Here is a 57671-nt window from a genome sequence, read left to right as displayed (position 1 = left end):
AGGTGCTGATTTCTTTTTACCTAATACAAAAGGTGCAGAAATACACGAAGATGTAAGACCGCTTAGCGAAGAGAAAATAATTATAAAGCATTACCCTAATAGTTTTCGTGATACTGTATTACAGGAATATCTTACTGAAAGAGGAATTAACGAATTACTTATTTGCGGAATGATGACCGATGTATGTGTAGCAACAACGGTAAGGGCGGCAATGGATTTAGGATATACAACAACAGTTATTGGTGATGCTTGCGCTACCGAAGATCGTAAACTTTATGGAAAAACTCTTCCAGCAAAACAGATTCATGAATCTTTTCTGGCAGGATTAACAGCTTTAGGGAATTTATATGCAACGGTATTAACCACACAAGAATATCTTGATAAGTAATAGTATGAATTTACGTGCAGTCTTTTTTTTATTTAATTAAAGCCTTAAACAATAGTAGTTTAAGGCTTTTTTTGTAGTCGAAAAGAATGTTTTAAATAGATGTTTTTATTTTGTAAATTATTGATTTCGGCATTGATTTTATTGTAATACTTCTGTGAATAATTTTTATATTTACGTTGTATGTTTAAAAATGGCTTAATCTGGTGTTTTTTTAATGTATTGAATTAAAAATATTGTTTCATTTTGTGCTCTGTTTTTTTTTTGAAATATAAAAAGAAATTAACTGGTTAACAGTATTGGTTTAATCGGAATTTAGGGATAGATATTCAATAAATAGAATCAATTGACCTGCTGTTTGATTGTGGAGGTTTTTTTGAAATTATAATAATGTAAAGCCAACTTTGTTTTGCAAAAAGGTTTAAATAGACTATTTATGAAAAAAATCACACATCATTATGGAGTAGAGTTAGACTGGGTAGCCCCCTTGACAAAGCAACTTGAAGGAAAAGTTGATGGTAATTTTATTTTGGTGCCCGATCATATTCACACTGGAGTTAGGTATTTTTTAAATTGTGATTTCGGGATTTCGGTACTTTATTTGGATGTTTTATATAATACAGAGATTCATTTTAGGCAAGAGAATAAAACAGATGATTTTATAGGGATTTATTATAACCTAACCGAAGGTGAAGCAATTTTTGTATCAGATGATTTATCAAATTCCATTGGCAGATGGAATTACAATTTAGCTTTTGTAGATAGTAGTTTATGCCATGATTATATTGTTAAATCTGGAAGCAAAGTGTTTACGCTTTGTATTTTTATAAAAAAAGAAGTGATAAAAGGTTATCTTCAAAAGAATCCATTTATAAAAGATCATGCAGATGACATGTTTAATCCAGAGCTAAATACGATAGTAAAATTCACAATAATGAGTAATGAAAGTTATAATCTTCTGATGAATTTACGAGCTCATAAGCCAGAGGAAGCATCTTTTGAACTGCATCTAAGAGGAACAGTACAAAATCTTTTGGCGGAATATATTGAAAAAATGGTTTTTGATGAAATTGTGGTCGATACCGTTAATGAGAATGATTTGGCTAATATCATACAATCACAAGCTTATTTAATCGAAAATTTAAATGACACATTTCCGAGCATTATTTTTTTAGCACAACAATCTAATATGTCTGTATCAAAGTATAAAATTCTTTTTAAAAAAATTACAGGATCAACACCCAATGCTTTTTTTCTCAATAATAAACTGTTGGAATCTAAGCGACTTTTACAAGAACAGCAATTGACGATAAGTCAAATTTCGACAGAGCTAAATTTCGCCAATAGTTCTTATTTTGCTGCAAAATTTAAAGAATTATTTGGAATGACACCTAAGAATTTTATTAAAAAACTGCAATAATGATCGAAATTAGTCACACGTATAGTTTAACATCGTTATGGCAAAAACAACTTGCAAAACAGCTTATTGAGCAGCTAGGAGCAGAGTTAATTGCTGAAAAACTTCTGCTCATGCCTAAAAAAGTGGCAGATGGTGGATTTTATTATACAGAGGTAATGCCTGGTCTTTCGGTTATAATTTGGGATTTGATATTTAAACAACCCATTCTTATAAAAAGACTTAAATCGGATGATGATTTATATATAATACATTATGATTTTAGTGATGAGATGAACCTTATTCAAGTTGAAGAAATAGAGCATAAAATTGGGTATAAAGCAAATTTAGGTTTGGGAGTATTTGATAATGCTATCGATAATATTTTTCAACCCGTTGTTGGCGAGCGGGTTTTTGCCATGCGATTATTGGTTGCGAAGGACTTATTGGAATTTTCGATTGTAAAAGGAACTATTAGAGATTCTAATAAACGTAAAATAAAAAGTGGAAAAAACACGCTTTTCTTTTATGACCATATCGATAGTGAAAGTAAGGTTATTATGCATGCTATTAAAAATAAGTCTTTTCTAGATCCTGCTTTCGAAATATATTTAAGAGGAGTTGCGCTTAGGTTATTAGCAAAATTTATCGACCGTTATTCAAATCCCTTACCAATGCTTCATTGTGTACCAGAAAGAGAAGTTGAAGTTTTAAATACTACAAAAGAATATTTGCTAGATAACTTATATAAAGGATTTCCGGGTATCGATTTTTTAGCAGATATGGCAGGAATGTCAGTTTCAAAATACATGTCTTTGTTTAAAAAAATGTTTACAGGCACTCCAAATAATTTTTTTTTAAGAGAAAAAATGATTCTTGCTAATGAACTTCTTAAAAGTGGAAAATTTGATTCATTGGCAGCGATTTCGCAAGAAGTAAATTATGCTAAAATAAATTACTTTACTTCAAAATATTTTGAACAATTCGGAAGAAAACCTTCTGACGATTTTGTTAAAGCTACTTTTTAAACGGTACAATTCTTTACTTTATGAGTAATTCGTATTTATTTTGATTTTTGGCATGTGTTATTTATTGAAAAAGTATTGAATGATTAAAATATGTCTTAATCTGTTATTTTTTTAATGTATTCTATCAAAAAAAATCTATTATTTTGTGTTTTTTATTTTCAGTAATAGGGAATGAAAAATAAGTTAATTGCAAAATAGAGTTTAGTAAAAAACAATAAAATGGAGACAAAAGAGGTATTGGTATATGATAATCAGCATGGTTTTTCCAGATTCCTAAAAAAGCAATTTGGAAAAGAGATCAATTTTAAAGTTTACAAGAAGTTTAGTTCAGAGGATAATTTTGACAATATACAAGAGGAATATTCGTTTATTTTTTTCATTGTTTATTCGGGAGAGGACTTATTTGACTTTATTAAATTACAAAGAAAAGGAGTGCCCATTGTAGTCTGTAGTTTTAATAAAGAGGTATTGTATAGGTTTAAAAACATTGAGGATATTAGTTTATTGGATATTTCTGCATCACGAGAAGAATTAATAAACAATTTCCAAATGGCACTTCATACCCATTCAGAAACGTATGTTAATTAGATGCTATATTGTTAAAAGTAGATTCTTATTTAAGTATCAATTGCATGAAAACCAGATCAAGCCAATGATCAAATTTGTAACCTACTTCGCGGATAGTTCCAGTTGCTACAAAACCAAATTTTTCATGAAAACTAATGCTTCCGGCATTATCAGCATTAATTGCTCCAATCATAACATGGTATCCTTGTTCTTTGGCTAAACGAATTAATTCAGTCAATAATTTAGAACCAATACCTTTACCAATTATATTCTCAGTTACATACACAGAATGCTCTACTGTGTATTGATATCCAATTTTTTCCCTAAATGGACCATAACTGCCAAAACCAATAACATCACCATTTAGCTCAGCTACAATAACAGGTAAGTTTTTGGAATTTTTATCTTCAAACCATTTTTTCTGAACTTCGATTGTTTGAGTTTCATAGCTGTAATTAGCAGTAGTATGAAGAATAGAATAGTTAACAATATCAAGAATTTTTACTAAATCATGAGGAGTTGCTGGTCGAATTGTAACAGACATATTGAGTTGTATTATTTGTAGTTTTATTTAAGTTCGGCTAATAAAGCATCGGCATCTTTCGAGTCCCAATCCATTTCTTTACAAATAGCTTTAGCTTTTTTAGCATAGATTAAAGCCGATTTTTTATCTTTAATTTTAATATAAAGACGAGCTAATAATAAATTCCCATCATAAGCATCGTTTAGATCTAAAGAACGTTTTACCCATTCGGTAGATTTTTTAAGGCTTTCAATATCAGTAATATTTTTTAGGTAAACTTGTCCAATTTCTTTTAAGATACTAGCAGTATTCCATACATATTTTTGAGTTCCCTCTAAAGCAGTTTTGTTATAATACTTCCAATTGGTACTTCTTTCGGCAATTGTTAAATCATAAGAAAAAATAAGAGAATCTGTTTTCTGAAGACGAATCGATTTTGCAATTTCTCTTTGCTTGTAATAATTAATAGTATCTAGGCTTTCGGTATAAGGACGAAGTAATTCGGTTACGATATTAATTATCTTTTTCTCTACACGATCAGGAGAAGCAACATTTCCAAATTCTTTTTGATGCTGTAATACATATTGAAATTCACGTGATTTGATATCACTTACACCATTGGCAATAATGCGCCAGTTCATTTCACTAAGCAATTGAGCATCCGATTGTGTGGCAAGATAGGTATGAGTAGCTTTGGATAAATCGATTCTTTCGCGACCTTTTCTCAATGTAGTTAAGTAAGCCAAACATTTATTAGGATTGCTTGGGTCAGCCATAAATACTGACTCCAAATAAGGCAATTGCATTTTAGGATTTAAAGCGTTTTTGATTTCGTTTAAGAATTCAGCAGTTTTTATTTCGCCTTTCAAATTATACAAAATAGTTTCATTAGAGTCAACAATTAAAAAACTTGGTAAGGATTTAGTATCAAACTTGGTTTTTAGTGCAAGTCCCTCTTCTTTATCAATATCTTTCCAAACGCAAATGTAATTGTCTTTTAAAAAAGCCATTACTGTAGTATCTTTTAAAGTACCATTCTTCATAGCATTGCAATGCGGGCACCAATTAGCATAAAGCATAATAAAGACAGGTTTGCTTTCTTGTTTCGCCTTTACTAAAGCATCTTTGTATGAAATGTCATCATGAATGAATTGATTTTGAGCATTTCCTGTATGTATAAAAAGTAGGAGTAACGATAGATAAATAAAGCGCATAATTCTTCAGTTTTATTAAAGACAATTTTTACAAATATATTTCCTTTTTCTATAAGTAGATGGTAATATATTGTTATTTATACCCTAAATCATATCTGAACTCGTTAACTTTGTGTTTTATAATTTCGAAAAAATGATTTACCCCAAAATACCACTTGCACAGAGTATCATTCAGATTTGTTTAGAAAAAGGAATAACCAATATAATTATATCTCCCGGATCACGAAATGCCCCTTTAACCATAGGATTTGTTAGTAACCCAGCGTTTCAGTGTTACAGTATAGCAGATGAAAGATGCGCAGCATTTTTTGCATTAGGAATCGCTCAGCAAACCCATCAACCAACGGCTTTAGTTTGTACTTCGGGTTCAGCATTACTAAATTATTATCCTGCTTTTGCAGAAGCATTTTATAGCCAGATACCGTTAATTGTAATCTCAGCAGATCGTCCACAAAGTAAAATAGACATAGGCGACGGACAAACCATTCGACAGGAAAATGTATATAGCAATCACTCCCTGTATAATGCTAATTTACATGAAGATGTCTCGCTAGAAAATGACAAGAAAATCAACGAAGCAATAGATACAGCCAGAGTGCAAAAAGGACCAGTACATATTAATGCTCCATTTGAAGAGCCTTTATATGAAACAGTTTCAGAACTTGCTGTAAGACCAATAATAAACACTTACGTAAAAGAAAACCATTCAGAAACAATAGCAGATTTAGCCAAGATGGTTACTGATTGGAATAAATCAGCTCGTAAGATGGTACTTGTAGGAGTAAATGAGCCCAATACCATTAATCAGGAAATAATCGAAAGATTAGCCAATGATGAATCAGTAGTAGTTTTAACCGAAACAACATCTAATTTACACCATTCAAGTTTTGTAAACAGTATCGATACCTTAATTACACCGTTTACACCAACTGATTTTGAAAATTTTCAACCAGAAATCTTAGTCACTTTTGGAGGAATGATAGTTTCTAAACGCATCAAAGCATTTTTAAGAAAGTACAAACCAAAGCAACATTGGCATATAGATACGTTAAGAGCGTATGATACATTTGGAGCTTCACCAAATCATATAAAAACAAATCCAAACGATTTCTTCGAAGCCTTTTTGCCTCAAACGCAATCTATAAAAAGTGATTACTTTTCAAAAATTGAAAAAATAAATGATTTAAGAAAAGAAAGAGCACAAGAATATTTAGGAAAGGTTCCATTTTCAGATTTTAAAGTCTTCGAAAAAGTAATTGAATCATTGCCAAAAAACAGCCAATTGCAAATAAGTAATAGTTCGGCTATTCGATATGCACAATTAATCGATATAGATTCATCGATAGATGTTTTCTGTAATCGTGGTACGAGCGGTATCGATGGTAGTACATCGACAGCCATAGGAGCAGCAGTAGGTAATCCTAAGCCAGCAGTTTTTATTACAGGAGATATTAGTTTCTTGTATGATAGTAATGCTTTATGGAACAGTTATATTCCGAATGATTTTAAAATCATAATCGTAAACAATGGAGGAGGAGGAATCTTCCGTATTTTGCCAGGACATCAGGAGCAACCTGTATTCAATACCTTTTTTGAAACATCACACCATTTAACGGCAGAATATATGGCAGGAATGTTTAAAATGAATTATATAAAGGCTGATGATGAAAGTACGTTACAATTGGGGTTAAAAACATTATACAATACAAAGGGAGCGCCAGCAATTTTGGAAATTTTTACACCAACAATTGAAAACGATAAAATATTGCTTCAGTTTTTTAAAGAACTATTATAAGTTTATTACTGTTTATTTTTTCTTAAATAAAACACGATGTATAGAATAAAAGCTTAAATTTGAGAATATAAACCAATTATTAATCAACTATTAAATTTTTATTTATGAGTGCAAGAGACGAATTAATTGTAAAGTATGCTGCTGATTTAAAAGACAAATGTGGTGTAACTCCAGATATGGATTTATTGACAAAAGTGACTATTGGTTGTGGTCCGTCAATATATAATGCAGATGCAGCAACGGTTGCAGGAACGCAAAAATCGGAATTAGATACAGTAAAGAATAATTTTTTAATTAAGAAATTAGGCTTGCCAGATACACCAGCTTTAGATGCTGGAATCGATGCCGTATTAGAACAATACGGACGCTCAAATAAGAATAAATATAGAGCAGTTGTATACTATTTATTAACGAAACACTTTAAAAAAGAAAGTGTTTACAAATAGTATCTCATTATAAAATAATAAAAGCGCCTTTTGGGCGCTTTTTTAATGAAAATTAATTGAGGACTTTATCTTATAGGAATAGGAAAAACAGCTAAACTAGCATGCCCCAGTGAATCTACAGCCTGTACAGCAAAGAAAAAATTATCTTTGGAATACGGAAGCTCTATTTTAGTATCAGTAGTAAAAAAAGTTTTTTCCCAATGTGATGATGAGGTTTCTCGCATCAAAATTTGATAGCCATATATTTTTTTATCGGCGGCAGGACTCCACAACAATGTAGATGAATTAGAAAGAGATTTTACTTCAATGCCTACGTTAATAGGAGCTTTGGGAGACCAAGCCAGGTTTGATAAGGTTGCAAGGTTAGAGCAGGTAATTTTTCTTAAATATTCAAAATCCATAAATTCAGGAAGATCACCATATTTTATATTGTTTTCTGTTCTTATATCCTGATGCTGATGATTAAAATTTTCGTTCATTTCACAAAAACGTACCGCAGTAAAACCATTTTGACTAAATGGGGTGTGATCACCACCACGTAAAAAACGATCGTTTCTGTAAACAAGATTAATATTTAATTGATCAACATATTGACTTGTAGTAGTTTTAATGTACCTCGCAAATTGTCTTGAAGGGCTATCATTGTCTTTGTTTGTAGTTTTACGGATTTTAGCTTCTTCTTCAGTTTCCAGATAGGGAATAGTTTCGCTAAAAACCCTGACCTGAGTATTATCTCTAAGGTTTGTACCGCTAGATAAGCTATTCCCAATCATGTCGTTATTTATCATCGCGATTATGTTCCATTTAGATTCTTTGGCTAATTCAGCAAGATGTTTAGCTCCATAAAGGCCTTGTTCTTCACCAGTAACAGCAACAAAAATGATCGTGCAAGGAAAAGATCTTTTGCTCATGATTTTAGCTATTTCCATCATTGCTGCAACTCCAGAACCATCATCGTTTGCTCCAGGAGCATCGTCCTTAATGTTCATCACATCGGATACGCGTGAATCAAGATGTCCACTAATAATAAGTACACGATCATCAGTAGGATCAGTTCCTTTTAAAGTAGCCATAACGTTTGCGAGTTGACTGTCTTTTAGGATGCGTTTTCCATCAGCTTTTACCGTAAAGTAATCAATGGTAGCAGTTAATCTTCCGTTAGATTCTAATGCATAGTTGTCAAATTCAGATTTTACCCATTTTTGGGCAGCACCAATTCCTCGTGTTTTACTTTTGGTATCACTCAAGGTATGTCTGGTTCCGAAAGAAACTAATTTTACAACGGTATTTTCAAGATTTTCGGCTTTAACCTCTGTAATCATTTTTCTTATTTCAGGATCATCATTTGTTTGAGACTGTATAAGTGGAGAGAAAAATAGTAATGTAAAGAAATAGATAAGAAATAGTGGTTTCATTTATATGGAGTTTATTAATACGATCTCAAATTTAATTAAAAAATAAAACGATTAGAAAACATAACAACAAGAATCCTTAATAAATACTTTTCCTTGGTAGATTCAAACTTCGTACCTTTGCAACTTAGAAACTTGCTTAGATAGCAATACAGAACTTTAAAGAAGATGATTGAAATAGGAAAATACAATACACTAACTATATTACGTGATACTAAAGTAGGATTGTTTTTGGGTAACCCCGAAAAAGATCCAGAAGGGATACACGACATACTTTTACCAAACAAATATGTTCCAAATGAATTTGAAATAGGCGAAGAACTTATCGTTTTTGTTTATTTAGATCATGAAGAGCGACCGGTTGCTACAACATTAGAACCTTATATTTTACTAAATGAGTTTGCCCTTTTACGAGTAAACTACATTAACCAGATTGGTGCTTTTATGGATTGGGGTATGGAAAAAGATATACTTGTTCCGTTTAAAGAGCAGGCGCGTCCTATGGAAAAAGGAAAGCGTTATTTGGTATATTTATACATGGATGAAAAAACCAATCGTTTGGTGGCTTCTAGTAAAACAAACCAATTTTTGAACAATGACAACTTAACAGTTGAAAATGGAGAAGAAGTAGATTTAATTGTTTCTCATATTACTGAAATAGGAATCAATGTAATCATCAATGAAAAACATAAAGGGTTGTTGTACAAAGATGAGGTTTATGATGATGCTATCCGTACAGGAGATCGTATGCGTGGTTATATTAAAAATATACGCCCTGACAATAAAATAGATGTTTCATTGCAAGTGCAGGGATATCAAAGTATCGAGCCAAATGCCGAGAAAATTATGGATGAGTTAAGAGCAAGCCGTGGTTTTTTAAGACTTACAGATAATTCTCATCCAGAAGATATTAAAACGGTACTTAAAATGAGTAAGAAAACGTTTAAAAAAGCTATTGGAGCACTTTATAGAGAGAAACTAATTGAGATAAAAGAAGACGGAATCTACTTAGTTAAGGAATAATATAACAAGAAAGGCTAATCATTACGATTAGCCTTTCTCTTTTTATTCTAGTTTTAAAAAAAAATTGTAATTAAATAAAAACAAAAATAAAAAATAAATCTACTTTCATCGCGAAAAGTGAATAGAATCACACAATATGTAAATACTGTATTTTTTAATCTTGTTGCGTGTGATTTACTACTTTTTCAGATGGGTTTGTCTGGAAATAGGGATAACAAATACGTATAAGCTAAAATCAATTTCACGGCAGAACCTTTGGTTTATTTTTAATATTTTTAAAGATAATCAAACTATAATATGTACTCATTTATAGAGTAGTTTAATAAATCTTCTTTGTTAACCGTAGGTGTTACTATCTCTTTTTTGCAATTCGACAAATGCTATTCTCATTTGCTCATGGTCTAGAGTTTTTAAATTTAAAACCATAGAAAAATGAGCGACAAATTTTTTAAATTTTCTCAAAAAATCATTTTTTAGGTTAATAAATCAGTGAAAGAAAATCAATCTTAAAATGTGTACGAAAAATACCGTATCACATTGATTAATAGATGGTAAAGATAAAAATAAAAAACAAAATACACTATAAAATAATATCGTTTTTTATTTTAAAACAAGTTTTAACATTTGAATAAAATTATTTTAGAAGCGACTTCATCAAGAATGTATAGTCTAAAGTGTAAAAAATGATTTATTTTTACACTATAATTAATTAAAAATAGCATCTAATGGATTGGATTATCGCCAGAGAATTTGAAGATATAACCTATAAAAAGTGTAATGGAGTTGCAAGAATAGCTTTTAACAGACCCAATGTACGCAATGCATTCCGACCAAAAACAACATCCGAATTATACCAAGCATTTTATGATGCACAAGAAGATACTTCGATAGGAGTAGTTTTATTATCTGCAGAAGGACCTTCTACTAAAGATGGAGTATATTCTTTTTGTAGTGGAGGAGATCAAAATGCAAGAGGTCATCAAGGATATGTAGGAGAAGATGGACAACATCGTTTGAATATTCTAGAGGTACAACGTTTAATTCGTTTCATGCCAAAAGTAGTTATAGCAGTGGTTCCAGGTTGGGCAGTTGGAGGAGGACATAGTTTGCATGTTGTTTGCGATATGACATTGGCAAGTAAAGAACACGCCATTTTTAAGCAAACTGATGCTGATGTAACTAGTTTTGATGGAGGATATGGATCAGCTTATTTAGCCAAAATGGTTGGACAAAAAAAAGCACGTGAGATTTTCTTCTTAGGACGTAACTATTCAGCTCAGGAAGCTATGGATATGGGAATGGTAAATGCAGTAATTCCTCATGATGAACTAGAAGATACAGCTTACGAGTGGGCACAAGAAATATTGCAAAAATCACCAACATCTATAAAAATGCTAAAATTTGCTATGAACCTTACTGATGACGGTATGGTTGGGCAACAAGTTTTTGCTGGAGAAGCAACCCGCTTGGCTTATATGACTGAAGAAGCAAAAGAAGGTAGAAATGCCTTTCTGGAAAAAAGAAAGCCTAATTTTGGCGAAAACAAATGGTTACCATAAATAAAAAGTTTAAAAAATGTTTTAGGTTTCAGGTTCCAGGTTCTGAACTTGAAACGTGTAACATGAAACCTGAAACAAACTAAATAAAAAATCAGAATGAAACATTGGATTGAAGCCGCTAGATTAAGAACATTACCTTTATCAGTCTCAGGGATTATTGTGGGTAGTATGTATGCTTTGGCAAATCCCACAGAAAACGTTTATACGCCAACAGAAGTTTTTAATTGGAAAATTTTTGGTTTTGCACTTTTGACAACATTAGGATTGCAGGTTTTATCCAATTTTGCCAATGATTATGGCGATGGAGTAAAAGGTACTGATAATGAAGATAGAATAGGGCCTAAGCGCGCCATACAAAGTGGAGTAATAACGCCACAAGCTATGAAAAAGGCTATAATTATTACATCTATATTAACTTTATTGTCAGCAATAACATTGATTTATTTTGCTTTTGGTGAAACAAACTTTGTGTATTCAATCTTTTTTTTAGTATTAGGAATCGCAGCAATTGTTTCAGCAATTCGTTATACAGTAGGGAACTCAGCTTATGGTTATAAAGGATTTGGAGATATATTCGTATTTGTATTCTTTGGTTTAGTAAGTACATTAGGAGTAAACTTTTTATATTCAAAAGAAGTAGATCCGCTTTTAATCTTACCTGCAGTAGCAATAGGATTGTTGAGCGTAGGGGTTTTGAATCTAAATAATATGCGTGATGAAGCCTCAGATAGAAAATCAGGTAAGAATACAATTGTGGTAAAAATGGGAGGTCAGGCAGCTAAAAAGTACCATTACTTCCTAATTATAACCGCAATGGTTTCGGTAGTAGTATTTGCTATATTAAGTGATTATAATTTTGATCAATACTTGTTTTTATTGGCTTATATACCTTTAACAAAACATTTAATTGTGGTTTCTAAAAACAAAGAGCCTAAGCTATTAGATCCAGAATTAAAAAGAGTAGCACTAAGTACATTTTTACTTTCAGTATTATTGACTTTGTGTATGATTTCATTAATTTCAGATATTATCGTTAATCTCTTCTTAGGCGGAAGATAAATATGTTAAACTTAAAATTTGTATCAATATGAAAATCACATTTTACGGTCATGCGTCATTAGGAATTGAAGTTGGAGGAAAACATATTTTGGTAGATCCTTTTATTTCAGGAAATCCATTGGCATCACATATCGATATTAACACATTAAGAGCTGATTATATTTTACTAACGCATGCACATGGTGATCATATTCTGGATGCCGAAGCAATTGCTAAACGTACCGAAGCAGTAATCGTTTCTAATGCCGAAATTGCAAGTTATTTTGCCCAAAGAGAGTTAAATGCCCATCCAATGAATCACGGAGGAAGCTGGCAATTTGATTTTGGAAAAATAAAATATGTGAATGCAATACATTCAAGCTCGTTTCCAGATGGTAGTAACGGAGGAAACCCAGGAGGGTTTGTAATCGAAGGCGAACACAAAAATATCTATATAGCAGGAGATACTGCGCTTACAATGGATATGAAGTTAATCCCAATGCGTACTAAGCTAGATTTAGCTATTTTGCCAATAGGAGATAACTTTACCATGGATGTTGAAGATGCTATTATAGCATCCGATTTTATAGAATGTGATAAAATTCTAGGGTATCATTATGATACTTTCGGATATATTAAAATTAATCATGACGAAGCAATTCGTAAGTTTTTCGATAAAGGAAAAGATTTGATGCTCCTTGAGATAGGAGAATCTATCGAATTATAAATGGAATAGTATTTGTTATCCTGAGGTAATCAAAGGATTAGAAGTTATTTGCTTCGTTAGTTCATTTTATTAGTGACCTGCCCATACGCTTTATCTTTTCCTAGCTAAAGAAGTTAGGGAAAAGATATAGTAGTTTCTAATAGCAATTAGGAACAGAGCTAAAAAAAAAACACATATTTAATCAATAATGCATGAATTCTAGAAAAGTACTTTTATTTATTTTGATTATTGTTTCATATAGCTCTTATGCACAAAAATGTTCTTGTGAAGATAATTTTTATTGGCTAAAGAAAACGTTTGAAGAAAATGACGCTGGTTTTCAGTACGTCATTGATGAAAAAGGACTAGACGAATATAAAAACTACAATAGCACTTTTGTCAAAAAAGTAAAAAAAATAAAAGATCTAGATGATTGCAAAAAAGTGCTTTCGGATTGGTTACTTTTTTTTAGATCCGGACATTTATCACTATCGGTAAATCAGGAAAATATAAAAAAAACAGCTACTAAGGTTGATACAGAAGTTGGACAAAGCTGGGAAAAAGTAGAAATAAAGGAAGATGAATTAAAGAATAATTTATTAAGAGTTGTACAGCCAAGTTTTGAAGGGATATGGGAATCTGGAGCTTATACTATTGGAGTTGTAAAAAGAAATGATGAATATATTGGTTACATTTTAAATTCAGCAGGAACAAAATGGAAGCAATATCAAGTGAAATTTAAGGTTAAAGAGAATTTAGATAAAACATATAATGCTGTGTATTATATGGGAGATTACTCTATTCAAAAATTCAATGACGTACAGCTTATTGGAAATAATTTGTTAAAAATCGGCTTTATTTCATTAAAAAGAATCTTCCCAAATAACTTAGAAGATAATCCATTAATAAATGATTATATAGAATCGCTAACCACTCAAAAACCTTACCTCAAAGAGATTTCAAAACAAACTATTTTGTTGCGAATCCCATCATTTATTTATTCTAATAAAAAAATGATTGATAGCATACTTGTAGCTAACAATAGTTTAATTCTTTCAAGAGAAAATTTAATAATTGATATAAGAAATAACGGAGGTGGTTCAGATGCCAGTTTCCAAAAAATAATTCCATATTTATATACGAATCCTATTAGAACTGTAGGTGTTGAGTTTCTATCTACCGTGCAGAATAATAAACGAATGGAAGATTTTATGGCAGATCCAGATTGGTCAGAAGGGGATAAGGAATGGGCAAGGAAAGGATTAGAAAAACTGAATGCTAACATTGGAAAATATGTTAATTTGGAAGAAAATACAGTTGAAGAATATAAATTAGATCGTGTTTATGATAATCCTAAAAATGTAGCAGTTATCATTAATAAAAATAATGGAAGTACAGCAGAGGAATTTTTATTAACAGCAAAGCAAAGTAAAAAAGTTAAGCTTTTTGGGACAACAACAGAAGGGGTATTGGATATTTCTAATATGTATTTTATTGATTCTCCATGTAAAGATTTGAAGCTCGGATATTCGCTTTCAAAAAGTCTCAGAATTCCAGATATGCAAATTGATAGAAAGGGCATTCAGCCGGATTATTATATCGATAAGACTATTCCCGACTATGATTGGATTAAATTTACAGAAAACATATTAATTAAGTAATGTGGCATTAAAAATTATGGCAAGAAAGAATTCTAGAAATCTAGTTTTAGTACTTTTAATAAGCTCATTTTATTCAGCTTTTGCTCAAAAAGAAGGCTATTGGGATAAAGAACGATCAACCACCAAAGAAATAATCGTTCCAGCCCGCGACAGAATCATCATTTCAACTGAAGATTTACCATTAGGAACAACCGAAGTGGTTTATAGAATTACGCTATTGGATGAAAATCAAAAATTAACAAGTAGCTTGGTGTCAGTATTAAAATCGATTCCAGATCCTACGGGAATTAGTCAAGGTTCAGCAGGAGCAGTGTTTTTAATGTCTAAAATATCAGGTGATGATAAGTGTAAGTATGCACTTTTTACCGATCAGGCAACAGCTAAAAGTTATGTTCAAAGCGGTAAAACAGATAAAGCATGTTATGCGCAAGAAGAACCGATAAGTAAAGATGCAAAACGTTTATCGTTAGATAAGTTAAGTTGTTTGCAGTCAAACACAAATGTAATTTGGTTTGGGTTCGAGAGTAAAAATTGGCTTTTAAAGCAAAAAGTAGTTTTAGAAGTGGTGCCGTGGGTTGATGTAAAGCTAAGCCGTGGCTGGAATCAGGAGAATAAGAAAGAAATCATCAGCCAATGTAAAACCTCAAATTTGGCACAAAAAATGGCAAATTCTGATGATTTTTGCGTTTGTATTCTTGAAAAAATTCAAAAACAATATCGTTATACCGAGTTCGATAAACTATTGGCAATGGAAAAAATCAAAGCTTATAAAGATTATGGAAGTACATGTTATGGCGATACTAATATTTCAAAAAATATTTATAGTGATTTAAGAAGTCAGGCTTCTAAACTGATTAAAAGTCAGAAATATGGGGAAGCAATAGCTTTACTTCACACAATAATCTCAGATAAAAAAGCAACAGCGTTAGATTATAGTTCGATTGGATATTGTTATGTTGTAACCAAACAATATGAAAAAGCAATTAAATTCTTAAAAGAAGGCGAAAAATTAGATGAAACGGAGTTGCAGCTAAAACTCAATTTAGCGCATGCCTATTTGGTAAATGGTGATTATAAAGATGCCAAAGCTATTTATAAAAAATATCAGGCTCAAAATGTAACCGATAGTTTAAGCTGGATTCAAAAAGTAAAACTAGATTTTGCTGTTTTTAAGAAAGCAAATTTACCTTCTGAGAATTTCGAAAGAGTTTTAAGCCTTTTTAATTAGTCTTTTGCCCAAATAAGTAAAAGGTAACCATTTATTATAATGCTTCAAGTAATAGGTTATAAATGGCGTCATAACTTATGTGGTTAACAAAGGAAGTATTTAGGGATTTAGAGTTAATCTGACTTTGTATAAAAAGGATAAAGGCAATAGCTTATCCTTACTTGTATTATTTATATGTTTAATAAAAAAGTAAATTACCTTGAAAGCAAATTATTGTAAATACACACTCAATTTTAAACGCCCATCGGGGACTTCGCGTGGCGTAATGAATGAAAAAGAAACCTGGTTTATTATAATTGAAGAAGATAATAAAAAAGGAATAGGCGAGTGTGGAATCCTTAGAGGTTTAAGCGCCGATGATCGTGATGATTATGAAGAAAAACTAAAATGGACATGCAATAATATACATCTTGGTGAAAAAGTACTTTGGGAAGCCTTATTAGCATTCCCCTCAATACAGTTTGGTGTAGAAATGGCTTTTCGTTCTTTAAAAAGTGAAACTCCTTTTATGTTATTTCCTTCAGATTTTACGACAGGAGAAAAATCGATAGCAATAAATGGTTTGGTATGGATGGGAGAGCCAGAGTTTATGAAGCAACAAATTGAAGAGAAATTGGCTGGTGGTTTTCGTTGTATAAAGCTTAAAATAGGTGCTATCGATTTTGAGAAAGAACTTGAATTATTAAGTTTTATTCGCAGTCATTTTAGCTCAGAACAAGTCGAAATAAGAGTAGATGCAAATGGTGCTTTTAGTTTAGATTCAGCTTTAGATAAGTTAAATCAACTTAATAAATATGAATTGCATAGTATAGAACAGCCAATAAAGCAAAACAATATTCAGGCTATGGAAGATTTATGCCAAACAACACCATTTCCTATAGCATTAGACGAAGAGCTAATAGGGGTTTTTTCTTTACAAGATAAAGAAGCATTATTACGAGAGATAAAACCACAATACATTATTTTAAAACCAAGTTTTATAGGCGGTTTTCGTGGTACTCAAGAGTGGATAACATTGGCAGAAAAATATAATATTGGTTGGTGGATTACATCGGCTTTAGAGAGTAATATTGGACTTAATGCAATTGCACAATGGACTTTTTTACAAAATAATACGATGCCACAAGGATTAGGAACAGGAGCATTATACACCAATAATTTTGATTGTCCATTAGAAGTTACTCAAGGCCAATTATGGTACAATCCTAATCTGAATTGGGAAATTGATTTTGATACTTTATAGATAAAAGGGTTATTGATGTTTTATTAAAGTTCAAAAAGACTGTAAGGAACCCTCGTTTTACATAAAACCACCATAATCATGTCATTAACAGAAATGACAAAAATGCACAGACCAACTTTGTACTTGAGCTTTTATCAAGGATTTTTTGATAAGCTTTAGTCTAAGAACAAAAAAAAACTAGCATAAAGCTAGTTTTTTAAGTTTAGAGAACAAAAATTATTCTTTTCCGCCATCTAAGGCATCTTGCCATTCTTTTAATTCTTGCCATTTACCTTCATAAGCCAACTTGGCTTGTCTTGCCCAGGTTCCAGGATTATGAATAGCGTAGCTTTCGCCTGCTTCATCCAAAATAGCTTGCGATTTAGACGTTGGTGTTTCTGATAAAGCCAACCAAGTTTTGATTCCGGCTTTATGATATAGTTCTTCAATTTTAGGACCAATTCCTTCAATTATTTTTAAGTCATCTTTCTTTATTTTTTTACCAAATGCGGTGGCAGCCAGTGCAGCATCAAAAGCAATTTCAGGAGTGGTTTTGCCAACAAATGATTGTGCAGATGCCGAAGAATTTAATTTAGCTGCTAAATCGGCTTCTAAAGAAGTTATTTTTGCATTTAAATTCTTAGTGTTTGCTCTGCAAGAGTCTAATTCGGCTTGTAAAGAAAGTAAATCAGAATCGTTTCCTTTCGAAGCCATTTTTCCTATTAAGTAACCTAAAATTCCACAGATTAACCCAACAAGTGCTGGTATTAAGATACAAGGTATATTCATAATGTTATTTTTTTGGATTAATTATTTTATTGTAACTACAGTTCTACGATTGTTTGCTTTCCCATCGGCGGTTGTATTATCACCTACAGGTTCATCAGGCCCTTTTGATTGGGTTTCGATTTTGTTGCCGTCAATACCATTCTTAGATAAATAGTCTTTAGTAAAATCAGCACGTTTTTGCCCTAAAACAACATTCGATTCACGTTTTCCAACATTATCAGAATGTCCAACAACCAATAAGGAGCCATCATTTACGTGAAGGATATAATAAGTGATATCTTTAATTTTCTGGCGTTCTGTAGCATTTAGGCTATTATTAGATCTATTGGTATTAAAATGAAGTACCAAAGGATCAGCATTTATTTTAGCTTTTAAAGCCGCAAAATCCTCACCATTAGTATTTGATGCAACAGTATCAGTTAAGGTGTTTATTTGGAATGAAACAGGCCCTAACAACGTATCTGCATTAGTTTTCCAACTATCAATTATTTCTCCTTTAGTGTCAAAATTCCCAGCAGATAGCCCTTTTGATACAAAATAGTTTTTAACATCATTTGCCCTCGCTAACCCCAGATTAGGATAAGTTGTAGTATTTTTTTCCTCAGTAGTAGCATATCCAGTAATGGTAACCTTTTGTTTAGGATTTCCATCTAAGAAAGTTTTTAGCTTTTCAATGCCAATTGTTACGGAGTCTTTTACTGGTAAGATAACTGAAGCACTGTTCTTCAGGAACTTAATATTGTCGCTACTGCGGTAGTCAATACCATCACCATTAATTACAAAAGGAACAATCTCTGTGACAGTTTCTTTTACAATAACTACTTTTTCGATATCGTCTGCAGGTTCTTTCATACAGCAATTGCAGCAGAATTTTAAATACAAAAATGTACCTAAAATAATAGTGACTACAATGCCTAATAGATAAAGTGTTTTTTTAGACATAATATTTATGAGTTAAATTCTCTCAAATTTAACGAAAAAATAAATGCAAAACGTTACTAGTCAGTTATTTTAATATTATTGTTGTAATTATTTTGGCTTTGTGTTTTGGGAATAACTCACTTTTTAAGACTTATAATTTAGAGTTTGTAAAACGGTATTAAGAATCTTGATTCGCCAATTAATTAAAATCAGTAACTTGCTAACTGAATTTAGTTATGGAAAAGATGGTCGAAATAGAAAGAAAATTTTTAGTTAAAACAACCGATTTTAAAGAACAGGCTTTCGCCAAAAATCGAATTGCACAAGGTTATTTATGTTCAGAACCAAAACGTACTGTACGCATTCGTATAAAAGGTAGAAGAGGGTTTATAACAATAAAAGGAATAGGGAATGAGAGCGGAATGTCGCGATTTGAGTGGGAAAATGAAATTCCGCTGGAAGAAGCACAAGAGTTACTTAAATTATGCGAAAAAGGTAAAATTGAGAAAACCAGATTTGAAATAAAATCAGGAAATCATGTTTTTGAAGTAGATGAATTTTATGGAGAAAACGAAGGATTGATAATTGCTGAAATAGAGCTGCAATCAGAAACGGATACATTCGAAAAACCAGATTGGTTGGGAGAAGAAGTTACCAATGATCCAAGGTACTACAATGCTTATTTAAGTAAAAATCCATTCTCGGAGTGGGAAAATAAATAGTATTTATGACAGTTGAGCAATACGATTTGATAATTGTTGGAGGGGGACCAATAGGTTTGGCCTGCGCAATCGAAGCACAAAAGAAAAAATTAAAGTATTTGATTATCGAAAAAGGTGCTATTGTAAATAGTATTTTCAATTATCCGTTGTATATGACTTTCTTCTCTACAGCAGAAAGACTAGAAATAGGGAACATACCTTTTAATTGCCTAGCTCCCAAACCAGGTCGTCAGGAAGCATTAGAGTATTATCGCAATATTCATCGTTATTTTGACTTCTCTATTCATTTATTTGAAAAAGTAACACAAGTTATCAAACAAGAGAATTTACTCTTTAAAATAGCTACAAATAAAAGCCAGTATGAAGCTAAGAATGTAGTTATTGCAACAGGTTTTTATGATATTCCGATTCATATGAATGTAAAAGGAGAAGAATTATCGCATGTTCGTCATTATTACAAAGAAGCGCATGAATATGCTTTTAGGAATATTGTAGTTGTTGGTGCCAACAATTCATCAGTAGATGCAGCTCTGGAATGCTGGCGAAAAGGAGCTAATGTGACAATGGTAATCCGCAAAAGCGAAATAAATAATCGAGTAAAATATTGGGTTAAACCAGATATTGAAAATAGAATAGCTGAAGGGAGTATAAAAGCTTATTTTGAGTCTAATATTACTGAAATTCATGAAAATGAAGTCGAAATTGATACTCCAAATGGAAAAGTAAAAATTGAAAGTGATTTTATCTTGGCACTTACAGGATATAAACCAGATTTAACTTTTCTTGAAAAAATGGGGATTCAATTATCAGATGATGAAAGAAAAGTACCAACATACAATCCCGAAACAATGGAAACCAATGTTACAGGATTGTTTTTGGCAGGTGTTGTTTGTGGCGGAATGGAAACTCATAAATGGTTTATAGAGAATTCACGCGTTCACGCCAATATGATTGTAGATTATATTACTTCGAAATAATTGTTGAGTACAGTTTTGTAAAAATTATTAAACACATAGAAACATAGTTTTTTTGTAAAAAGAAGACGAAGAGAAACATATTTCTTTCACATAGATAGCTATGTGGATTTGGAATAAGAGAAACGTCTATTTTTAGCTTGTAAAATCTATATTTCTATGTGTTAAGATTATTATGCCAGAGGGATTAAATAATATTAAGAACTGCAAGAAAGCATCGAGCAACCTACTTTATCTCTTGCCCAATCTGGGCGTTTGGCAAACCATTTTTCGTATTCTGGCTGTTCATCATAAGGGTTTTTAAGCAATTGATGTAACTCATCTACTAATGAGTAATTGCCTTCATCGGCAGCATCAATGCTTAATTGTGCCATATAATTACGCAATACGTATTTCGGATTTACTTTGTTTTGGTTTGCTGCTCGTTCATCGTTAGATAATTTTTCGGTATTTAAGCGCGTTAAATAAACAGAGAACCATTCTAACCAAGTATTTAAAACAGCACCTTTAATTTCTTCTGGTTTATAAAAAGCCTCCTGAATATGAGCAAATGCTTGCTCATTAGATTCCTCTTTTTTGATCTTATTTAAATTTCTAAAAAAGAGGGTCATATCTGTTTCAGATAATTGCAAATTAGTTTCTAAATCTGAGATAATTTTACTGTCAGTTTCTTTAGGAGTTGAAATGCCTAGTTTATTAAGCATCATTTCTTTGTATTCTTCATCATATAAATCGGAGAAAGATTCTAAAATACTTTCTAACCCCTCAGCTTCATTGATTAAAGGATATAGTGCGTTTGCTAATTGAAATAAATTCCATTTAGCAACATTAGCCTGATTACCAAATCGGTATCTTTTATGTTGGTTGTCGGTAGTATTAGGGGTCCAATTAGGATCGTAATCCTCTAGCCATCCGTAAGGACCAAAATCTATTGTTAAGCCGTGAATTGACATGTTATCAGTATTCATCACGCCATGTACAAAACCTACTCGTTGCCAATTAAGAATCATCTTTCGGGTTTTATCAGCAACAGCTTTAAAAAATTGGATATAGGTTTTTTTATCATCCTCTTCTTTTATTTCAGGATAATAATATTTAATCGTATAATCCGTAAATGATTTCAGGTTTTTAAGTTCGTTTCTTGCAGTTAGCATTTCAAAGCTTCCAAAACGTATAAAAGAGGGCGCTACACGGCATACAATAGCTCCTTTTTCATAAGCAGGATTGCCATCATACAGTTTATCACGCAATACTTCGTCACCAGACAATAGTAAAGCAAGAGAACGGGTAGTTGGGACTCCTAAATAAAACATCGCTTCGCTACATAAATGTTCACGAATTGAGGAACGCAATACAGCTAAACCATCAGCAGTTCTTGAATAAGGCGTTTTTCCGGCTCCTTTTAGCTGTAAAGTATAAAACTGGTCATTATGCTCGATCTCAGTTAAATTAATAGCTCTGCCGTCTCCTAATTGCCCTGCCCAGTTTCCAAATTGATGTCCAGCATAGCACATCGCGTATGGATGCGTGGTAGGTAGTATTTCTTTACCCGAAAAAACATTCAGAAATGATTCTGATTGAATATCTTTTGGCGAAAGCCCTATTAACTCAGCCACAGCTTCAGAAGCGTGAATTAATTTTGGATCAGCGGGAATTCGTGGGTTAACATAAGAAAAACAAGTATTTAAAACCTGCCTTGTTTCGTTAGTATTTAGTGGATCTTCAGGAAGTTCGGCTGTGAACCGATTATGTATATTTAATTTTTTCATTTTTATTCAATTTCAATAACAGTAAAATGTGCTTGTTTATGCGAGTTTATCGGCATACATTTTTCTTAATTTTTGCACTTTTGGGTCAATTACCATTCGGCAATAACCAGCTTCCTGATTGTTGTTGTAATAATTTTGATGATCCTCTTCGGCTTCATAAAACACTTCAAAAGGCTTTAGTTCGGTTACGATAGGATCAGCATAAAAAGGTTTTACTGCGTCAAATACTTGTTCAGCAATTGCTTTTTGTGTATCATCATGATATAAAATAATCGATCGGTATTGTGTCCCTTTGTCAGCTCCTTGTTGATTTAAAGTAGTAGGATCATGACTCGTCATAAAAATAGCTATTAAGTCATGGTATGAAATGATTTCAGGGTCAAAAGTTACCTGAACAACCTCGGCATGACCTGTTCTTCCTGTACAAACCTCACGATAAGCAGGGTTTTTTATATGTCCATCAGCATAGCCTGATTTTATTGATATTATGCCTTTTAAGCGCTGAATAACTGCTTCGATACACCAAAAACAGCCTCCTCCAAAAGTTGCTATAGATAAATTTTTCATATATATAATTTAAAATAATTATTGTTGTTTATTGATTATGAATAGAACATTTTAATGTTTTCTATTCAAATTTAACTCTAAATTTGTAGCTTTTGCTAAAAATATGCCCGTTAAAGAGGTATTTAAATGTAAATAAAAGAAATTGTACTATAGTTTTAACTTCACTATTAACAAATTCACAATTATATAAAAAATATATACCTTTGGCATCAAATCAGTTTATAATGAATATCAAAAACAATACCACGGCTTTAGAAGCTTATTTCCAAGATTTTCGAAAAAATATCATTGGAATCGATCAGGAATTTACCTCTCCTTATGGTAAAAAACAGATAATTTATACCGATTGGACTGCCAGCGGGCGATTATATAGACCGATTGAAGAGAAAATTATAAACCAATTTGGACCTTTTGTCGCAAATACGCATACTGAGACCACTGTGTCAGGTACTGCCATGACAAAAGCGTACCATCATGCCAGAAATATTATTAAACGTCATGTTAATGCAAATCAAGATGATATTTTAATTACAGATGGAACAGGAATGACAGGTGTTGTTAATAAATTTCAACGTATTTTGGGATTAAAAATTCCTGAAAACCTAAAAGATTTCACAACAATTCCTGCAGATAAAAAGCCAGTTGTTTTTATCTCGCATATGGAGCATCACTCAAACCAAACTAGTTGGTTGGAGACGATTGCTGATGTTGAAATTATTCCAGCATGTGAAAAAGGGCTTTTTAGCCTTGAAAAACTAGAAATTTTATTAGATAAATATAAAGACAGAGCCTATAAAATAGCTTCGATTACTTCTTGTTCAAACGTAACAGGAATAAAAACGCCATATTATGAGGCAGCCAAATTAATGCATCAGCATAATGGAGTTTGTTTTGTAGATTTTGCATGCTCAGGACCTTATGTGAAAATAAATATGCATCCAGAAGATCCAGAGGCTTATTTAGATGCAATTTTCTTTTCTCCGCATAAATTTTTAGGAGGACCTGGAACATCAGGAGTTTTAGTTTTTAATAAAAAATTATACAAGAATATGATTCCAGATTGTCCGGGAGGAGGAACAGTAAGCTGGACAAACCCTTGGGGTGAACATAAGTATATTGATAATATTGAAGATCGTGAAGATGGTGGAACTCCAGGCTTCTTACAAGTAATAAAAACGGCTTTGGCAATAGAGCTAAAAGAACAAATGGGAGTAGATAACATGTTACAACGCGAGCATGAAATCGTTGATTTTGTTTTTAATGAATTGAATGATATCCCGAATATTAAAATCTTAGCAGGGCAACATCAGGAACGTTTAGGAGTAGTTTCGTTTTTTATTGAAGATTTACATTTTAATTTAGGTGTAAAAATATTGAATGACAGATTCGGAATCCAAACTAGAGGAGGTTGTAGTTGTGCTGGTACGTACGGACACTTTTTATTGCATGTTGATCAAGAAACATCAAGTAAATTAATTGATCAAATCACTATTGGAGATTTAATACGTAAGCCAGGATGGATAAGAATGTCAATACATCCTACAACGACCAATGATGAAATTGCTTTTGTTTGCGAAAGCATTAAAGAGTTAGCCAAAAACCATAAAGAATGGGCTTTGGATTATGAATACAACAAAGAAACCAACGAATTTGTACATGAAAATGTAAATTCTTTTGAAGACGAACTAGTCGCAGGTTGGTTTGCATCATAAAACAAAAAAATAGCTTCAATTGAAGCTATTTTTTTTGATTTTTTTTTAACCATTAAGTTGTTAAGAAAAATTAGGTTTTGGTTATTTTCCAATGAGTACATTGTATTCTTTTGGTATAGCTATTCCGTTAAAATAATTTGTTAGCCCACAAAATATTACTACAGTTAATATAATTCCAAAAGTCAAAATTGCTATTGATTGTTTATTGGGAGAAATTCCGAAAATGGATTGCTTCATCTTCTTATTATGAACGGAAGCAATATGTCCGAAAAAGGAAAGTATTGCAAGTGCATAGTAGGGAATAAAAAAGAAGTAGTAAGGAAAAGTATTTAATCCCGCTATACCATAATAAAAATTAGTATCAAGGTTCAAAATAAGTCTTCCAATAAAAATGGCACTTAAATGAATTATAAAAAAGATAGCGAGGTATAAACCTGACCAAATTTGAATTTTTTCAAAATTACTGGCTGCTATTTTTCTATTTATTTTGAAAAGTTTAAGTCCTGAGAAAATCTGAATAAATACAGCTAATAACAAAATGGATTCAATGAATAAATTTCTGTAAAAAAGACGTAAAGTATTCATCATCTCAATGTGCTTTTCCGCTCCTAAAATGCTCCAAGTATGATTAAATAAATGTAATCCAATAAAAAATGTTATTATGAGTCCAGATACGTAGTGTAATTTTTTAGTCATACATTATGCTTTATTTTAACTTGTAGGTAAATGAATATTTTATATTTAAGCAACTGAACACTTTTAGTTGTTTTTATTCATTAACAATTGAGATATCGTCCAATAATCGGCGGTGATAGTTTATTTGCCCTAAATGATAAGCTAGATGAGTGGTGAGGTGTGTTAAAATAAACCCCGTAGAATCTTTACCTTCAAAAACAATAATTGGAAATTCATGTTCTAATTGGGCTTCAGATAAATTACTTAAAGCGGCATCAACAACGCTAATTGTTTCTTCTATTTTTGTAATTAATTCGGTTTTTGGAATGTTTTTTAACGAAAACTCCAATTCACGATGTCTTATGTAGCCAGAATTACCCAATGCAGCTCCAATATAAGTGTTTAAATTGCCTATTAAGTGCAAACATAGGTTTCCTGCCGAATTTAAAATTTGTTCATCTATAGACCAAATTTTAGCTTCATTTTGATAGGATTCGATTTCGAGTTTTAATTTATTGAGATCACGATTAAAAAGAGCTCTCAATGTATCACAATGCGCCATTATTTTTTAGATTGGTACTTATGAAGCGATAATAAGGCTTGTTCTTGTATTTTTTTCTGAAAAAAACCGGTCCATCCTAATAAATAGCCGGTAATGCCGAATGCTTGTTTGGACCATTTCCAAACATCAAAAGCATCAGTGTGTTTGATAATCAGACCATCCTGAAATTGAAATTCGGCGAAAACATGATTCACAACTTTTTTATTTGTTTTGCTAAAAACATAAGAAGCAACCCAGCGTGCAGAACCTACAAAATCATCAGCTTTTACATCCGAAAATTCTATTTTAATATTTCCCTTGCTTTTTTTAAGAAGCATTTCCCACATTCTAGAAACCTGATCCTCTTTTAGTAAGCCAAAAGCAGGATCACGAAATTGTACTTTTGGATGGTAACATTCGCTCATTTTAGCTGCGTCTGCATTGGCAAATGCAGTATAGAATTTCGTAATAGTGATTTCGTTTGCAGTCATTTTTGATGTATTTTAGAGTATAAAAGTACAGAATTATTGATTTCATACTAATAAAAAAACTTACAAAACTTGAATTTCTGCAGCAGTATCAAAGCTATTTTTAGATTTGTCAAATTTGGTAGCGTAATAAGATTTTTTATTTACAGCTGTAAAATTCCCAATTTGACTACTGAATTTATTTGTAGTTCCTGAAATATTGAATCTAATAGATTGGATATCAGTTTTCTTTAGTTTGTTCATTTCAATAGCAGAAAGATTGAAGTAAGTTGCCGTTTTATTTTCGGTTGCTTCAGTGTTCTTTTTATCAATACATACAATAATGGTATTATCTACTAAATAAATATAAGTAGTACCAGTAATTTGTAATTTAGGATCAGTTGTTGCCACACTAATTTTTAAAAGTCCTCCTGTTTCAGTTTTTGCAATTTGAATATTGGCTTCGCCAGATAAAGCATAATTTTCACAGATAAAATCCCAAGCAGGTGTAGCAGGGTATGTTTTTCCTTTAAAATTAAGCGACTCCTGAGCATTAACCAAAATGGATAAGAAAAGAAAGGGTAAAATCAGTAGTGTTTTATAATTCATAAGGGGTTATTTTTCAATTAATTTTGACTCGAATGTTTCGTCCCAGTCCAACGATTTTATAGCAGAAATCAGATTGTCTTCATTTACATACACACGAAGCTCTTTATTGGCCACTTTTTTTTCATACAAAGCTCTGTATCTGTAGATGGTTTCATGTTTAGTTTTATAAACTCCATCTAGTTTAAGATCTTTAAAGCCTCCGTACCATTGTCGGAATTTCTGACATGTTTTTGTTAACCGCTCTTCTGTAGTATTTGCCATAACCGATGGTGTAACTTCAGTTTCATTAAAAGGCTTAAATTTTGAGGTGTTACAAGTCAATAAGACTCGTTTTCCTAAATCATAGGCTTTTTTTTGTTGGCTATTATCTACTTCTGTAGCTAAAACTTTTGATATTTTTAAATCTTCTGTTTTGTTTCCACCTGTTTTTGATTTACAACCAACCAACAGAAGCAAACTTAAAATAAATAGTACTTTCTTCATTGTTCTTTATGTTATTTTTAATACTAAATTGGGATTTGGGCAGTTGTTAGTGTAATAATCTAAATCTATTTTACTGCAAACACCTGGATAATCACCAAAATTGTCTCCTATGTTTTTTATAATCTGAAAATGTAAGTGTGGTGCGTAATCGCCATTTACATTTGGTTTTCCTAAAGTGCCCAAAATTTGTTCTTTTTGAAAAACAGCTCCAACTTTAAGATTAACTATACTTTCTAACGACAAATGCCCATATAAAGTATAGAAAATATGATTTTCGATAGTATGTTTTAAAATAATTGTAGGTCCGTAATCGCCCAAACTAGTATTATTTTTAAAACTATGAACCGTTCCGTCAAGTACTGCTAAAACAGGAGTTCCAGCTTTAATCCATAAATCTAAACCAATATGTATGTTGCGCTCAGGAGTTGTAGAATTATTAAAATTTTCACTTCTTTTGTATATGTTTCTCTCCTCTAGATAGCCGCCAAAAGCAACTTTGGCTTTTGTGGGAGCTAATAAATTCTCGATATAATTTTCAAAATCAGTAGCTGTTTGAGGTTTTTTATTAGCTAATTCCTGATTTGAGATTGATAAATCCAAAGGAATATATTGAGCATAATCGATTGTAGTGTCGATTACTTTTGTTGGGGTTAGATTTTGTAAAACAGATTCTAATGTGGTCATATATCTTTTTTAACAGTTGGGTATAATCAATTTTTAACACATAGAAATATAGGTTTTGTATTTTCTAAAAAAGGCATTTCACGTATTATAAAAATATGTATAGCCAGCTATGTGAAAGAAATATATTTTCTCGGGTATTCTTTTACAGATGTCGAATCTATGTTTCTATGTGTTAAATTAAATTTTTAAGAATTGCATAACTCGTTAAGAGAAATTATAACTAAGCTAGTTTTTCAATAATTATCAATTCATTGTGCTCTTCAATTCGAGGGAGCATTTTTACGACATGCTGGTTATTTATTTCCGAAATGTATTTTCGGTTTCTGATATTGTGTGTTTCATTTAGAATCATGGTATTGAAAAGTACAAAACCATTATTTTTTAAAAGATCACAAACTCTATTACTGAAAAAATTTTCAAATAAAAAGTTAGGCATTGTAGTATCTTCAAAAACATCGATTATTATAAGATCGTATTTTTTATTTGTTTTTAAGACAAATTCGAATGCATCGTCAATAATAATTTCAAGTTGTTTAATTTTATTTAGATTGAAATATTTATTAGCAATTTCAAGTATTTCGGGGTCAATTTCAACTCCAGTAATTTTGCCTTCGTATTTTATTTCATCAACAAGAGTTTTGATAACACTTCCTCCAGCTACACCCAGAAGTAATATCTCTTTCATGGAGAGAATTTTTTTAAAGCCAATATTTTTTAAACCATATCTCAGGATACGTTGTAAACTACCATAAGAGTAATTGGTATTTTCGGAATCTAAAACTAGTTCACCATTTGCCCAAGTAACCTCAATAGCTTTACTGCGAGCAGATTTTTTTTCAAATATTTTTATAGGAACAAGGTAACTGAATATTTTCTTAATCATTCGTATGCGTTTTTATCAAATTTAAGATTTAAATTATTTATTTTGTAGATTAAAATAAAATTAATGAAGAAACAATTATATAAATTCATCTTTTTGAAGTTAATGGGATGGAAAATTGTAGGGGTAGAAAATGCTGAGGTAAAAAAATGCGTATTGATGGTAATGCCCCATACAAGTAATCATGATTTTTATTTAGGAATATTTACCCGAGGAATATCTGGATTAGAAATGAATTGGGTAGGAAAGAAAGAATTATTTAGATTTCCTTTTGGATATTATTTCAGAAGTGTAGGAGGAGAACCTTTAGATCGTTCAGGAGGTTTGAATAAAGTAGATTCAATTGCCGCTATTTTTGACAGAAAAGAAATTTTTCGTTTGGCAGTTGCTCCAGAGGGTACTCGCAAAAAAGTTTCAGAAATTAGAACAGGATTTTATTATATCGCTTTAAAAGCAAATGTGCCAATTGTACCTGTAGCTTTTGATTGGGGAAAAAAAGAAGTTAATCTGGGTAAGCCATTTTATCCAACAGGAAATTATGAAGCTGATATGGAAATTTTAAAACAACACTATAAAGGGGTAGTTGGGAAAATTCCAGACAATGGATTTCAATTGTAAATTTTTTTAAGATTTCTTCAAAGTTGTGTAAATAAAAAAAAACACAATTTTCAAAATACGCAAAATTAAAATTTAAGGAGTATATACCTTAAATGTTCCATTTTTATAAAAGAGCACAATTTTCTCTATTTCTTCAGAAGAGGTATTGGAAATTGTGTTTTTTATTTCGACAGTATTTTTTTCAATCGATTTTTTTTCATTTGTATTTTCGACCTCTAAGAATAAATCTTCGGGGATGAAATTCTTATTTGGAAAAATAGGAGCAATGGGTTTTTCGATTTCCTCCGGAATTGAATTTATGGCAACTTCGTTATTTTCATTTTTAGGGAAAGACCCTTTTCCGTTTAAAACCCAGTACAAATCTATATCGGGAAAAACCTCAATAATTTTTAATATAAAATCTAAACTAGGTTTGTTTCTACCCGAAAGTAGGTGAGACATGCTAGAGCGTTGAACTCCGATTTTATCAGCAAATGAAGAGGCGTTTAAGCCATAATAATCTAGTATGATTTCCAATCTTTTTATAAAATCCTCGATGTTTACCATTGTAAATTGCTTTTTAAATTAAGACGGTTTACAAATGTAATTAAAATATACTGAAACACCAATTATACAATTGTAAATAGCGTAAACAGCTCTATTTTGTTGACTATTTAGCTTTATGTAAAGACGTGTAAGTATCTAATGTATAATATTTTAATCTTGCTTTTGTAAGTAAGTAACAAATGTTATCAAAAGCAGGATAAATCAGGGTTCTTAGGAGAAAATGAGCGTTTACAAATGTAGATTATCAAATTATTTTAATGTTTACAATTGTAAAAATAAAGATGTTTACTTTTGTAAACCAAACAATACGACATGAATTTAGAAGAATTATTTAGCTTACATAAAGAACAAAGTATAGGAGGAAGGTATCTTACGTTAGATGCGATAGCTCCTTTATTAGAGAAATTAAATACGAATAATCAAGTTGAGGTTATAGGTAAATCTGTTTTAGGAGAACCTATATATAGTTATAAAATTGGAACTGGTGAAACTCGAATTTACCTTTGGTCGCAAATGCATGGAAATGAAAGCACGACTACAAAAGCGTTATTTGACTTTATTAATGTATTGAATAGTGGTTCTGATTTTGCAAATAAACTGCTTGGAATGTTTACTTTTTATAGTATTCCTATACTAAACCCTGATGGAGCGAAGTTATATACTCGAGAAAATGCTAATAAAGTTGATTTGAATCGTGATTCGCAGCAGTTAACACAACCAGAAAGTAAGGTGTTAAGAGCGGCTTTTGAAGAGTTTAAACCTCATTATTGTTATAATTTGCACGATCAGCGTACAATTTTTGGTGCTGGTGATACAGGAAAGCCTGCAACAGTGTCATTTTTGGCTCCAGCATATAATGAAGAGCGAGAGATAAATGAGTCACGTACGAAAGCTATAGACTTGATTGTGGCTATGAATGATGTTTTACAGCGTTACATCCCAGGACAAGTAGGTCGTTTTGATGATTCTTTTAATATTAATTGTATAGGAGATACGTTTCAGTATTTAGGAGTGCCTACGGTTTTGTTTGAAGCGGGACATTTTGCTCATGATTATGAAAGAGAAGTCACAAGGAAGTACATCTTTTTTGCGTTAATAGCAGGGTTTAAAGCTCTAAGCGAAAACGATATAGTTGTCAATGGAATTAATAAATATTTGAATATTTCACAAAATAAAGTCGTTTTTTATGATTTTATGTATAAAAACATCAAAATAAATTATGATGGTATCGAAATAATCACGAATTTTGCCGCACAATACAAAGAAGAATTGATTGAAAATAAAATTTGTTTCACTGCTTATATTACCGAAGTTGGTGAATTAGAAAATTATTATGGTCATTTTGAATATGATGCTAAAGGAGCAGAATATACTGATGATTTTAATAATATTCCGAAAACAAGTCAGAAAGCAGATTTTTATTTAGATAAAAACATAAAATTTGTTAATGGATTGATAAAAAGTTAGTTTTTTTGTCATTTTGTTATTTTTTATATATATTTTTATACTTTGTAATAGCAATTAGTAATATTAATTAAAGAATTATGAGTAAATTTCGTTTGGATGAAGTAGATCACCAGATATTAGACATGTTGATAGACAACACAAGAGTACCGTTTACTGACATTGCAAAAAAATTATTGATATCTGCAGGAACAGTACATGTGAGAGTGAAAAAAATGGAAGATGCCGGAATAATAATGGGATCTTCATTAGCATTGGATTATGATAAATTAGGATATTCATTTATAGCTTATGTAGGTGTTTTTCTAAATAATACATCGCAAACAAAATTTGTTTTAGAGCGTATTAATCAAATTCCTTTTGTAACTGTTGCATCTGTAACTACAGGAAAATTCAATATTTTCTGTAAAATTAGAGCAAAAGATACTAAACATGCGAAAGAAGTAATCTTTATGATTGATGATATCGAAGGAGTTTACAGAACAGAAACTATGATTTCGTTAGAAGAAAGTATTAATGATAAGAAGCGTTTGATGCATACTATTTTTAAAAATATGTAATTGATCTTGAATGCTATATTGAATATAACCTCAAGTTTTTCTTGGGGTTTTTTTATGTAAAATTAACTATTAACCACCAACCAACTATAACACATTATGTATACGCTTCCAAAAATAGAACGTTTTAATCAAGACGTTCTTTCTAAATACCATATTTACAATAGTGTCTTTATTACATTGCCATTTGACTCTATTGATAATACTGGGGTTTTACTTCCTTTATTTACCGAAGTTTGCGAAACAGGCTTTAAAAAACAAGAAACACCTAAAGAAATTGTGAATTTTTTCTCAGGAAAGTATCTAAATGATGCTTCAGAGAAAGATAAAATTGATTTAATGTTTCGATTTATTCAGTACATAGAACGTCAAATTGTATTATTTGACGCTATAGAGGATGCTGCATTTCCTACCGTTAATAATATGGAAGGAAGAGGGTCGCTTCGTGATATCAAGGAAAAATCAGATGCTAAAGATAAAGAGGATGATTTAGTAGAGTTTTTAGAAGATTTTAATGTTCGAACCGTACTAACAGCACATCCTACACAGTTTTACCCAGGGCCAGTATTGGGTATTATTAATGATTTAACTGCGGCAATTCGCTCAAATGATTTGCTTAAAATCAAGAAATTGCTTGCTCAATTAGGTAAAACACCATTTATACAAAACGAAAAGCCAAATCCTTATGATGAAGCAGTTAGTTTGATTTGGTATTTGGAGAATGTATTTTATGAAACTTCGGGTGAAATAGTACATTATCTTCAAAAGAATATCTTTCACGGAAAATCGATTCAAAATCCTTTGATAAAACTCGGATTTTGGCCAGGAGGAGATCGTGATGGAAACCCATTCGTAACAACAGCTATTACCTTAAAAGTAGCAGAACGTTTGAGAACTTCGATTCTAAAATGTTACTATGTTGAGATGCGAAACTTAAAAAGAAAATTGACATTTGCAGGAGTGGATACTTTAGTTTCTGATCTTGAATACAAATTATATCGTTCAGTATTTTATTCTAAAGGGGAGATTTATATCACTTTAGATGAATTTAAGACACAATTAAATAAGATCAAAGAGATTATTATTGAGAAGCACCAGTCATTGTATTTGGATGAATTAGAAGCACTGCTTATCAAAATTAACTTGTTTGGTTTTTATTTTGCAACATTAGATATCCGTCAAAACAGCAAGATACATGATGCTGTTTTTAAAGATGTTGTGACGTATTACTTAAAGTCTGACTCTACCGTTTTTCCTGCCAATTATTATGATTTATCAGAGGGTGAAAAGATAGCAGTACTTTCAAAAGTAAAAGGAAATCTTAATCCAAGTGTGTTTGAAAATGAAATTACAAAGTCAACAATTGAATCTATACAAGCTATTAAAGCCATTCAGGAGAATAATGGGGAGTATGGAGCAAATCGTTATATAATCAGTAATAACGAAAGTGCACTGAATGTAATGGAGACTTTTGCTTTAATAAGATTGAATAATTGGGATAATCCAACGGTTGATATTATTCCGCTATTTGAATCTGTAGATGATTTACAAAAGGCTCATGAAATTATGGAGCAATTATATACAAATCCAGAATATGCAAAACACTTGACCGAAAGAGGAAATAAGCAAACAATAATGTTAGGTTTCTCTGATGGTACAAAAGATGGTGGGTATTTAATGGCAAACTGGAGTATTTACAGAGCCAAAGAAGCACTTACTGAAATTTCTAGAAAATACGGAATTAAAGCTATTTTCTTTGATGGACGTGGTGGGCCACCTGCTCGAGGAGGAGGAAAGACACATAAGTTCTATGCTTCATTAGGTCCGAAAATTGAAAATAACGAAATTCAGATTACTGTTCAAGGGCAAACTATAAGCTCTAATTTTGGTACATTGGATTCATGTCGTTATAATTTGGAGAATTTATTGAGTGCTGGAGTTACAAATCAGGTATTTAGTAAAGGCAAAAATGAATTGACTGTAGATGAGAAAAATGTTTTGGATCAATTGGCAGAACTAGGATATCAAGAGTACTTAAGTTTTAAAAATCATCCTAAATTTATTCCTTATTTAGAGAAGATGAGTACTTTAAAATATTACTCAAAAACAAATATTGGTAGCCGACCATCAAAAAGAAGTAAGTCAGAAAATTTAGATTTCGCAGATTTACGTGCCATTCCGTTTGTTGGTTCTTGGAGTCAATTAAAACAAAATGTACCAGGTTTCTTTGGAGTAGGTTCAGCATTAAGACATTTTGAAGAAACGAATCAATGGGAGAAAGTTCAGGGTTTATATGATAATTCATTATTCTTTAAAACCTTATTAGAAAACAGTATGATGTCATTGGCAAAATCATTTTTACCACTAACAGCCTATATGAGAAAAGACCCTGAGTTTGGAGAATTTTGGCAAATTATCTATGATGAGTTTTCAGAAACGAAACGTTTGTTACTTAAAATTGCAGGTCATAAAGAGCTAATGGAAAACTATCCAGATGGTAAAGCTTCTATTCAGATAAGAGAGCGTATAGTGTTGCCATTATTAACAATACAACAATATGCTTTGTTGAGAATTAATGAATTAAACAAGCAGGATCAAGTCGATGATGATTTGATTAAGGTATACGAGAAGATAGTAACACGTTCTCTTTTTGGAAACACAAATGCAAGTAGAAACTCAGCTTAAATTTAATTATTATGTTAGCATCACAATTATTAGAAAATGAATATTCAGGCGGATTTACAACTTATGTTCAAGAAGCAGGGAATGTAAATTTGATTGAAGAATTAGAAATTTCATTGCATGATTTTATAAAGTTTGTTCAAAATATTCCGATGGATAAATTTGATTATCGTTATGCAGAAGGAAAATGGACAATCAAAGAGATCATTCAGCATATAATCGATACGGAGCGTATTTTTGCATATCGTGCTTTACGGTTCTCTAGAAATGATAAAACGGCATTGGCTAGTTTTGAAGAAAATGATTATGTAGATAATACTAATGCGAATGCAAGAGGTCTTCAGGATCTATTGACTGAATTATCTGCTGTAAGACATTCTAATTTATTGTTTTATAAAAGTTTGTCAGAGGAGCAACTTAAAAGAATTGGTACAGCATCTAATAATCAGATGTCAGTTAGAGCTTTAGGTTTTGTTATTATTGGTCATCAAAAACATCATCAAAAAGTTTTTCAAGAAAGATATTTGTAGTTAATAAGCACTACAATTAAAAATTACAAATCCTGTGAAATAGTTTTTCATAGGATTTTTTTTTTGGAGCTATTCCTGCTGTTCACTATATCTTTTTATCCGCTACGGCGCGATAAAAAGGATGCCGTTTCCATCAGGGCTAAGGATTATCTTAATTTCGAATAGATTTTGTGATTAAAGTTTGAATGTAATCTTTGTGTAAGTCTTTAACCAAGAGTGTAAGTAACTTTGGTTTTACACAAAACAATCCCAAACTTGTCATTTCAGAAATGGCAAAAATACGCAGACCAACAGTAAATTTGGGTTTTTATAAATATTACTTGTATCCTTTTTTCAAAACTATGACAAAGCTTTATGTTGGGCATTGCCACCGGCTTCAACCGTTGGCAATGCATTATTACTATTAATACCACACGTTTAAAACCGTGGGCTATGATTATAACAGGAGGGGATTTAAGTAAGGAGAGGGATGATAACTTATCTGTCCTGAAGCGTTGCGTTCGGCTTCTTAGTTTAAGCAAATCAGTAAAATCTGCGTGTAAAACCTAAAATATTTTAATAATTCTTCTCAATTATAGCAAGACCTAACCGTATTTTATCATAAGAAATTTGTTCTTCAAGAAAATCATAATAAGGTTTTAGTGTATCTGGATTTTCAAGCTTTACTTGCGCATCTCTTATTTTAAAAATTTCGGTATCTGAAACGTAATCAGATAAATCGATGTCGTGTCCATCGACGTATAATTTTGCCAAATGTGATGCGATTGTCGAAATTCCCAGTTTTCTTTTTACAGCAATTGCCTCAATAGAAACTCCTTCCTGGAATAATTCTAATGTTACTTTATACGTACTGCTTTCCTTTTTTGATTTTTTTTGAGGCTTTTTTTTATTTTTAAAAAACTCAATTATGGCATTTACAAAATCTGAACCGTATTTTTCGAGTTTTGCTTTTCCAACTCCGTCTATCGCTATTAGTTCATCATCACTCATAGGACGTAATAGTTCCATCTGTCTTAAAACGGCATCACTAAAAATGACGTATGCAGGCACTTCTTCTTCTTTAGAAATTTTGTATCGCAATTGTCGAAGTATTTCAAAAAGAGAATTTGGCTTGGCTTTGGTTGCTTTTTCTTGTATTTCGGTTTTTTCAATAGTTTTCTTAACTACAGTAGTAAGCATTACTTTTTCACCTTCGAACAAAACTTTTTTTGCAAAAGGAGTCAATAAGATTTTATTATGCTGATGAAATGCAATTTCGCAATAGCCTAAATTTATCAACTGAATTAGATATTGGTTCCAATCGTACCAAGAAATATCGGCACCAATTCCGTAAGTTTTTAAATTTTGGTATTCGTTTTCGTATATATGAGCATTTTTAGAACCTTTAAGAAAATCAACAATTACTGGTAAAGTTTCTTTTTCTTGCAAACGAGTAACTGCAGAGAGTGCTTTTTGTGCAATAACAGTTCCGTCAAAAAATGTTGGAGGATTTTTACAAATGTCGCAGTTACCGCAATTTTCATTTACTAATTCACCAAAGTAGGAAAGCAATATTTTTCTGCGGCAGCTTAAAGCATCTGCATATTGTTTCATTCGCTCTAGTTTAGCAAGCTGTACTTCGGCGTTTAAGCCTTCTGAAGCAAATTTTTGCAATTGAATTACATCACTGTAACTTTCAAACAAAATGGTCTCAGAAGGTAAGCCATCACGACCAGCTCTTCCGATTTCCTGATAATAACCTTCGATATTTTTGGGCAAATTGTAATGAATTACCCAGCGTACATTCGATTTATCAATTCCCATTCCAAAAGCAATTGTAGCACAAACAACCTGACAATCATCGTTTATAAAATCATCTTGAGTTTTGGAGCGCAGTTTACTTTCTAGTCCTGCATGATATGCTTTTGCATTAATTCCTTTTTTCTTTAGTTTATCTGCTAGCTCTTCTGTTGTTTTTCTGCTCAGACAATATACAATTCCAGATTCATTGGGTTTGGTTTCAATAAAATCTATTATTTGTTTTACTCTGTCGAGAGCAGGACGAACTTCGAGGCTTAAATTTTTTCTGTCAAAAGAAGCAACAACTGTTTTTGGATTGTTTAAATTTAATTGTTCGCTTATGTCGGTTCTGGTTGCTTTATCTGCTGTAGCGGTTAATGCTAAGACTGGAGTAGAAGGGAAGCGATTTTTTAGATAACCTAAATTGGTATATGCTGGACGGAAATCATGCCCCCAAGCCGAGATACAATGTGCTTCATCTATCGCTATTAGGCTTATTGTTAGTTGATTAAAAAGGATGTCAAGATAAGATAGGCTTTCTGGAGCTATATAAACCAATTTTATTGTATTGGATTTTAAACTTTCCATATAAAATTGCTGCTCTTGATCAGTTTGGCTGCTATTTATGAAACAAGCAGCAATTCCGTTTGCTTTTAAGCTATCAACTTGGTCCTTCATTAAAGCAATTAGGGGAGAAATTACGATTGTGATTCCTGGTAATAATAAGGCAGGTAACTGAAAACAGATTGATTTTCCTCCACCAGTTGGCATAATAGCTAAAGTATCCTGACCTGAAAGTATTGTATTTATAATATCTTCTTGGTTGGGTCTAAATTTTTCGAATCCAAAATTTTCCTTTAGTTTGGCATGTAATAGCGCAGTATCCATCGGCTTATATTTTTGTAGGTAATTTACTAAATAAAAAAGGAACTCATGTACGAGTTCCTTTTTTATTTTGAAATATTCAGATTAATTAATCTTCATCATCTTCGTCATCATCCTCATCGGCGATGTCTTTATCTTGGTCGTCATCGTCATCATCTCCGTCAAGATCTGGTTTGTCTAGATTCTCATCTTCATCTTCGTCGTCTGCTTCATCTTCTAAATCAAGACCTTTAATTGGCTCGATTGTATCAACGTCAGCATCGATTTCATCATCTTCATCGTAATTTTCAATTCTATCAGCAAGTTTAGTACTGATTTTCACTAAATAAATAGTGTCTTCTGTACGTACTTCAACAGCTTCTATCAATTCGTTTTTAGCATTTCTAAAACGGATAACATCCGAATCATCATAACCATCAGGAAATTTCTCAACTAGTAAGTTTAAAATTTCATTGGTAAGTTTAGCGTAATCAACTATTACTCTTTTCATAAAGTTATTCTATAAATCTAATAAATATGCAAAAATTAATGGTGCTACAATGGTAGCGTCTGACTCAATAATAAATTTTGGAGTTTTAATATCTAATTTACCCCAAGTAATTTTTTCATTAGGAACAGCTCCAGAATACGAACCATAACTGGTTGTTGAATCTGAAATTTGGCAGAAATAGCTCCAAAACGGAACATCATGCATTTCCATATCTTGGTACAACATTGGTACCACGCAAATTGGGAAATCTCCAGCAATACCACCACCAATTTGGAAAAATCCAATTCCGTTAGTGCTATTTTTAGGGTACCAATCAGATAAGAAAACCATGTATTCGATTCCAGATTTCATCGTAGATGCTTTTAAGTCACCTTTGATTACGTATGAAGCGAAGATATTTCCCATTGTACTATCTTCCCATCCTGGTACAATAATAGGTAAATTTTTCTCTGCTGCAGCATACATCCAACTATCTTTTAAGTCTATTTCGTAATATTCTTCTAAAACTCCTGAAAGTAACATTTTGTACATGAATTCATGTGGGAAATAACGTTCTCCTTTATCATCTGCATCTTTCCATATTTTGTAGATATGTTTTTGCAAACGACGGAATGCTTCATGTTCTGGGATACAAGTATCTGTAACTCTGTTTAATCCTCTTTCTAATAAATCCCACTCATCTTGTGGAGTTAAGTCACGGTAGTTTGGTACTCTTTCGTAGTGAGAGTGCGCTACTAAGTTCATGATATCTTCTTCAAGATTTGCTCCTGTACAAGAAATAATTTGAACTTTATCCTGACGAATTATTTCGGCAAAAATCTTTCCAATTTCGGCAGTACTCATTGCTCCAGCCATACTTACCATCATTTTGGCACCATTAGCCAATTGTTGTTCGTATGCTTTTGCAGCATCTACAAGTGATGCAGAGTTAAAGTGCAAATAATGTTTTTCAATAAACTGACTAATTGGTCCTTTCATTTTTTCTTTTTTTTATGATTTCAAAGGCTAAAAACCTTTAAAGATTGTTATGCAAATTAATAAATTTTATAAATATTTAGTACAATTTGCGATTTTTTTTATTGTTTTTTACTGTATCCTAATATCTTCAATACTTCATCTGATGTTTGCTCTTGAGAAAATACCTCAGTTGCTAAAAATCCATTTTCGTCTCTATCAATTAAAATGTGCTTTGGTTGTGGAATTAAACAGTGATGTAATCCTCCATAACCTCCAATTGTTTCTTGATATGCTCCTGTATTGAAGAAACCAATATATAAAGGTTTTTCTTTATTGTATTTGGGTAAGTAAATGGCATTCATATTTTGCTCTGAATTGTAATAATCGTCACTATCACAAGTAAGTCCGCCTAATAGAACCCGTTCGTAAGTATCATTCCACCGGTTTACGGCTAGCATAATAAATCGTTTATTGATTGCCCATGTGTCAGGTAGAGTAGTAATGAAAGACGAGTCAATCATATTCCATTTTTCTCTGTCATTTTGTTGTTTTTGGTACAAAATCTGATAGATAGCACCTCCACTTTCACCTACAGTAAACGAACCAAATTCAGTAAAAATATTTGGAACATCAACTTCAGCTTCATCACAAGCAATTTTTATTTGATTGATAATTTCATCAATCATATATTGGTAATCATACTCAAAAGCTAATGAGTTTTTAATAGGGAATCCACCACCGATGTTTAATCCATCAAGAGTAGGACATTCCTTTTTTAAAGCTACATATACTTTAATACATTTTACTAATTCATTCCAGTAATATGCATTGTCATTGATACCGGTATTAATAAAGAAGTGTAACATTTTCACTTCTAAATTTTTATTCTCTTTGATCTCTTTTTTGTAAAAAGGAACAATGTTTTTGTATCCTATTCCTAATCTTGAAGTATAAAACTCAAATTTAGGTTCTTCTTCGGCAGCAATTCTGATTCCGATTTTAAATTTTCCTTTGATTTCTGCTTGAAGTAAATCAAGTTCTTCGTAGTTATCGATAATCGGAATGGTGTTTTTATGACCATTATTTATAAGTCTTGCAATATTTGTAACGTATTGGTCTCTTTTGAAACCGTTACATATAATGTAAGTATTTTTATTGATTTTGCCATTCTCTAATAAATTCTCTGCAATATTGATGTCAAATGCAGATGAAGTTTCTATATGAATATTGTTCTTAAAAGCTTCATTCATTATAAATTCAAAATGAGAACTTTTAGTGCAATAACAGTAATAGTATTTAGCTTCGTATTTATTCTTTTCCATCGATTTTCTAAACCAACTTTTTGCTTTGTTGATGTTGTTAGAAATTTGAGGCAAATAAGTGAATTTTAATGGCGTACCATATTTTTCTACCAATTTCATCAAATCGATGTTGTGGAAATGAAGGTTGTCTTTGTTTAAAGTAAATTCCTCTTGAGGAAAGTAATATGTTTGATTGATTAAATCAGAATATTTAGTATTCATTGAGATAGGTGTATTATAAATTAAATTAGTTGTAAACAATAAAATAATCTAGAATTCAAACCCTAATATTTGCGAACACGATTTGCAATTTTTCGTGCTCTGCTTTTGAGCATTGAAAGATATCAAAACAAAAGTTTCCTTTTATGTTATAAAAACGGTTCAATATCCTCAAGAATGAAGTATTGGCGTAGCTTCTGTGTGAGCTAAATTGTTTTTGTTTTTGATTTTTTTTCACGGTGCAAATGTAAAAAATATTATATACTTAAAGCAAAGCTTTTTTATTAAAAAATAAGTTAAGATTTGTAATCTTGAAAGGATTGAAGAATTAATTCATTTTCAACCGATTGATTGATCTTGATTTTTCCAATTCCTTCGATCAATGCAAACTGAATTAGCCCATATTCATTTTTTTTATCATGAATTAACAATTCTAAGATTGGTTCGATGTCATTTTCTTCAATAATGACATCGTCATAAATTGATTTTATAGCTGATTTTATCTGAGAATATTCCTCTTTAGTAAGTAAGTTTTTGTGTAATGAGATATAACTTTCGAGAATCATTCCAATAGCAATTGCTTCACCATGTAGTAATGTTTTCTTATTTTTATTCTCTAAAAAGTAACTTTCGATTGCATGTCCTAGTGTGTGTCCGAAATTTAAAGCCTTACGAATATGCTTTTCGGTAGGGTCTTGCATTACGATTTCATTTTTAATTTCTACAGAACGATATATCAATTCATCAAGGTCTGCAAAATCGATAGCTTTTAAATCTAAAAACTTTTCCCAATAGGCTGCATCGTAAATTAATCCATGTTTTAACATCTCAGCAAGACCAGAGCGCATTTCGCTTTGCGATAAAGTTTCTAAGTATTGTGTATCAATTAATACCATTTTTGGAACATTGATAACACCAATCTGGTTTTTGAGATTTCCTAAGTCAACACCATTTTTACCTCCTACAGAAGCATCGACCATAGATAATAAGGTAGTTGGTATGTGTATAAAATCGACCCCACGTTTAAATGTAGAAGCTACAAAACCACCTAAATCAGTAACAACACCACCGCCAAGGTTAATTATTAATGTTTTTCTGTCGGCACCAAGTTCAGTTAGTACTTTCCATATTTCAATACAAGTCTCAATATTTTTATTGATTTCACCCGATTCAAACTCGACAATCTCTATAGTAAGGTCAGTTTCTAATAATGGTAGAAATTTAGGTAAGCAATACTCATTTGTATCTGTATCTACAACGATAAATAAATTAGAATACTTGTTTTCCTTTAAATGATTATTTAAAGCTTCGTATGCATTTTCATTAAAATGAATAGGATAATTATTGGCGTGAATTGATTGCATGTTTTCTGTAGTTAATTGAAAGCGCAAAATAAGGCATTTTTAAGTAAATAATATTCAAACTCTCTCTATATTTGCACAAAAAAAAATCCCTAGATAATGGAAAAAATATTTAACAATACACAAGTTGCATTTTCGTTAAAAAGTGATACAGAACTTGATAGAGCTTATTTTCTTTTTAAAATGATTGCTAATCAACCTTTAGTTCGTATCGGAACAGCGGTTACTAATTTTGCATTAAAAGCAAACTTACCTGTAGAAAAATTAATTCGTGCCACAGTTTTCGACCATTTTTGTGGTGGAGTAAATGAGGATGATTGTATTACTGTTGTTGACAAAATGTACACCAAAGGTGTTTGTTCTGTATTAGATTATTCTGTAGAAGGGAAAGAAGAAGAGGCGCAATTTGACGCTGCTTTAAAAATGACTTTAAAAACAATTGAGTTTGCCAAAGAACGTGAAGCTATTCCGTTTGCGGTTTTTAAACCAACTGGTTTAGGTCGTTTTGAATTGTATGAGAAATTAGGTGAGAAACAAACTTTAAGCCCTGCTGAACAAACAGAGTGGAATAGAGTAGTAGAGCGTTTTGATATTGTGTGTAAGGAAGCTCATAAAAATGATGTGGCTTTACTTATTGATGGTGAAGAAAGTTGGATGCAAGATGCCGCAGATGATTTAGTTACCGAAATGATGCGTAAATACAATAAAGAGAAAGCAATTGTATTTAATACATTACAAATGTATCGTTGGGATCGTTTGGATTATTTAAAAAAATTACACGAACAAACTAAAGCTGAAGGTTTCTTTATAGGAATGAAATTAGTTCGTGGTGCTTACATGGAAAAAGAAAATAAAAGAGCTGAAGAGAAAAAATATGTTTCTCCAATCTGTGTTTCTAAAGAAGCTACTGATATTAATTACGATGCAGCAGTTTTATATATGTTAGAGCATTTAGATACAATGTCTATTTTTGCAGGAACACATAACGAAACGAGTTCTTATACTTTAATGCAATTAATGCAAGAAAGAGGGATTAAAAATAACGACCACAGAATTTGTTTTGGTCAGTTATATGGTATGAGTGATAACATTAGTTATAATCTGGCTGAAAATGGATATAATGTTGCTAAATACCTTCCGTTTGGACCTGTAAAAGATGTTATGCCTTACCTTATCCGTCGAGCGGAAGAAAATACTTCGGTTGCTGGACAAACTAATAGAGAATTAGAGCTTTTAAAAACTGAGCGTAAGAGAAGAAAAGGAGAGTAGGTTTTAATCCTAGTTTTCAGTTGTAGGCTGTAATCTCAGTTAATTATAAAAAAAAACTCCAATGAAAATTGGAGTTTTTTTTATGTCTTTTTATGACAATTAATTTTAAGTAGTAAATACTCTCAATCGTTGTTAAATTACTTGTATGGTTGCTTTACTAATTTTCTTGAGGCCTATTATCAGTGTTTTTACTTTAATAATAGGGTGTCATCTGCGTTATTGTTTATACAAGTTTGCTGATTGATTTTATATTTAAGAATTACTAAATTGTAAGTTGCTTAAGTTTTTATATGTTCCGTTTTCTAAAGTAATTAATTCCTGGTGTGTTCCTTGTTCAGAAATTATTCCATTATCAAGAACTAAGATTTGGTCGGCACTACGAATGGTTGATAAACGGTGTGCAATAATAATACTTGTTCTTCCTTGCATTAAAATCTCTAATGCTTCCTGTACTAATTTTTCGCTTTCGCTATCTAATGATGATGTTGCTTCATCAAGAATTAAAATACTTGGGTTTTTAAGTAATGCACGTGCAATTGCTATACGCTGACGCTGTCCGCCAGAAAGTTTAATTCCTCTTTCTCCAACCAACGTGTCGAATTTTTCAGGGAATCCTTCAATAAAATTAAATGCATTGGCTTGTTTGGCTGCCAGTAAAATTTCTTCTTCTGTAGCATCTGGTTTACCGTAGGCGATATTCTCTCTAATGGTTCCTCCAAACAAAATTACATCTTGGGGAACAATACTCATGTTTCCTCTTAGATTTTCCAAATCATAATCATAGATATTTTTTCCGTCTATAATGATTTCTCCTGCATCGATATCATAAAATCGTAATAATAAAGAAGAGATTGTCGATTTTCCGGCTCCACTTGGTCCTACGATTGCAATTTTTTGACCAAATTTGGCAGTGAAATTGACGTCTTTTAGCACCATAATTTCTGTTCTTGACGGATAACTGAATTGTACATTCTTGAAAGTTACATTTCCTTGTATTTTTTCAATAGTCGTTGAATTTTGGTGTGAGTTTATTTTCTCAGGATGCTCATCTAATAATTCAAAAACACGCTCGGTTGCACCAATTGCTTTTTGTATTTGTGCATATAATTCGGCGATTCCACCAAAAGAAGCTCCAACAAAAGTAGAGTAGAGTACAAACGAAATTAATTGTCCTACGCTCATTTCGCCGGCAATACTTAATCGTACACCATACCAAACTACAGCTACGATTGCTCCAAATAAACAGAATATAATAAACGAAGCAAAGTAACCACTGTATTTACCTCCTTTGATAGCTAGTTTTACTACTTCTTTAATTTTTCCGTCATAACGTGCAATTTCGTACCATTCATTAGCAAAAGCCTTTACGATGCTAATTCCTTGCATTGTTTCTTCAACAATTACCTGACTTTCGGCAACCTGATCTTGCACTTTTTTTGAATATTTACGAATGAAACGTCCAAAAATAACTGCTGCAACTGCTACAAGCGGAACTACAGATAACATTAATAAGGTCAGTTTTAAACTTTCGGTAGCTAATAAAATAACTCCTCCTATAATTAGTATAAACTGACGTAAGAATTCTGCAATTGTAGATGTTAAGGTATCTTGTATCTGAGTAATATCAGCACTGATTCGGCTATTTAATTCTCCTACACGTTTTTGAGAAAAGAAAGACATGGGTAATTTTACCAAATTACTGTAAAGCGCCGAACGAAGATTTGCCAGTGTGTTTTCGGTGAAATTTACAAACAATGATAATCTAAAGAAAGAACAGATAGATTGTAAAAAAAGAATAACAACCAGTCCAAGCGCAATCATATTAGCTTCGGAGTTGTCTTTGTTCTTAACACAATCTATTAGCATTCCCATTAACTTAGGAAAAGCCAATGCAGTTGCTCCTGTAAAGAGCAAAAATACCAATCCAACATAAAATTTCCATTGGTGATTTCCTGCGTATTTAAAAATTATTGTTGCTTTATTGAGTGAAGTAGCGGTTATTTTTGATTTAGGTAAATCATTTTCGTTGTATCTTGCCATTGTATAATATATATAAATACAAATGTATGACTATAGTGAGTTATTACAAAAGAATTATATCATTTCGTGAAGTAATTAAAGTGTTGTAAAAGAGCTTTGTAAAAAAAACTTTAAATTTATTTTAAAAAAAGTCTTGCTAATACGAATTCTAGCTGTATATTTGCACTCGCAATCGGGTTAAGAAATTAATTAATTGTTAAGGGCGATTAGCTCAGCTGGTTCAGAGCACCTCGTTTACACCGAGGGGGTCGGGGGTTCGAACCCCTCATCGCCCACCAAGAAACTCCATTAGAAATAATGGAGTTTTTTTATGTCTTTTTTTGAAATATTTTTTGGTACAAATAGGAAAATTTTGAAATTCTTCGGGATCATGTTCAAAAGTTCAATTACCTACATCATCAACGTATAATTTTGCTATTTTTTCAATGATTTCTTCTATTGAGATACCTGTAAGATTTGTAAAAAGGATTATTGCAAGATTATCTTTGGGATAAATAATGAAAGCTGCACGACCGCCGCCAACGGAGGCAACTGCAGAATGGTTTTGTCGAGTAATTACTGGCCAGCCTAAAGCATATGCATTTAAAAGCCCGCCAAGACCATCATAAGATCCATTATTCATTTTTACAGGCTCCCAAATGGTATTAATATTTTCATTTTTTTTAAGAAGCTTACCCAATCGCAGTCCGATTATCCATTTTGCCATTTCTTCAGCTGTTGTAAATGCCCCAGCATCGGTTATCATTTTTGATGGAAATTCTTCATATACCTCCTTTAATTTGGCTTCTTTGATATATTCTCCCGTTATTTTATCCTGATTATAATAGGTATAAGTCGGACATTTGTTCTCAATTACATCATAAGAATTGCCATAGTATATTTGCTTCATTAGTAATACATCAAACTGATTTCTGCGGACAAACTTTTCAAATGTGGTACCACTGTATTTTTCAATAATGCGTTGTAAAATATAGTAGTTGGTGGCATTATAATTAAACTTTTCTCCAACTTCGGATTGTAATGGCAATTTTTGAACCTTTAGCCATGCTGAATCTTGGCCCATATCTCCAATAAGACCTTTTTCATCCTCAATATCAGGAAGCCCAGATGTGTGGCTCATCAATTGTTTAATTGTTATTTTTTTCCAATTTTCAGGAATAGAATCTATATAATGGTAAATTTGGTCATTAATATTGAGTTTATTTTGCTCTTGTAATTGCATTATAGCAACTGAGGTAAAAACTTTAGAAATAGAATTTATTGAAAAGACGGTATTTGTTTTCACTGGTATTGAAAATGGTAAGTAAGCAATTCCAAGAGCTTCGGATAATACAATTTTATTATCTCTAAGTATGACAAGCTGACAACCTGGAATTTTTTTTTCCTCCATTTCCTTTTTGAGATAATTAATAACTTCACTCTTTTTATGTTGAGATAAAACGAGATTAGAAGTAAAAATTGATAGCAGTAAAATAAAAATTTTAATTCTCATTAGAATGTTAAGTTTCTCAAAGTTAAATATATAAAATTATATCAGCTATAAAATTTATTTAATCCAGTAAAATTGTAATATGCTTGCTTCATAAATAATATTTAGAAATAATGGAGTTTTTTATGTCTTTTTTTGAAATTCTTGTTGTTAAAAAAAACTTTCATGCAAATTTTAGAATAGTCCACAAAATAGTAAGTAAATCTTATCTTTATCAGAATTATATACAAGTGCGCAGTAATTTTGCCTCCGAAAGCTTAAAATTGATCAAAAAAATATGAAAAAAATAATTTATTCCTTGATTATTAGTGCACTTTTGATGTTATTATTTTTAGACAGATGTACGACCTATAATATATCAACAAATGATTTTTTTAAGCCAAAAGGTTATAAAAATTTTAAAAGCCTAATAGAAAAACCGCAATCTAAAAATTATGAAATTTTACCAGTGAATGGTACTTTTCCAATATTGTTTGATAGTATTAATAATGATTATTACGTTTCTAATAATAAAGGTTTAACAAAATATAATTATTTAGGAAATATTATTATATCAGATGATTTAGCAAAAGAAAAATATACATCTGTTTTTGATTTTGCAAATTTTATACCGTATGTATTTGCGGAAAATGGAGTGTATGATTTTTCAGGAAAGAAGCTGGTTTATACTAAGTTTTTGCAAATACTAAATTTTAAAAATGAAATTAAGGATAGTGATTTTAAAATACTTTTTGAGAAATATTACAAAGATGCTGAAATGGTAGTTTATGACACCAATAGGAATTTTGACTATCTAGCTGACAATTATCCAATGTATTTTAAAATAAAAAATAATTGGATTTTATTATTCTCACAAAAAGGAGATTATAGGTTTACGCATTCTGGAAGTAACAAATTAGAAAATGATACCATTGGTCAGATTGATTTTTTAAATTTTCCCGCAAAATTTGCTGACAAAAGGTTAATTGTTTTAAAAAACCAAAAAAACGGAATTTATTCTACCAAACAGATTGGCGAAAAAATAGATGATAATTATCTAAAAATGTATTATACACAACTGTTAAAGGAGCAAAAGTTTGATTACCAAAGTTCAAATTCAATCGAATTGCTTTCTCGCAAAAAAGACGAGTATTATTTTACAGGAGGTTACTTTGATTTTCCAGATTGGGTTTTTCCATCTTTTATTAACACAGCTTACTATCAAGTTGCTTATAACAACGAAAGTTTGTTTTTCAAAGAGAAGGCAGTAAAGTATTTTAAGGATTCCAAATGTAAAAACGACTTATATTTATATGAATTGCCCAAGCATTTGAGAACAAAATCAAAAGTAGCTTTTTTAGATTATACTATTAATATTGGTGGTTATATGAACGATAGCACAGGTGTTGTTGAGCCTATCATAAAAAATGGAGGATTGTATATTTTGAGACAAAAAAACTAACGCTAAATATTCCTATCAAGTGTTCGATTGTAATCCCTGACAATGCACCAAGAAACTCCTTAAGAAATTAAGGAGTTTTTTTTATATGTCTTTATTTTTTAAATACTTGTGATTTAATAAAAATGGATTAGATGTAGAAGCTACAATTACAAAAGAAGATTACATATCGTGTTTTTTGAATTCACTCATTATATTTTTTATGAAAAATAGTGTTAATTTATTTAAATATGTAATTTGTATTTGTATATTCGTACAAAAATGATTTATAATACCTTTATCTTCCTATAAGAAGTAAGTCAAAAAGTACATTGTACATTAAGGAGTATTCTAAAATCAGTTAGAATCCTCCTTTTTCTGTTTATACTAGTCAAACAACAAAAGGAGATTCTATAAAAAACAATTTTTAACAATTTAATTATTTTTATTATGGCATTTAAAGCAATTTTAGAATTCGAAGGAAACGATTACCAAGTATTATTCTCAAAAGTAGAGATGATAAGACATACTGATGGTAAAGGGGCTGTTTCATCAGAAATTAAAGGAGGCAGATTAAACTTAAAAGTAAAATCTACAGACAATACTACAGTTATTGAACAGGCAGTAAACAGTCAGCATAAACCAGTAAGCGGAAAAGTAAAGTTTTTTAAAGCTGATTCAGAACAAGTGATGAAAGAACTTTCTTTTGAGAATGCTTTTATTGTTTTTTTCAGCGAGCAATTAGATGCTTTGGCAGAAACTCCAATGGTAACGGAGATCACTTTCTCGGCAGAGAAAATCACATTAGGTAATGCGGTATTAGATAACAATTGGGCTAAAATCTAATTTTTCTCCATTGACAAGAAGCGGTAATGTATCGCTTCTTGTTTCTTTATTATAGAATCTCTTCAAAAAAACATTAAATAAGGTATCAGTTCTATTTTTCAGAACATGATATTTTTAGCTTAAAATCGAATTCGCCATAAGAACTTTAGAAAAAAGGACTTTAAACTATAATCTCTTTAAGTTAAAATTTAAAAAAATGAATTTAAAACTAGACATATTATGGTCATTCCTAAAATAATATTTGGTATTGATAGAAAACAAATATCACATTTCACGACTATCGAGTTGCACCAAACGATTAATAACCACCATCATTTTAAAATAAGTGTTCCACATTCTGTGGTCGAAAAACCAAGAGCATACACCATAGAAAGTGCTCAAAAATGGTTGGGAGGTGTTTTGCACATTGCCTTTGAAAATAACAATAATTTTTTAGGAATAGTAACCAATATTCAATATGCCCAAAAATTAGGACATGTGGGAAGTCAAATTATTATTTCGGGTTATTCTAAAACTATTCTTCTTGAATCTGGATCAAAACTCAACTCTTGGGAAGATACCAATTTGCAAGATATCATTGAAGAAGTGATAAAAACAGCAACAGGTGAACAATTGCAAAATGCCATCAAACCTGAGTTTGCCAGCAATTTAGACTATCAAACGCAATATCTCGAAACTGATTTTCAATTCATACAACGCTTGGCTAAACAATACAACGAATGGTTGTATTATGATGGAGAAAAACTGTTTTTTGGTAAGCCAGATGCCAGTATGGAATTTACAAAATTAGTTTACAACAAAGATCTTTCTAACTTAAACATTTCTATTCAGGCAATTCCCAACCAGTTTGGAGCATTTACTTATAACGAAGATGCAAACAAATTGTACCAAGCCAAGACTAAAGACCAAATAGAAGGATTTCCAAGATTAGGTACTGATGCTATAACCGCTTCTCAAAAACTATATGCTACATCATCATTAGAATATGGCAGAATTGCTACTGGTGACGATATGTATTTGCAAACCATATTGCAAAATCGTCAGCAAAGTGCAGCAGCAGAATCTAATTTTATAACAGCCACTAGTCGAAACAGAAGCTTACGAATAGGCATGAGCATAAGCATAGATGCCATGCAGGTAAAAGACAAATTTGCTGCATTTACCAGCGGACAAGATATTAATAAAATAAACTACGAAACCAACGAAGTAGGTATCTATATCATCACCGAAATAACACATAAAGCCAGCGATATAGGCGAGTACGAAAATAGTTTTAAAGCCTTGCCTGCCAAAATACGCAAGTTACCAGAGCCAAATATTACCTTTCCTATAGCCCAAATGCAACAGGCAGAAGTAGTAGCCAATGATGATCCAAAAGGGCAAGGCAGAATACGTGTAAAAATGTTATGGCAAGCCACTAAACAACAACGTACTCCATGGTTACGAGTAATGACTCCCGATGCAGGAACCAGTGATGAGGTTACCACCAACCGAGGTATAGTTTTTATCCCTGAAGTAGGAGACCACGTTATGCTTGGTTTTCGCTACAACGATCCTAACCGTCCTTTTGTAATTGGAAGTTTGTTTAATGGTAAAACCGGTACAGGCGGACAAGTTAACAATAAAATTAAAGGCATTCATACCCGCACAGGAAGCGAGTTTACTTTTGATGAAGGGGATTCGAGTATTTTAATAAAAGACCCTTCAGGAAACAAGTGGTTTATGGATGGTGATGGGAATATTGATGTTGCGGCGCCAAAAAACATTAGGATGAATGCTGGTGAAAGTATAATTATGTCTGCAGGACAAAATATTGTGACTAATGCACAAAAAGATGTAAATATTATTGCAGGAGAAAGCATTATAGAAACTGCAAGTGAAAATTATAATCTTACAGCAAGTAATATTATAGAGAACGCGCTGATAGATAAAAATTGTAAAGCTAAAAACATTACTGAAAACATGAAGAAAGGTATATACACAAGTACTAAAGAATCTATAAATATGGAAAGTGCTGATGAGGTAAATATTGATAGCGGCAAAGAGGTAAAAATATAGTAATATGATAGGAGAAAGCGGAAATATAATACGAAACATATTTGGAACATCTTATAAGGAAGCAGAGTCTATTACAATAAATGCTTCTGAAGGACCATTGAGTTTTAAATCTCCAAAAGAGATTACTTTTCATGGAAAAAATGGTGGAAAAAAGTTTGGGGATTATGTGGTAAAAGAAGAGGAAGAACAAGAAATTACTTTTTCGGGCTGGTGGAGTCCTGATTATGATGGAACGCGAAATTTAGAACGAGATAGCATAAATCCTAAAGCATATTTAGAAGAAACGGTTTACTTTCAATTAAATGTAAGCAATCATATTCCTTTGGGAACAAATATTACATTTCAGCTTTGGGATAAAGATACCCCTTTTAAATCCTCACCCAATTTTGACGACAACAAATTCGATGGCGAAAAGGTTTTTAGAGATGCTGTTGTTAGAGAAGTAAACGGAAAACACCGAATAACAATAGAATTATTCTTGAGTCCAAAGTGGCATAATGATATCATTAAAGATAAAAAATTAAGTTACAATTTACATTTAGAATTTTATTGGACCTGGAAATACAATAATCAAAAGTGGAACTCTGTGAATAACCTACTACATGTCTATCCTTCGAAAACTACTTTGTTTATAAAGCCGGCATACGAAGGCTATGGCTTTCCAGAGATTAGAACTGCCGATGGTGATATTATAGTATTCTCGGCAGGAATAGTAGCTACAGAAGAACCTTCGAAAGAATTAGAAGAAGCGATGGAAACAATTCTTGACGATATAAAAGCTAATGCAATGCGTGAGTTACGAGAAAAAATGGTAAAGTATAGTGATAAACTACGATACACATTAGCTGTGAAGCAACTTAAAAAAGGGCATTTGGCAAATAATATGGGTAAAATAGAGTTTAGCCGTAGAATATATACTCAACCTGTTTTTGATAATAGTGGCAAAGTGTATGAAATTACCAAAGCTGCCAATTTTGGCTATAAAAAAGATGGAAAACTTGTAACGACCAAAGGAATTAGCCAATTGGATTATTTTAGAGAAGTTGGAATTCGCAATACTATTTTAAAAGGAGCCGAAAAATTATCTTGGGTTTTACAAATTCTCGATGTACTAAAATTTGATGTAGACGAAAAAGCAGATACCATTATAACAGCATTTGTACCATTAGATTTTTTAAATGCAATGGTTTACCCAAGTATTAGAGAACCAATAGTAAGAATTTGGGATGACTTAGTAGTAGATGCAGTAGAAAAAGCAAAAGATAATGGTATTCGTGGGATACGTAATTTAGTAACTTCTAACTGGTTTAATAGAGATAGATACGGAGACTATCAATGTACAGAAATAAACCAAGAAATACTCGACAAACTGTTAAAAAAAGAAATTAAAACTTTAAAAGAATTAGAAAATAATCAAATAAATTTAAGAGTATCAATGAATAGCTATGAATATGAAAATAGCTTAATTTATACTGTTCTTTATTATACAAAAATAAACGAGGATACAGATCAATACATAACTTATATTGATTCAGTTTTTATAAAACATTAATAAATAAAAAAATGAAATACACTTATATATTAATATTCTTATTATTAATCGCTTGTAACTCAAAAGCCCCTATTGAAGTTAAACAAATTGTTTCTAACGAAATTGTAACTCTTGAAGATAACTATAAAGATCGTAGTTTAATAAAAGATAGTATTCGTATAAGTATTCCTTTAGAATTTGAAATAACAATAAACTCTTCTGTTGGTTACATAGCCTGGCATTATAATGTTAATGGTAAAATTCTAAACGAAAGCCGTTTTGATTATCAGGTTTATGACAAACAAAACAAAACAAAACAAATACGCCAATTAGATTTTAAAGAAACAGTAAATAATAATCCTATTAGTATTATTCTTAAAGAAAGAAATCATTTAATTTCTAAAAAAGATGCTCAGGAATTATTAAAAAAATACAATATCAACAGGTCTTTAGATAATTTAAATCCAAAGGATACCATAAAACTAACAACCTATGATAAATTTAGAATAGAAAATAAAGAAATGATTAATGATTTTAATAAAATTAATGATTCAATAAAATTTAGAGTAATGAAAGGCGATGGAAGTTTTTTTTATATAGATAAAAAAATCAACTGGTAGTTTATAGTAAAAATGACACCAATGCTTAGTAGCAACGAAAAGATTAACATGCCTTCGTTATCTACTTTTGTTGGTTTTATACCTCAATTACAAGTAATTGCTTTTGGTGTAGAAGCAATTGGGTGGATGGTAAAAGAATCTCTTAAGGAATCGAAAGAAGTTGTAGATGAAAGTATGTGGGCAGATTGGCAAAATGTTAAATGTAAAGGATTAAAATATGCTCAAGATTTTATACAGAGTTCTTGGACAAGGGAAAAATTATTCCGTAGTTTCTCCATCAGTAAAAATACATTAGATAGTCTTTTAAAAGGAAAGATTAAAACGTTTAGAGAATTCACTAATTTAAACAACGAAGATAGAACTGATAAAGATTACACAGTTATTTGTTATGATTTATTAGATGAAAATACTAAAAAGACATTAACTATAATAGATAGTGTTTTTATAAACGATTAATATTACTCCACAACATGAAAAAAACATTTTTTATTTTAATACCCTTAATTTTAGTATCATGCCAACCAAAAATAATATTGGCAGTAGATCAAGTTAGTTCAGATGAAAAAGTTCAACTTTATAAAGACATAAGAAACTCGAATAATGACAGTATTAATATTAGTATTCCTTTAGAATATAAATTAATAAAAGAAAAAAAAGACCTATATAGCTTCGGGGTTATATTTGTTTCTAACAAAAAGGATTTAGAAGAATTTAAGGATTTTAGAGTTTTTAGTAAAGCAAATCATAAATTAATTTATGCTACAGTAGAACTAGATCCCAATGAAATACCAGATCATTTATTAATAACAGAAAATGATATAAGAATATCTAAAGTACAGGCTCAGAAATTATTAATAAAATACAAAATTAATAAAGATATTTCCGAGATAAAAGATTCAGATACCATAACTTTAATTTCTTATAACGAATTCAAGAAGGATAATCCAAGTATTATAAAAGAACTAAATAAAATAAATGATTCTATAATTTTTAGAGTAAGAGATTGGAAAACAAAAAAAACTTTACTAATTGCAAAAAAAATTAATTGGTAATTTATGATAAAACAATGGATTTCCAGAGATTAGAACTGCCGATGGAGATATTATAGTATTCTCAGCAGGAATATTAGCTACAGAAGAACCTTCGAAAGAATTAGAAGAAGCGATGGAAACAATTCTTGACGATATAAAAGCTAATGCAATGCGTGAGTTACGAGAGAAAATGGTAAAGTATAGTGATAAACTACGATACACATTAGCTGTAAAGCAACTTAAAAAAGGGCATTTGGCAAATAATATGGGTAAAATAGAGTTTAGCCGTAGAATATATACTCAACCTGTTTTTGATAATAGTGGCAAAGTGTATGAAATTACCAAAGCTGCCAATTTTGGCTATAAAAAAGATGGAAAACTTGTAACGACCAAAGGAATTAGCCAATTGGATTATTTTAGAGAAGTTGGAATTCGCAATACTATTTTAAAAGGAGCCGAAAAATTATCTTGGGTTTTGCAAATTCTCGATGTACTAAAATTTGATGTAGACGAAAAAGCAGATACCATTATAACAGCATTTGTACCATTAGATTTTTTAAATGCAATGGTTTACCCAAGTATTAGAGAACCAATAGTAAGAATTTGGGATAATGTTGTTTACGAACAAGCAGAAAGAGCCAAAGATAAAGGGATTGCTGGAATTAATGATTTTTTGCAAACTAGCGGAGGAAAAGATGAAAGATACAAATATGCTATTACAAAAATTAGCCAAGAAATTTTGAATAGAATATTAAAAGGAGAATTTAAAACTTTAAAGGAATTAAGAAACAATCAAGCCAAATTAAGAGAAATGACTGATAATTATGAATACCAAACTAAATTAATTTATACAATTTTTCATCATGAAAAACATCAAGAAGGAAACGAAGAAAATTTAGTATTAATAGATACCATTTTTACAAATCTGTAAATTTAAAGCTATGAAAAAAATACTTATTTATTTTGTTACTAACTTATTATTAATTTCTTGTCAATCAAAAGACCCCATCTTGGTTAAACAAATTATTTCTAATGAAATGGTAACCATTAAACCTGATTATCAAAATCTTTTGACAAAAGATAGTGTTCCTATTACTATTCCTATAGAGTTCGAAATAACTCAGAATTCGTCAAATCTAAAATCCTTTGATTTATATTTTATCTTAATTAACAACAAACGATTGCTAGATGACATTTCTGATTATCAAGTTTATGGCATACAAAACAAAACAAAGTCTATTTATTTTTCAGTAGATTCAGAACAATTATCATCTCAAAAAACATTTAAAATTATAGTAAAAATAAGAAGACAAATGATTTCAAGAAAAGATGCAGAAGAACTCTTAAAAAAATACAATATTAATCAATCATTAGATTATTTAAAACCTAAAGACACTATAAAACTGACAACATCTAACAGATTTAGAAAAGAAAATAGTTCAATAATAAATAACTTGAATAAAATTAATGATTCAATAGTATTTAGCGTATTGTTAGAAGGGGGTAAAAAGAAAGCTATAAAAGAAAAAATTAATTGGTAAAATATGAAACATAATTTTTGCTACATTTTAATCTCTTTATTTTTAATTTCTTGTAACTCAAAAGCCCCTATTGAAGTTAAACAAATTGTTTCTAACGAAATTGTAACAATTCTTCCAAGTTTAAAAAATCCATCTATTAAAGACAGTATTGTTATATCGATACCAACAGAATTTGAAATAATTATAAATTATTCAGTTAGCTATATAGCTTGGCACTATAGTATAGATGGGAAAATTCTATGGGATGATTTTGTTGAATATCAAGTTTATAATAAACAAAACAAAACAAAGCCTATACATCAATTAAATTTCAATGAAGCATTAAATGATAAATCAATTAACATTATCATAAAAGAAAGAAATCATTTAATTTCAAAAAAAAATGCTCAGGAGTTATTAAAAAAATACGATATCAACAGGTCTTTGGATAATTTAAAATTTAAAGACACCATAAAATTAACAACCTATGATAAATTTAGAATAGAAAATAAAGAAATGATTAATGATTTTAATAAAATTAATGATTCAATAAAATTTAGAGTAATGAAAGGCGATGGAAGTTTTTTTTATATAGATAAAAAAATCAACTGGTAAGTAAGAGTAGAACTAAATACGTATTACGATGTAGTTGATTGTATAAAAAAAGAGAATATAACATATAAGTTCACATAAAAATGACTTTTGAAATAACTCATAAAATAAACACAATAGTTAATGATAATGTAAAAGAAATTCAAACTTCTTTTGATGTTGAGTTTCTTGCTTTAGAAAAAAAATCAGATTTTAATACCTACGAAATTAGTAAGACAAAAGCTCTTAATACTCCTAGTGATGAAAATACCTATTTGACATTTCTAGAAAATTTAGATCAGCTTACCTATCCAATTAAAATTCAAACAACGAGTCAAGGAGAATTTGTTAAGATGGTTGAATATAAAAAATGGCTTGAAAGATGGGAAGAAAACATTGCCATTCTGATGGAAGAATACAAGGGGAGCGAAAATGCCAATGACATATTAGAAAAATTTAATCTAAATGTATATGATGAAGAAACTTTTATCCAAAATAAGTTTAAAGAAACTTTTTGGAATTTAATTTTTTTAAATCCAAAAATTGATAATGGGCAGCAACCCAATAATACAGTAATTAATTGGTATATAAAATCTATTGGAAGTTTAGAGTGTATTGGAAAGACAAAATTTATTCAATCTGACACTGGCGAATCTTTACTGTGTTTTGAGTCGCAAGATATAGTAAATGAAGAATGTACCGAAAGGATAAATTTTATAACAAATAATAAAGCTAATCAAAATCAGTATGTGACAAACCTAAAAGTAATTACGGCTTTAGAAGAATCCTACCGAAAGATACAATACAAAAGTGCCGTTTTTGAAATTCAAACAGATACTTTATTTCATTATAAAGAAGAAACAATTTTAAAGAT

Annotated in this window: 55 protein-coding genes and 1 tRNA gene (1 of these 56 running past the window's edge); 34 read left to right on the top strand and 22 right to left on the bottom strand. The window is 31.1% G+C overall.

Annotated elements, in window-relative coordinates; genetic code table 11:
- From OIU80_RS10960 to OIU80_RS10945, 4 genes are all read left to right on the top strand, one after another.
- On the top strand, positions 1-388 hold the 3' portion of the coding sequence (locus OIU80_RS10960) for a cysteine hydrolase family protein (RefSeq protein ID WP_264287046.1). Its footprint begins 167 nt before the window's first position; only the last 388 of its 555 coding nucleotides appear in the window; the start codon falls outside the window, past its left edge; its stop codon occupies positions 386-388.
- 433 nt (positions 389-821) lie between these two features.
- The gene (locus OIU80_RS10955; RefSeq protein ID WP_264287045.1) at positions 822-1805 is read left to right on the top strand and encodes a helix-turn-helix domain-containing protein; all 984 of its coding nucleotides are present in this window, start codon (positions 822-824) and stop codon (positions 1803-1805) included.
- Positions 1805-2809, top strand: a complete 1005-nt coding sequence (locus OIU80_RS10950) for a helix-turn-helix transcriptional regulator (protein ID WP_264287044.1) — start codon at positions 1805-1807, stop codon at positions 2807-2809. Before OIU80_RS10955 ends, OIU80_RS10950 begins: the two co-directional genes overlap by 1 nt.
- 219 nt (positions 2810-3028) lie before the next feature.
- Positions 3029-3397 (top strand): hypothetical protein, encoded by a 369-nt coding sequence (locus tag OIU80_RS10945; RefSeq protein ID WP_264287043.1) that lies wholly within the window; start codon positions 3029-3031, stop codon positions 3395-3397.
- A 25-nt stretch (positions 3398-3422) separates the two neighbouring features.
- Here the strand turns inward: OIU80_RS10945 and OIU80_RS10940 are convergent, their stop codons facing one another.
- Together OIU80_RS10940 and OIU80_RS10935 are read right to left on the bottom strand one after the other, a co-directional pair.
- Positions 3423-3920: a GNAT family N-acetyltransferase gene (locus tag OIU80_RS10940; RefSeq protein WP_264287042.1), complete on the bottom strand. Its 498-nt coding sequence runs from the start codon at positions 3918-3920 to the stop codon at positions 3423-3425.
- A 23-nt stretch (positions 3921-3943) separates the two neighbouring features.
- Entirely contained in the window at positions 3944-5113 is a 1170-nt protein-coding gene (locus OIU80_RS10935) for a thioredoxin family protein (protein WP_264287041.1), read from the bottom strand.
- Between the two features lie 133 nt (positions 5114-5246).
- On the opposite strand from OIU80_RS10935, the gene menD reads away from it, so the two are divergent.
- On the top strand, positions 5247-6908 hold the full coding sequence (menD, locus tag OIU80_RS10930) for a 2-succinyl-5-enolpyruvyl-6-hydroxy-3-cyclohexene-1-carboxylic-acid synthase (protein WP_264287040.1): 1662 nt from the start codon (positions 5247-5249) through the stop codon (positions 6906-6908).
- A 104-nt stretch (positions 6909-7012) separates the two neighbouring features.
- Positions 7013-7354, top strand: a complete 342-nt coding sequence (locus OIU80_RS10925) for a DUF2853 family protein (protein WP_129538225.1) — start codon at positions 7013-7015, stop codon at positions 7352-7354.
- Positions 7355-7419: 65 nt separating this feature from the next.
- Here OIU80_RS10925 and OIU80_RS10920 read toward each other — a convergent pair whose 3' ends face one another.
- Positions 7420-8769, bottom strand: a complete 1350-nt coding sequence (locus OIU80_RS10920) for a M20/M25/M40 family metallo-hydrolase (protein WP_264287039.1) — start codon at positions 8767-8769, stop codon at positions 7420-7422.
- Positions 8770-8934: 165 nt separating this feature from the next.
- Here OIU80_RS10920 and OIU80_RS10915 point away from each other — a divergent pair, with 165 nt between their 5' ends.
- The 7 genes from OIU80_RS10915 to OIU80_RS10885 all read left to right on the top strand — a co-directional run bounded on the left by OIU80_RS10915 (position 8935) and on the right by OIU80_RS10885 (position 17224).
- On the top strand, positions 8935-9789 hold the full coding sequence (locus OIU80_RS10915; protein WP_264287038.1) for a CvfB family protein: 855 nt from the start codon (positions 8935-8937) through the stop codon (positions 9787-9789).
- Positions 9790-10514: 725 nt separating this feature from the next.
- On the top strand, positions 10515-11348 hold the full coding sequence (locus tag OIU80_RS10910) for a 1,4-dihydroxy-2-naphthoyl-CoA synthase (RefSeq protein ID WP_195736201.1): 834 nt from the start codon (positions 10515-10517) through the stop codon (positions 11346-11348).
- 96 nt (positions 11349-11444) lie between these two features.
- Positions 11445-12407, top strand: a complete 963-nt coding sequence (gene menA, locus OIU80_RS10905) for a 1,4-dihydroxy-2-naphthoate octaprenyltransferase (protein WP_264287037.1) — start codon at positions 11445-11447, stop codon at positions 12405-12407.
- Between the two features lie 28 nt (positions 12408-12435).
- Positions 12436-13113, top strand: a complete 678-nt coding sequence (locus tag OIU80_RS10900) for a metal-dependent hydrolase (RefSeq protein WP_264287036.1) — start codon at positions 12436-12438, stop codon at positions 13111-13113.
- A 191-nt stretch (positions 13114-13304) separates the two neighbouring features.
- Positions 13305-14753 carry a S41 family peptidase gene (locus OIU80_RS10895; RefSeq protein WP_264287035.1) on the top strand — a complete coding sequence of 483 codons (1449 nt, stop codon included), beginning with the start codon at positions 13305-13307 and terminating at the stop codon, positions 14751-14753.
- A 16-nt stretch (positions 14754-14769) separates the two neighbouring features.
- Positions 14770-15981, top strand: coding sequence for a tetratricopeptide repeat protein (locus OIU80_RS10890; protein WP_264287034.1), 1212 nt, complete (start codon positions 14770-14772; stop codon positions 15979-15981).
- A 199-nt stretch (positions 15982-16180) separates the two neighbouring features.
- Positions 16181-17224 (top strand): o-succinylbenzoate synthase, encoded by a 1044-nt coding sequence (locus tag OIU80_RS10885; RefSeq protein ID WP_264287033.1) that lies wholly within the window; start codon positions 16181-16183, stop codon positions 17222-17224.
- Between the two features lie 216 nt (positions 17225-17440).
- Here OIU80_RS10885 and OIU80_RS10880 read toward each other — a convergent pair whose 3' ends face one another.
- Both OIU80_RS10880 and OIU80_RS10875 read right to left on the bottom strand, forming a co-directional pair.
- Positions 17441-17992, bottom strand: a complete 552-nt coding sequence (locus tag OIU80_RS10880; RefSeq protein WP_264287032.1) for a hypothetical protein — start codon at positions 17990-17992, stop codon at positions 17441-17443.
- A gap of 21 nt (positions 17993-18013) precedes the next feature.
- On the bottom strand, positions 18014-18844 hold the full coding sequence (locus OIU80_RS10875; protein WP_264287031.1) for an OmpA family protein: 831 nt from the start codon (positions 18842-18844) through the stop codon (positions 18014-18016).
- Positions 18845-19158: 314 nt separating this feature from the next.
- On the opposite strand from OIU80_RS10875, the gene OIU80_RS10870 reads away from it, so the two are divergent.
- Positions 19159-19635, top strand: a complete 477-nt coding sequence (locus OIU80_RS10870) for a CYTH domain-containing protein (protein WP_264287154.1) — start codon at positions 19159-19161, stop codon at positions 19633-19635.
- Between the two features lie 5 nt (positions 19636-19640).
- Complete coding sequence (locus OIU80_RS10865; RefSeq protein ID WP_264287030.1) at positions 19641-20612, top strand: YpdA family putative bacillithiol disulfide reductase; 972 nt, start codon at positions 19641-19643, stop codon at positions 20610-20612.
- 194 nt (positions 20613-20806) lie between these two features.
- On the opposite strand, the gene OIU80_RS10860 is transcribed toward OIU80_RS10865, so the two are convergent.
- Positions 20807-22378, bottom strand: a complete 1572-nt coding sequence (locus OIU80_RS10860) for a protein adenylyltransferase SelO (RefSeq protein WP_264287029.1) — start codon at positions 22376-22378, stop codon at positions 20807-20809.
- A gap of 36 nt (positions 22379-22414) precedes the next feature.
- Entirely contained in the window at positions 22415-22945 is a 531-nt protein-coding gene (msrA, locus tag OIU80_RS10855) for a peptide-methionine (S)-S-oxide reductase MsrA (RefSeq protein WP_264287028.1), read from the bottom strand.
- Between the two features lie 224 nt (positions 22946-23169).
- On the opposite strand from msrA, the gene OIU80_RS10850 reads away from it, so the two are divergent.
- A complete protein-coding gene (locus OIU80_RS10850; RefSeq protein ID WP_264287027.1) occupies positions 23170-24657 on the top strand; it encodes an aminotransferase class V-fold PLP-dependent enzyme in 1488 nt (495 codons plus the stop codon).
- Between the two features lie 81 nt (positions 24658-24738).
- On the opposite strand, the gene OIU80_RS10845 is transcribed toward OIU80_RS10850, so the two are convergent.
- From OIU80_RS10845 to OIU80_RS10815, 7 genes are all read right to left on the bottom strand, one after another.
- Positions 24739-25353 (bottom strand): hypothetical protein, encoded by a 615-nt coding sequence (locus tag OIU80_RS10845; protein ID WP_264287026.1) that lies wholly within the window; start codon positions 25351-25353, stop codon positions 24739-24741.
- 73 nt (positions 25354-25426) lie between these two features.
- Complete coding sequence (locus OIU80_RS10840; protein WP_264287025.1) at positions 25427-25894, bottom strand: DinB family protein; 468 nt, start codon at positions 25892-25894, stop codon at positions 25427-25429.
- Positions 25894-26364, bottom strand: coding sequence for a nuclear transport factor 2 family protein (locus tag OIU80_RS10835; RefSeq protein ID WP_264287024.1), 471 nt, complete (start codon positions 26362-26364; stop codon positions 25894-25896). Before OIU80_RS10835 ends, OIU80_RS10840 begins: the two co-directional genes overlap by 1 nt.
- 60 nt (positions 26365-26424) lie before the next feature.
- Positions 26425-26949, bottom strand: coding sequence for a hypothetical protein (locus OIU80_RS10830; RefSeq protein WP_264287023.1), 525 nt, complete (start codon positions 26947-26949; stop codon positions 26425-26427).
- Between the two features lie 6 nt (positions 26950-26955).
- Positions 26956-27432 carry a hypothetical protein gene (locus tag OIU80_RS10825; protein WP_264287022.1) on the bottom strand — a complete coding sequence of 159 codons (477 nt, stop codon included), beginning with the start codon at positions 27430-27432 and terminating at the stop codon, positions 26956-26958.
- A 6-nt stretch (positions 27433-27438) separates the two neighbouring features.
- Entirely contained in the window at positions 27439-28116 is a 678-nt protein-coding gene (locus OIU80_RS10820; protein WP_264287021.1) for a peptidoglycan DD-metalloendopeptidase family protein, read from the bottom strand.
- A 220-nt stretch (positions 28117-28336) separates the two neighbouring features.
- Positions 28337-28999, bottom strand: coding sequence for a spermidine synthase (locus OIU80_RS10815; RefSeq protein WP_264287020.1), 663 nt, complete (start codon positions 28997-28999; stop codon positions 28337-28339).
- A gap of 63 nt (positions 29000-29062) precedes the next feature.
- On the opposite strand from OIU80_RS10815, the gene OIU80_RS10810 reads away from it, so the two are divergent.
- The gene (locus OIU80_RS10810) at positions 29063-29614 is read left to right on the top strand and encodes a 1-acyl-sn-glycerol-3-phosphate acyltransferase (protein ID WP_264287019.1); all 552 of its coding nucleotides are present in this window, start codon (positions 29063-29065) and stop codon (positions 29612-29614) included.
- 72 nt (positions 29615-29686) lie between these two features.
- Here the strand turns inward: OIU80_RS10810 and OIU80_RS10805 are convergent, their stop codons facing one another.
- Positions 29687-30160 (bottom strand): helix-turn-helix transcriptional regulator, encoded by a 474-nt coding sequence (locus OIU80_RS10805; protein ID WP_264287018.1) that lies wholly within the window; start codon positions 30158-30160, stop codon positions 29687-29689.
- Between the two features lie 312 nt (positions 30161-30472).
- Here OIU80_RS10805 and OIU80_RS10800 point away from each other — a divergent pair, with 312 nt between their 5' ends.
- The 4 genes from OIU80_RS10800 to OIU80_RS10785 all read left to right on the top strand — a co-directional run bounded on the left by OIU80_RS10800 (position 30473) and on the right by OIU80_RS10785 (position 35393).
- The gene (locus tag OIU80_RS10800) at positions 30473-31627 is read left to right on the top strand and encodes a M14 family metallopeptidase (protein ID WP_264287017.1); all 1155 of its coding nucleotides are present in this window, start codon (positions 30473-30475) and stop codon (positions 31625-31627) included.
- A 77-nt stretch (positions 31628-31704) separates the two neighbouring features.
- On the top strand, positions 31705-32184 hold the full coding sequence (locus OIU80_RS10795; RefSeq protein WP_007805990.1) for an Lrp/AsnC family transcriptional regulator: 480 nt from the start codon (positions 31705-31707) through the stop codon (positions 32182-32184).
- A gap of 96 nt (positions 32185-32280) precedes the next feature.
- Positions 32281-34866, top strand: coding sequence for a phosphoenolpyruvate carboxylase (locus tag OIU80_RS10790; RefSeq protein WP_264287016.1), 2586 nt, complete (start codon positions 32281-32283; stop codon positions 34864-34866).
- An 11-nt stretch (positions 34867-34877) separates the two neighbouring features.
- The gene (locus tag OIU80_RS10785; protein WP_264287015.1) at positions 34878-35393 is read left to right on the top strand and encodes a DinB family protein; all 516 of its coding nucleotides are present in this window, start codon (positions 34878-34880) and stop codon (positions 35391-35393) included.
- A 555-nt stretch (positions 35394-35948) separates the two neighbouring features.
- Here OIU80_RS10785 and recQ read toward each other — a convergent pair.
- The 5 genes from recQ to aroB form a co-directional block, all read right to left on the bottom strand.
- Positions 35949-38060, bottom strand: coding sequence for a DNA helicase RecQ (recQ, locus tag OIU80_RS10780; RefSeq protein WP_264287014.1), 2112 nt, complete (start codon positions 38058-38060; stop codon positions 35949-35951).
- An 85-nt stretch (positions 38061-38145) separates the two neighbouring features.
- A complete protein-coding gene (locus OIU80_RS10775) occupies positions 38146-38547 on the bottom strand; it encodes a DNA primase (RefSeq protein WP_264287013.1) in 402 nt (133 codons plus the stop codon).
- Between the two features lie 9 nt (positions 38548-38556).
- The gene (locus OIU80_RS10770) at positions 38557-39525 is read right to left on the bottom strand and encodes a deoxyhypusine synthase family protein (RefSeq protein WP_035625188.1); all 969 of its coding nucleotides are present in this window, start codon (positions 39523-39525) and stop codon (positions 38557-38559) included.
- Between the two features lie 98 nt (positions 39526-39623).
- Complete coding sequence (locus OIU80_RS10765; protein WP_264287012.1) at positions 39624-41027, bottom strand: type III PLP-dependent enzyme domain-containing protein; 1404 nt, start codon at positions 41025-41027, stop codon at positions 39624-39626.
- 293 nt (positions 41028-41320) lie between these two features.
- Positions 41321-42388 (bottom strand): 3-dehydroquinate synthase, encoded by a 1068-nt coding sequence (gene aroB, locus OIU80_RS10760; RefSeq protein ID WP_264287011.1) that lies wholly within the window; start codon positions 42386-42388, stop codon positions 41321-41323.
- Positions 42389-42484: 96 nt separating this feature from the next.
- Here aroB and OIU80_RS10755 point away from each other — a divergent pair, with 96 nt between their 5' ends.
- A complete protein-coding gene (locus OIU80_RS10755; protein ID WP_264287010.1) occupies positions 42485-43654 on the top strand; it encodes a proline dehydrogenase family protein in 1170 nt (389 codons plus the stop codon).
- A 252-nt stretch (positions 43655-43906) separates the two neighbouring features.
- Here OIU80_RS10755 and OIU80_RS10750 read toward each other — a convergent pair whose 3' ends face one another.
- Positions 43907-45694 carry an ABC transporter ATP-binding protein gene (locus tag OIU80_RS10750; RefSeq protein ID WP_264287009.1) on the bottom strand — a complete coding sequence of 596 codons (1788 nt, stop codon included), beginning with the start codon at positions 45692-45694 and terminating at the stop codon, positions 43907-43909.
- A 200-nt stretch (positions 45695-45894) separates the two neighbouring features.
- On the opposite strand from OIU80_RS10750, the gene OIU80_RS10745 reads away from it, so the two are divergent.
- Positions 45895-45972 (top strand) — tRNA-Val (locus OIU80_RS10745).
- A gap of 104 nt (positions 45973-46076) precedes the next feature.
- Here OIU80_RS10745 and OIU80_RS10740 read toward each other — a convergent pair.
- Positions 46077-47186, bottom strand: coding sequence for a serine hydrolase domain-containing protein (locus OIU80_RS10740; protein WP_264287008.1), 1110 nt, complete (start codon positions 47184-47186; stop codon positions 46077-46079).
- A 274-nt stretch (positions 47187-47460) separates the two neighbouring features.
- Here OIU80_RS10740 and OIU80_RS10735 point away from each other — a divergent pair, with 274 nt between their 5' ends.
- The 11 genes from OIU80_RS10735 to OIU80_RS10685 form a co-directional block, all read left to right on the top strand.
- Complete coding sequence (locus tag OIU80_RS10735) at positions 47461-48624, top strand: hypothetical protein (protein WP_264287007.1); 1164 nt, start codon at positions 47461-47463, stop codon at positions 48622-48624.
- 426 nt (positions 48625-49050) lie between these two features.
- Entirely contained in the window at positions 49051-49446 is a 396-nt protein-coding gene (tssD, locus tag OIU80_RS10730; RefSeq protein WP_264287006.1) for a type VI secretion system tube protein TssD, read from the top strand.
- A gap of 219 nt (positions 49447-49665) precedes the next feature.
- Positions 49666-51504: a type VI secretion system Vgr family protein gene (locus tag OIU80_RS10725; protein WP_264287005.1), complete on the top strand. Its 1839-nt coding sequence runs from the start codon at positions 49666-49668 to the stop codon at positions 51502-51504.
- Between the two features lie 4 nt (positions 51505-51508).
- Positions 51509-53056, top strand: coding sequence for a hypothetical protein (locus tag OIU80_RS10720; RefSeq protein WP_264287004.1), 1548 nt, complete (start codon positions 51509-51511; stop codon positions 53054-53056).
- A gap of 11 nt (positions 53057-53067) precedes the next feature.
- Positions 53068-53655: a hypothetical protein gene (locus OIU80_RS10715; protein ID WP_264287003.1), complete on the top strand. Its 588-nt coding sequence runs from the start codon at positions 53068-53070 to the stop codon at positions 53653-53655.
- A 21-nt stretch (positions 53656-53676) separates the two neighbouring features.
- Positions 53677-54111 (top strand): meiotic nuclear division 1 family protein, encoded by a 435-nt coding sequence (locus OIU80_RS10710; protein WP_264287002.1) that lies wholly within the window; start codon positions 53677-53679, stop codon positions 54109-54111.
- A gap of 14 nt (positions 54112-54125) precedes the next feature.
- On the top strand, positions 54126-54707 hold the full coding sequence (locus OIU80_RS10705; protein ID WP_264287001.1) for a hypothetical protein: 582 nt from the start codon (positions 54126-54128) through the stop codon (positions 54705-54707).
- 112 nt (positions 54708-54819) lie between these two features.
- The gene (locus tag OIU80_RS10700) at positions 54820-55617 is read left to right on the top strand and encodes a hypothetical protein (RefSeq protein WP_264287000.1); all 798 of its coding nucleotides are present in this window, start codon (positions 54820-54822) and stop codon (positions 55615-55617) included.
- Positions 55618-55627: 10 nt separating this feature from the next.
- Positions 55628-56227, top strand: a complete 600-nt coding sequence (locus tag OIU80_RS10695) for a hypothetical protein (RefSeq protein ID WP_264286999.1) — start codon at positions 55628-55630, stop codon at positions 56225-56227.
- A gap of 3 nt (positions 56228-56230) precedes the next feature.
- Positions 56231-56821 carry a hypothetical protein gene (locus tag OIU80_RS10690; RefSeq protein WP_264286998.1) on the top strand — a complete coding sequence of 197 codons (591 nt, stop codon included), beginning with the start codon at positions 56231-56233 and terminating at the stop codon, positions 56819-56821.
- A gap of 80 nt (positions 56822-56901) precedes the next feature.
- The coding region (locus OIU80_RS10685) for a hypothetical protein (RefSeq protein ID WP_264286997.1) at positions 56902-57671 on the top strand (770 nt) is incomplete at its 3' end.

It is taken from the genome of Flavobacterium frigoritolerans (assembly GCF_025847275.1).
Taxonomy (GTDB): Bacteria; Bacteroidota; Bacteroidia; order Flavobacteriales; family Flavobacteriaceae; genus Flavobacterium; species Flavobacterium frigoritolerans.
Note: the sequence above shows the minus strand (reverse complement) of the source record. Positions and strands in the feature narration are given on the sequence as shown.

Coding starts and splice junctions, on each gene's coding strand:
- OIU80_RS10955 (WP_264287045.1), top strand. CDS start 822: ATGAAAAAAATCACACATCATTATGGAGTAGAGTTAGACTGGGTAGCC.
- OIU80_RS10950 (WP_264287044.1), top strand. CDS start 1,805: ATGATCGAAATTAGTCACACGTATAGTTTAACATCGTTATGGCAAAAA.
- OIU80_RS10945 (WP_264287043.1), top strand. CDS start 3,029: ATGGAGACAAAAGAGGTATTGGTATATGATAATCAGCATGGTTTTTCC.
- OIU80_RS10940 (WP_264287042.1), bottom strand. CDS start 3,920: ATGTCTGTTACAATTCGACCAGCAACTCCTCATGATTTAGTAAAAATT.
- OIU80_RS10935 (WP_264287041.1), bottom strand. CDS start 5,113: ATGCGCTTTATTTATCTATCGTTACTCCTACTTTTTATACATACAGGA.
- menD (WP_264287040.1), top strand. CDS start 5,247: ATGATTTACCCCAAAATACCACTTGCACAGAGTATCATTCAGATTTGT.
- OIU80_RS10925 (WP_129538225.1), top strand. CDS start 7,013: ATGAGTGCAAGAGACGAATTAATTGTAAAGTATGCTGCTGATTTAAAA.
- OIU80_RS10920 (WP_264287039.1), bottom strand. CDS start 8,769: ATGAAACCACTATTTCTTATCTATTTCTTTACATTACTATTTTTCTCT.
- OIU80_RS10915 (WP_264287038.1), top strand. CDS start 8,935: ATGATTGAAATAGGAAAATACAATACACTAACTATATTACGTGATACT.
- OIU80_RS10910 (WP_195736201.1), top strand. CDS start 10,515: ATGGATTGGATTATCGCCAGAGAATTTGAAGATATAACCTATAAAAAG.
- menA (WP_264287037.1), top strand. CDS start 11,445: ATGAAACATTGGATTGAAGCCGCTAGATTAAGAACATTACCTTTATCA.
- OIU80_RS10900 (WP_264287036.1), top strand. CDS start 12,436: ATGAAAATCACATTTTACGGTCATGCGTCATTAGGAATTGAAGTTGGA.
- OIU80_RS10895 (WP_264287035.1), top strand. CDS start 13,305: ATGAATTCTAGAAAAGTACTTTTATTTATTTTGATTATTGTTTCATAT.
- OIU80_RS10890 (WP_264287034.1), top strand. CDS start 14,770: ATGGCAAGAAAGAATTCTAGAAATCTAGTTTTAGTACTTTTAATAAGC.
- OIU80_RS10880 (WP_264287032.1), bottom strand. CDS start 17,992: ATGAATATACCTTGTATCTTAATACCAGCACTTGTTGGGTTAATCTGT.
- OIU80_RS10875 (WP_264287031.1), bottom strand. CDS start 18,844: ATGAAAGAACCTGCAGACGATATCGAAAAAGTAGTTATTGTAAAAGAA.
- OIU80_RS10870 (WP_264287154.1), top strand. CDS start 19,159: ATGGTCGAAATAGAAAGAAAATTTTTAGTTAAAACAACCGATTTTAAA.
- OIU80_RS10865 (WP_264287030.1), top strand. CDS start 19,641: ATGACAGTTGAGCAATACGATTTGATAATTGTTGGAGGGGGACCAATA.
- OIU80_RS10860 (WP_264287029.1), bottom strand. CDS start 22,378: ATGAAAAAATTAAATATACATAATCGGTTCACAGCCGAACTTCCTGAA.
- msrA (WP_264287028.1), bottom strand. CDS start 22,945: ATGAAAAATTTATCTATAGCAACTTTTGGAGGAGGCTGTTTTTGGTGT.
- OIU80_RS10850 (WP_264287027.1), top strand. CDS start 23,170: ATGAATATCAAAAACAATACCACGGCTTTAGAAGCTTATTTCCAAGAT.
- OIU80_RS10845 (WP_264287026.1), bottom strand. CDS start 25,353: ATGACTAAAAAATTACACTACGTATCTGGACTCATAATAACATTTTTT.
- OIU80_RS10840 (WP_264287025.1), bottom strand. CDS start 25,894: ATGGCGCATTGTGATACATTGAGAGCTCTTTTTAATCGTGATCTCAAT.
- OIU80_RS10835 (WP_264287024.1), bottom strand. CDS start 26,364: ATGACTGCAAACGAAATCACTATTACGAAATTCTATACTGCATTTGCC.
- OIU80_RS10830 (WP_264287023.1), bottom strand. CDS start 26,949: ATGAATTATAAAACACTACTGATTTTACCCTTTCTTTTCTTATCCATT.
- OIU80_RS10825 (WP_264287022.1), bottom strand. CDS start 27,432: ATGAAGAAAGTACTATTTATTTTAAGTTTGCTTCTGTTGGTTGGTTGT.
- OIU80_RS10820 (WP_264287021.1), bottom strand. CDS start 28,116: ATGACCACATTAGAATCTGTTTTACAAAATCTAACCCCAACAAAAGTA.
- OIU80_RS10815 (WP_264287020.1), bottom strand. CDS start 28,999: ATGATTAAGAAAATATTCAGTTACCTTGTTCCTATAAAAATATTTGAA.
- OIU80_RS10810 (WP_264287019.1), top strand. CDS start 29,063: ATGAAGAAACAATTATATAAATTCATCTTTTTGAAGTTAATGGGATGG.
- OIU80_RS10805 (WP_264287018.1), bottom strand. CDS start 30,160: ATGGTAAACATCGAGGATTTTATAAAAAGATTGGAAATCATACTAGAT.
- OIU80_RS10800 (WP_264287017.1), top strand. CDS start 30,473: ATGAATTTAGAAGAATTATTTAGCTTACATAAAGAACAAAGTATAGGA.
- OIU80_RS10795 (WP_007805990.1), top strand. CDS start 31,705: ATGAGTAAATTTCGTTTGGATGAAGTAGATCACCAGATATTAGACATG.
- OIU80_RS10790 (WP_264287016.1), top strand. CDS start 32,281: ATGTATACGCTTCCAAAAATAGAACGTTTTAATCAAGACGTTCTTTCT.
- OIU80_RS10785 (WP_264287015.1), top strand. CDS start 34,878: ATGTTAGCATCACAATTATTAGAAAATGAATATTCAGGCGGATTTACA.
- recQ (WP_264287014.1), bottom strand. CDS start 38,060: ATGGATACTGCGCTATTACATGCCAAACTAAAGGAAAATTTTGGATTC.
- OIU80_RS10775 (WP_264287013.1), bottom strand. CDS start 38,547: ATGAAAAGAGTAATAGTTGATTACGCTAAACTTACCAATGAAATTTTA.
- OIU80_RS10770 (WP_035625188.1), bottom strand. CDS start 39,525: ATGAAAGGACCAATTAGTCAGTTTATTGAAAAACATTATTTGCACTTT.
- OIU80_RS10765 (WP_264287012.1), bottom strand. CDS start 41,027: ATGAATACTAAATATTCTGATTTAATCAATCAAACATATTACTTTCCT.
- aroB (WP_264287011.1), bottom strand. CDS start 42,388: ATGCAATCAATTCACGCCAATAATTATCCTATTCATTTTAATGAAAAT.
- OIU80_RS10755 (WP_264287010.1), top strand. CDS start 42,485: ATGGAAAAAATATTTAACAATACACAAGTTGCATTTTCGTTAAAAAGT.
- OIU80_RS10750 (WP_264287009.1), bottom strand. CDS start 45,694: ATGGCAAGATACAACGAAAATGATTTACCTAAATCAAAAATAACCGCT.
- OIU80_RS10740 (WP_264287008.1), bottom strand. CDS start 47,186: ATGAGAATTAAAATTTTTATTTTACTGCTATCAATTTTTACTTCTAAT.
- OIU80_RS10735 (WP_264287007.1), top strand. CDS start 47,461: ATGAAAAAAATAATTTATTCCTTGATTATTAGTGCACTTTTGATGTTA.
- tssD (WP_264287006.1), top strand. CDS start 49,051: ATGGCATTTAAAGCAATTTTAGAATTCGAAGGAAACGATTACCAAGTA.
- OIU80_RS10725 (WP_264287005.1), top strand. CDS start 49,666: ATGGTCATTCCTAAAATAATATTTGGTATTGATAGAAAACAAATATCA.
- OIU80_RS10720 (WP_264287004.1), top strand. CDS start 51,509: ATGATAGGAGAAAGCGGAAATATAATACGAAACATATTTGGAACATCT.
- OIU80_RS10715 (WP_264287003.1), top strand. CDS start 53,068: ATGAAATACACTTATATATTAATATTCTTATTATTAATCGCTTGTAAC.
- OIU80_RS10710 (WP_264287002.1), top strand. CDS start 53,677: ATGCTTAGTAGCAACGAAAAGATTAACATGCCTTCGTTATCTACTTTT.
- OIU80_RS10705 (WP_264287001.1), top strand. CDS start 54,126: ATGAAAAAAACATTTTTTATTTTAATACCCTTAATTTTAGTATCATGC.
- OIU80_RS10700 (WP_264287000.1), top strand. CDS start 54,820: ATGGAAACAATTCTTGACGATATAAAAGCTAATGCAATGCGTGAGTTA.
- OIU80_RS10695 (WP_264286999.1), top strand. CDS start 55,628: ATGAAAAAAATACTTATTTATTTTGTTACTAACTTATTATTAATTTCT.
- OIU80_RS10690 (WP_264286998.1), top strand. CDS start 56,231: ATGAAACATAATTTTTGCTACATTTTAATCTCTTTATTTTTAATTTCT.